This window comes from Nocardioides sp. Soil_C_8, assembly GCF_057656315.1.
In genome coordinates this window covers 386717-443220 of sequence record NZ_JBDGKQ010000001.1, presented here as the reverse complement: position 1 = coordinate 443220, position 56504 = coordinate 386717, and the positions used below count along the sequence as shown (strand labels likewise).

The following is a 56504-nucleotide window of genomic DNA, read 5'->3' as shown; positions in this document are numbered from 1 at the left end:
AGCTCGGCGTGCGCCGAGGCCGGCGCGGCCCCGAGCACCACGAGCGCGAGCGCGACCAGCGCGACGCCGACCCGGCCCCATCCGCGAAGGAGGGCCGGGCGACGCCGCGCCGGTCGCGACGCGGAGGTCACGACGACGAGCGCGTCCGGGCCAGGGCGAGCCCGCCTGCGGCCAGTCCGAGCAGGCCCGCCACCAGTCCCGCCCACCCGAGTGCCGAGGACGAGTCGTCCGCGTCGTCGGCCGCCTCAGCGGAGGTGTCGTCGTCGCCCGCCTGGTCCGCCTCGTCGGCGGCCGGCTCCGCGGCCGCCTCGTCACCGTGGCCGTCGGCCTCGGCTGCCACGATCTCGAACGCCGGCGCCGGGCTCTCGAGCTCCTCGGCGTCCTGGCCGTCGGCCGGGACCTCGGTCCAGCCGGTCTCGCCCTTCTGGCAGGTCTGGATCGTCGGGAAGCTCAGCGTCTCGCCCTCGGCGTCGGGGAGCTGGAAGGACAGCTCGAAGGCGTCGCGCTCGCCGTCGGGCAGGGGCGTGGTGGCGGTGTAGACGACGGACGCGGTGCGCTCGGTCACCTCGTTGCCGTGGGCGTCGGTCACCGGCTCGTCGAGCTGCTCGATCGTCTTCTCGACGTCGTAGAACGGGTTGCGGCTCGGGGTCACCGAGAGCACCGACTCCGGGACCTGGATCTCGATCTTGGTGGTGGGTGAGCCCTCGCAGCCGTGGCCGACGCTGAACGTGACGACGGTGTAGGCGCCCGCCGCCGCGGTCGACGGGGTGGCGGTGACGTGGGCGCTCGCCGGGGCGGCGAGCGAGAGGGCGACGGCGGCGGTGGCGGCCGGCAGCGCGCCGAGGCGCGCGAAGGTGCGGATGGACATGTCTCTCCTGGATGTGGGGCGGGTCTGCGGTCGCGTGACCACCTGAGCCCGGACCGGGATCAGGTGGACAGGACCGCCCGCGGCGGACCACGCCGGGGAGAGACGAGCAGGAGGACGAGCGAGGACCGCGGGGACGCGTCGGCGGGTCGGCGCGGCACGCGGGCGCGGACCGGCACGGGAGGGTGCGCGTGGACCGAGACGGCGTACGACGCCGCGAGCCGGCCCGCCCACCACAGCACGGCGGTCAGCAGGGTGACGAAGAGGTGCGCCCCGGCCATCTGCCACGTCCAGCCCGGGTCGGGCGCGGCCGCGGCCATGTGGTCGTGCGACGTCACCAGGCCGAACGACTCGTGCACCCCGAGCTGGGCCGCGGCCACCGCCGGCAGCAGTGCCCACCCGGGCACGTCGCGCCGGAAGACGAGCACGCTCGCGCCCAGGACCACGGCGGCGACCAGCGCGAGGCCGGGGCCGGTCGGCACGTCACCCCCGGCCCAGGTGTGGGCGGTGGTGGCGCCGGCGAGGGCGACGGTCGCCGCCGCGACGGCGCGGGCGAGGGCGTACGGCGCACGCGCGCGCACGACCCTCGCCTCCCACGTCACGGGCCCCATCGTCGCAGACGGGACCGTCGTGTGCGCGGCTGGTCTACCAGCCGTGCGGGCGCGAGTGGCGCCGGTAGTCGGCTCGTCCCGGCGGGGGCGGAGCCCACGGACCGCGACGCCGGTGCGCGAACCACAGCAGCGGGAAGATCAGCAGGAACAGCGGGGCGTCGGCGATCACGCTGAGCACGATGAGGACAGCCAGCACCGGCAGCAGCGGGAACTTCTTCCGCGATCCGGGTCGGCCGGGCGCGCGGGACGGCTGCGCGGCCTGCGGACGGGGCAGGTCGCTGAAGAGCACCGCCAGGTCGGCGCGCGTCCGCGCCGTCCAGATGGCGTCGAGCCGCTCGTCGTACTCCTCGTGGTCGAGGCGCCCGTCGGCGTAGTGCGAGGCGAGGTCGGCCATCGCGCGCTCGCGGTCGCTGTCGGCGATCCGCATGCGCGGATCGGGCGTGTTCATCGCTCGCCGTCCCGTCCGTCCGCGAGGATGCCGTAGAGCCGGCGGCGGGTGTCGACGAGCACGTCGAGGGCGGCCTTCTTCTGCTGCTCGGAGCCCTGGGTGGCCAGCTGCCAGACGGCGCTGACGACCTGCGCGATCTCGCTCTTGATGTCGGCGTGGCCGGACGGCTGCTCCTCTGAGGGGGCCTCATCGGTGCGGGCGAAGGGTGCCCACACAGCGGCGAGCTCGGTGCCGTTCTCCTCGGCCCACTCGGCGCCGGAGTCGGTGAGCCGGATGGTGCGTCGCCCGCGTGCGTCGTCGGACTCCACGAGGCCCTCGTCCTGCAGCTGCTGGATGGTCGGGTAGACCGAGCCGGGGGAGGGGCGCCACTCGCCGTTGCTGAGCTCCGCGATCTCCTGGATCACCTGGTAGCCGTTGATCGGCTCGTCGGCCTTCCGGGCGCGGTGCAGCACGTCGATGATCGCGGTGCGCACGTCGCCGCGGCGCACCCGCGGCCCCCGCTGCTGGGGGCGCTGGGGGGCGGTGGCGAAGCCGAAGATCTCGCCGAGCCACGGCGGGGGGCCGCCGGCCCGACGGCCGCGGCTGCCGCCGGAGAAGGCCTGGCCCCAGCTGGTCCAGTCGTTGCCGGGCGGGCGGCGGTAGTCACGGTGACCGCCGTGGCCGCCGGTGTTGGTCGTGTTGTCGTCGTTGCTCTCGGGCCAGTCGGCGCCGGGCCAGTGGTGTCCCATGGGGTGCTCCTCGGTCGGGGTGGTGAGGTCGAATGGAGCGGTACGTCGTGAACTATCGGTGACGTATCGCGATATATCGTGAGCGTACGCCTCGAGTCGGGGCCCTTCAAGGGCCTTCACCATCGAGGTGACCCGGCTCGGCAGCTGGTGCCGACCGGCCGCTACGGTCCTTGTTGCAAACAACTTGCAACAACGAACGGGGTGCGAGTGACGACCGAGATGGCGACCCGCGAGCGGGGCCCGGTCCGGCCGGGGGGCCGCGTGCCCGACGACCCCCTCGGGTTGGCGGCATCGCGGCGTCGTACGACGGCCTGGCTCATCGGGCTGGCGGTCGGGTTGCTCGCCTCGGTCGTGGCCGGCATCGCGGTCGGAGCCTTCTCCGTGCCGGGCGGCACCGTCGCGCGGGTGCTCACGCACCACCTCGCGGGGTGGCCCGGGGAGCGGACCTGGAGCGCCCCGGTCGACGCCATCGTCTGGCAGGTGCGCCTGCCCCGCGTGCTGCTGGGTGCGCTCGTCGGTGCCGGGCTGGCCGTCTGCGGGGTCGCGCTCCAGGCGATGGTCCGCAACGTCCTCGCCGATCCCTACCTCCTCGGCGTCAACTCCGGGGCCTCGAGCGGCGCCGCCGCCGCGATCCTGTTCGGCGTGGGTGCGGGCTTCGCCGAGCACGCGCTCCAGGTGACCGCCTTCCTCGGGGCGCTCGCCGCGTCCCTCCTGGTCCTCCTCGTCGCCCGCAGCGGCGGACGCGTGACCTCGGTGCGACTGCTGCTGGCGGGCGTCGCGGTGGGCTACGCGCTGTACGCCCTGACGAGCTTCCTGATCTTCGCCTCCGGTTCCGCGGAGGGTGCCCGCTCGGTCATGTTCTGGCTGCTCGGGTCGCTCGGCCTCGCGCGGTGGGGCCTTCCCCTCGCGGTCGTCGCCGCGGTGGTGCTCGGGGCCGCTGCGCTGCTGACGGTCTGGGGGCGACGCCTCGACGCACTGGCCGTCGGTGACGAGACCGCCCACACGCTCGGCGTACGCCCCGAACGCCTGCGGCTGCGGCTGCTGGTCGTGGTCGCCCTGTGTGTCGGGGTGGTGGTCTCGGCCGCCGGCAGCATCGGCTTCGTCGGACTGGTCGTGCCCCACCTCGCCCGCCGCGCCGTCGGCGGTGCGCACGTGCGTGTGGTGGCGGTGGCGGCGCTCATGGGCGCGGTCCTCCTGATCTGGGCCGACGTCCTGGCCCGCACGCTCTTCGCGCCGCAGGAGATCCCCATCGGCATCATCACCTCCCTCGTCGGCGCCCCGTTCCTGCTCGTGCTGATCCGTCGCCTGCACGCGACCAGCGCCTGACCGCCCGTCCCACACCCCTCGAGGAGACCCACCGTGCCCGTCCCCGTCCCGTTCCGTGTCGCCGCCGCGCTGGTGCTCGCAGGTGCCCTTGCCGGGTGCGGAGGTGCGGCGGAGGACACCACGCCGGCGTCGACCAGCACCGGGTCCTACCCGGTGACGATCCAGAACTGCGGCGCGGACGTGACGTTCGACCGGGCACCCGAGCGGCTGGTGCTGCTGAAGAGCTCGGCGGTGCCCTTCCTGCACGAGCTCGGCGTGATGGACCGCGTCACGGCGCGCGCGGGGCAGTACCCCGACGACTACTACGACGAGGAGACCCTGGCCGAGCTCGACGCGATCCCGCTGCTGACCGACGAGCTGGACAGCAGCGGCCACCTCCAGATCTCGAAGGAGGTCGTGATCAGCCAGGAGCCCGACCTCGTCCTCGGCCAGGTCGACAACCTGTCCCGCGACACCCTCGACGCCGTCGGCATCCCGCTGATCGAGGAGCCGGCGCTGTGCGAGACGGGCTCGGGTGAGCCCGGCTTCGACGACGTGTACGACCAGCTCGAGGTCTACGGCACGGTGTTCGGTCGCGAGAGCGAGGCCGACGAGGCGATCGCCGACCTGCAGGACGACCTGGCGGAGGTCGAGGCCGAGGTGGGCAGCGGGTCGGGGCGGACCGCCGCGGTGCTCTACCCGACGGTCGGCGGTGGCACCACCTACGCGTACGGGACGCGGAGCATGGCCCACCCACAGCTGGAGGCGGCCGGCTTCGAGAACGTCTTCGCCGACGTCGACGAACGGGTCTTCGAGGTCACGCTGGAGGAGCTGCTGGGCCGCGACCCCGACGTCCTGGTCCTGCTCCACAGCGAGGGCGAGCCGGGTCCGGTGGAGGACGCCGTCGCCGGCCTGCCCGGAGCCGACGAGCTCACGGCTGTGCGCAACAAGGACGTGATGACACAGCTGTTCAACTTCACGGAGCCGCCGAGCCCGCTGGCGTTCGAGGGCCTCGAGCGCATCGTCGAGAGGTTCGGTAGCGGCTCGTGATCGCCGCCCACGACCTCTCCTGGGCGTACGGCGCGACGCAGGTGCTGCGGGCCGTCGACCTCGCGGCGCCGCACGGCCGGGTGCTCGGCCTCATCGGCCCCAACGGCAGCGGCAAGACCACCCTGCTCAGGCTGCTGCACGGTGCCCTCGCCAGTCCCACGGGGTCGGTGACCGTCGACGGCGAACGGCTGGCCGCGCTGCCGCCTCGCGACGCAGCGCGGCGGGTGGCCGTCGTGGTCCAGGAGAGCGGCGCGGAGAGCACGCTCGACGTCGCCGAGATGGTGCTGCTCGGGCGCGGGCCCCACCTGTCCACCTTCCAGCGGGCCGGGGCCGCCGACCACGCCGTGGCGGCCGACGCCCTGGCCACGGTGGGCGCCACCCACCTCGCGCGCCGACCCTTCGCCGCGCTCTCGGGGGGCGAGCGGCAGCGGGTGCTCATCGCCCGCGCGCTGACGCAGCAGGCGACCCACCTCCTGCTCGACGAGCCCACCAACCACCTCGACATCCGCTACCAGCACGAGGTCCTCGGGCTCGTCGCCGACCTCGCCCACGACCTCGGTCGCACCGTGGTCGTCGTGCTGCACGACCTCAACCTCGCCGCGCGCTACTGCGACGACCTCGTCCTGCTCGGCGACGGTGGCGTCGCGGCGGCGGGGCCGGTCGAGGAGGTCCTCGTGCCCGAGCTGCTGGAGCCGGTCTACGGCATCGGTGTGGAGCCGGTGCGCGCAGGCGGTCAGCTCCACCTGCTCTTCACCCCGTTCCCCGCACCCCCGTCCACACCAGCGCAGGAGGACCTCACCGCATGAGCGACCAGCAGCTCCAGGGCTCGATCAACGACTACTGGACCGAGCGTGCCCCGTCGTACGACGCCTACCAGCAGCGTCCCGAGCGCCGTGACCTCGACGTCGAGGTGTGGGGCCGCGTGTGGTCCGCCGCGCTCCCACCGGCGCCAGCCGACGTGCTCGACGTCGGCACCGGGAGCGGCCACGTCGCACGACTGCTGGCCGGGCTCGGCCACCGGGTCACCGGGATCGACCTCTCGCCCGGCATGCTCCGGATCGCCGGCGAGCACGCGGCGCACGACCCGCTGCCGCCGCGCTTCCTGGCCGGCGACGCGGTCGACCCGGACTTCCCTCCGGGGTCCTTCAACGCGGTCGTCGGCCGTTACGTCATGTGGACGCTGCGCGACCCGGAGGCCGCAGTGGCCCGCTGGGTCCGCCTGCTCCGCCCCGGCGGGGTGGTGGCGATGGCCGACAGCCTGTGGTTCACCGACGGCCTCGGCGACCTCTACGGCGAGCGGCCCGAGGGGCACCTGCCCCTGGCGGACGCTCGCTCGATCGACGAGGTCGCGGACGTCCTGCGCCGCGGTGGGCTCACCGATGTCACCGTCACCCCGCTCGACGAGGTCCTCGAGCTCGACCGCGCGTACGGCGTCGCGCCCGGGCACGACGTCCAGCTGCAGTACCTGCTCGCCGGCCGCCGCGGTCAGGAGGCTCCGTAGGCAACTGGTGCGGTGAAGTAGAGCTCGACGCCGTCGTCGATGGCCTCGGCCATCGCCCTGCCCTGCTGCTCGGTCAGCCGGGTCGTGCCGGTGTGGTCGACGAGGAACGCGCGGCCGTGGCAGGTCATCCACAGGTGCCGGCCGGGGTCGACCACCCGTGCGACGAGCTCACCGTGGGTCTTGGTGCGGTGGTGGCTGCGGCGGAGGGGGCCGGAGTTGTGGGGGCCGGTCTGGCCGGGCGGCCCGGTGTCGTCGTAGGGGATGGCGTGGTCGTAGTCGACGCCGTCACGGGTGGCGGTGCGGGGGGAGTAGGGGAAGCAGTCCCCGCCGGTCTGGGCCCAGACGTGGTCCTTGACCACCTCGGGGTGCTCGTAGGCGTCGACGCGGCGGCGTTGCGCGAGGTCGAGGACGGGGGTGAGGGTGACGTCGCCGTGGCCGAGGACCTCGTGGAGCTGGCGTACGTCGATGGGGCCGACGCCTTCGATCCGGGCGACTCCCTGCCCGGTGCGGAGGGCGTCGTCGGTGAGGTGGACGAAGAGGCGTCCGCGGCCGCGGAGCATGGCCAGCTTGCGGGCGGGGAGGGAGCAGAGCCGGTCCACGGTGTGGGCCAGGTGGTCGGGTGCCCAGGCCGGCTGCTCGGGCGCACCGGTCGCCTCGCCGGACTCGGCCTCGGTGTCGGTGTCGACGCCAGCATGGGTGTGCTCGAGGAGGAGCTTGAGGAGGTCGACGGGTCGGGCGAGCCAGCCCATGGCGAGGGAGCGGAGCTCGTCGTGGTTGTGGTCGTGGCCCATCGTCTCGGCGAGGATCTCGGCCACGCGCTCGACCATGGCGTCGATCCAGGCGGCGTCGCCGGCGGTGACGCGGGCGATCACGTGGCGGTAGCCGAGCTCGTCGGCGCGGGAGAGGCGGACGTAGCGCTCGTGGCGGGACCGTTCGCGTTCGGCGCGGTGGGTCTCCGGGTCGGCCTCGATCACCTTGGCACGGGCGATCTCGAGGACCGTCGAGGGCGCATGACCTGAGATGGCCTTCGCGACCGCACGGTCGACGCGGCCGACGTGCTCGGAGAGCAGCGAACGGGAGAGCACGGCGACCTTGCGGGCGACCCACGGCTCGCATTGGCCCGCCTCGACGACGGCCCAGGTGAGCGGCAGCCGGTGGACGAGGTCGAGCCCGTCGGCGATCAATGCGCGCGTGGTGGCGGGGTGGGTTTCGCGGACCACCGCGAGCTCAGGCACCGCGTGCTCGCGCAGCGGGGGAGTCCCGTCACCTCCGGGGGTGACCATCGGGTCACGATCGTCGCGGGGATGACCGTTGACGATCGCCCACTGCATTGCCAGCTGGAGCTCGGCGACCTCCGCAAGGCGACGTGCCCTCAGGGCCCCGCCTGCCAGATCCAGCAGCTGCTCCGCGCTCGGCGCGCCAGCCGCGGAGGGCGGCTGGCTGACGACGGGGGCGGGCATGCTTCATTCTATCGAACATATGTTCGTACGACAATGGTCAGGAGGGAGTGGGGAACGGGCAATTGCGGCGCAAGGACGCAACCGCCGCGGCAGTGGATCCGGGCGTCAAGAACGCGGATGTCGGGGTCTCAGATCGCCCGCAGCCCGGCGGTCACCAGGACCGCCACGACGACGCACAGCACCAGTGAACAGCGTCGCCAGAGCATCACAGCGGCTACAGCAACACCCACGGTGTGGGCACCCACCGACCAGGAGCGTCCGGCGGCCAACACCGAGGTCACGACCAGCGCGCTGAGAAGCGCCGGCGCCATCAGCACGGTCACGCGGGAGAACCAGGGCGGCAGCTCCCGGCCGCCGAGGAGTACCGGCCCCAGCGCCTTGATCAGCACAGTCAGTGCAGCAAGGCCGAGGATCAACACCCAGACCTGTGTGTAGGTCAGCGCCACTTCGACCTCCGCACCAGACCGATGAGTGCCAATGAGCTCGCAGCCAGGATGGGGACGCCCGGAGGACTGATCGGCACCAGAGCGAGCGCAAGGAGGCCGCCGCCGACGGCCACCAGACGGGAGGTCGTGTCCCGCAGCTCCGCGATCAGGAGCGAAAGGAAGAACACGGGGTAGATCGCGTCCAGGCCGAGCCGGTGCGTGTCACCCAGAGCGTTGCCGAATACCGCGCCGACAACCGAGCCAAGCGTCCAGGCGAGGTACTGGGGGAGCGTCGTGCCGAACAGAAGCCACCGGTTGAAGGTGCCGTCGCCGCGATTGGCGAGCGCCCACGAGGCGTCGACAACGGCCTGCCCCTGCGCAGCGCGCTTCATCGGGCCCCCAGGCAGCGATGGAGCCAGCGCGATGCCCATCGCCAAGAAACGCGCATTCATCAAGCTGCCAGCGGTCAAGGCCGCGGGGATGCCGCCTCCGACGGTGATCACGGACAGCGCCGCGAATTGCGCCGAGCCGGCAAAGACGATCATCGCGGTGACGCTGGCCTGTACGACGCTGAATCCTGCCTGTCGGGCCAGCACACCGAAGGAGACGCTCAAGAAAAAGCCAGCCAGCGCGAATGGGACGCCCAGCTTCAGGCCCCGACGAAACGCCTCCCGCGCTCCCTCGTCCGTCGCCGCTGGCACCGATGCAGGTTAACAACGCGCGTAGAAGCCACCCAAAGGCGGACGCCCCCGGCCAGCCACCACCCGCTACTCGACAGATCCAGAGATTGAAGGGCCGTCTACAGCGGCGGTTTGCGCGGCTTCGTGAGTGACAGCCAGTTGCTCGAATCAATGGGGGCAGGCGTCCTTGCCCATCACCAACGGCACCGCCCGCGGTTCTTGTGTGCCCTCGTGGGGCGACAAGTCGTTGCCGACACCGGACTAGGCCAACGGCTGATCGATAGACGAGATTCAAGGGCTGCCTCATGCTTGAAAGTGACCTGAAGGAGCAGCCATGCGAGCATCGATCTGGCGCCGTCTCGTTCCTATCGTCGTCTGCTTGGTCGCTGTGGTTTCGAGCTCGCCGTCAACGGCTTCCGCAGCCTCCGCGAACCGCAGCCAGGCTGCGGAGTGTCTCGGTCGAGTGCCCACTCTGATCGGAACGGGCGGATCGTCGTTGGAAGGTACCGATGGCCCGGACGTCGTCGTGACGAATGGCGCAGGCACGGTTGAAACATATGGCGGGGACGACGTCGTGTGCATCACAGGCTCGTATGACGCCGAGGCGTTCGGCGACCACTGCCCCATGTTCCACACTGGGGCGGGGCGGGACCGCATCGACTCGTCGACTATGTCCGACGACCCGTACTTGCTGCTCTGCATCGATCCCGGTCGGGACGCCGACGAGGTCTCTGGTGGGCCGGTGAGCGAGGACGTGCGCGCGGCGGAGCCGACAGCAGGGTCCTCGCAACGAGATGTCGTGAACACAGCGGGAGGTCGAGACTTCGTCTCCACCCGCGGCGACGACGTAGTGACGCTGGGCGCCGATGTCGACGACTTGAGGTTGCTGGGAGACATGTCTGGCGGCTCGTACGACGCTGGCGGGACTCTCGGCGACACCTTGACCGCCGAGTTCACTCGCCTGGGCGACAACGCCTCGTGGCAGCTCGATAATCGCTCCGGCGAGATCATCGGCGAAGCCGGCGAGATCGGTATCAGCGGCTTCTCCACGTTCAGGGTGCGCGCGAGCGGCGACTTCACGTTCATCGGGTCGGACGAACGAGAGACCTTCCACTTCGCGAGCAACGGGTTCTGGATTCCTCGCGAAGGTTCCGTGAACCTGCGGATGCGCGGGGGCAACGACGAAGTCTGGTTCTACGGAGGCGCACCGGGCAGTCGATTCGGCGGCGGGAACGGAAATGACACCTTCCACTACTACCGCTCCTACGGCGAAGGCACGAACAGCCGGCTCCCGATCGTCTTCAACCTCGCCTCGGGCCGACTCGATGACGTGGGATCCGCCGGCTACATGAGGCGGGCCCTCGGCTTCGACAATGGCGACGTCTTCAGCGTCTACTGCGCCCCGAACGGGGGGCCATGCAGCATGGCTCCTTTGGCCCTGACAGGCACCCGCGGTCCCAACTACCTCCGGGTGTGGGGCGCTGAGGGTACGACGGAGCCCAACGCCGTGCGTGGCCGCGGCGGCGACGATGTCCTTGTTGGTAGCGGATCCAGCGACATCCTTGTCGGGGGCGGCGGCGATGACGTGGCTAAGGGAAGAATGGGCATCGACCGGTGCTCAGCCGAAACTCACATCGGCTGTGAGGGCTAAGCACAGGCCAACGAGTCGCGCTGGCAGACGCCGCCGACTTGGGCGGTGAGAGAAGTAAACGCGTGACGGTCGGCGGCCCCTGGCTGCCGCGTCGACGCCTATCTGAGCTACCGCGCCCGCCCCGTCGGCGTGCAGGCCTTCTTCGGCACCGTGGAGTCGTCGATGATCGCGTTGAACAGCGCGGGTGCCCGGTCCGGGTCGGCGACGATCCGGTTGGGGTCGCTGGGGGCCGGCAGGTTGGGCATCGTGCAGGTCTGGCTCTCGCCGGTCATGGCGAGCGCGAACCTGCCGAGGTCGAAGGGGTTCATCTCCTCGTCGATGCGGATGGCGCCGGTCGCGGCGTCGTTGATCTGCCAGTAGCGGATCGGGTTCACGAACGTCCACGGCGAGAGCGTCTCGTCGCCGATCGCGCTGATCACCTCGCGCTGGCGGGCCACGCGATCGAGGTCGCTGAGCGCCGTCACGTGGCGCGAGCGCGAGTACGCCAGCGCGGTCTGGCCGTCGACCTCCTGGCAGCCCTTCTTGACGTCGAGCCGCGCCATCGGGTCCTTCATGTCCTGCTTCGGGCAGATCTCCACCCCGCCGAAGGCGTCGACGGTGTTGATCACGCTGCCGAACCCGAGCTCGACGTAGTGGTCGATGTGGATACCGGTCAACGCCTCCACCCGCTGCACCAGCTGGGGCGCTCCGCCGCTGGCGAACGCGGCGTTGATCATCTGGGTGCCGCCTCCCGGGACGTCGACGAGGGTGTCGCGGGGGATCGACATCATCGTGCGGCCGCCGGAGCCGGTGTGGAGCACGATGATCGTGTCGGTGTTGGTGCCGCCGCGCTCGCCGGTCTGCAGCGCCTTGCGCTGCTCGTCGGTGAGGTCGTCGGCCTTGTCGGAGCCGACGATGAGGTAGTTGGTGCCGGGCTGGTCGCCGGGCCGTTCGCCGCTGGGGGCGGCGTCGACCTTGTCGATCTTCGTCCAGTGGTAGAGCGGGACGCCCAGCAGGTAGACGAGCAGCAGGATCAGCACGAGGGGGATGAGGCCGAGGCGCGGGCGCCACCGGCGCTTCTTCTTCGGCCGCGGTGGGGGAGCGGTCGTGGCCGCGCGTCCGGTGCCGGGAGGCGGCTGGCCGCCCGAGCCGCGTGCCTCGCGACGGGCGACCGGCATCACCCGGGTCTCGTCGGCGCGGGAGCCCTGCTGGGCCTCGACGCGCTGCGTGGCGTCGCTCGGCGGGGTCTTCGACTGGCTCCCGTAGAGCCAGTCGTACTCGGGTGTTCCCTTCTCGGGCACCCCGGAGCCCTGCGGACGATCAGCCATGGGCGATGACGCTACCGTGCCGTGCATGACGGACCGCATCGAGCGAGGGCGTCCCACGTCGTACAGCCGCGTCAGCCTGGGGATCATGGCCCACTCGAGCGAGGCCAACCTGCTGGGCAACGTGCACGGCGGGGAGATCATGAAGCTGGCCGACTCCACGGCCGGCGCCGTCGCGCACCGGCACAGCGGCGGGCCGGCGGTCACCGCGGCGATGGACGAGATGACCTTCCTCGCGCCGGTCCACGTCGGCGACATCATCAAGACCTACTCCCAGGTCAACTGGGCAGGGCGCTCGTCGATGGAGATCGGCGTGCGGGTGGAGGCGCAGCCGTGGGGCAACGCGAGCGACGAGCCGGTCCACGTCGCCAGCGCCTACTTCGTCTTCGTCGCCATCGACGAAGAGGGGCACCCGCGCCCCGTGCCGCCGCTGGAGACCGAGACCCCCGGTGACGTACGACGACAGCGCGAGGCCGAGATCCGCCGCGCGCACCGGCTGGCGCGCAAGACGGAGATCGACCAGGGCCGGGAAGCCTGAGCCCACCCACCTGACGGCCACGGCGCGTCGCGACCCGGTGGGACGGGTGTGACTGGTGATACTGGGCGGGCTGACTTCCCCCAGCAGAGAGAGGCCCCCGATGCCGTCCGTCCCGCCCTCCGGGTCGCACCAGCAGCGGTTCACCACCGTCGACCGCGCCCAGCGCGTCCGGTTCCGCCGCGCCGTGACCCTGATGCTGATGACGCTGTTCCTCCCGGGATCGGCCCAGCTGGTGTCCGGCAACCGCAGGGTCGGCCGCATCGCGCTGTGGACCTGGCTCACGCTGCTCGTCGTCGGCGTGCTCATGGTCGTGACGTCGTACTTCTGGCACGGTCTCGCCTTCTGGGCCGGCACCAGCACGGTGCTGCTGCAGGTCCTCCGCCTCGCGCTGATGGCGCTCGCCGTCGGCTGGGCCTACCTCTTCGTCGACGCCTGGCGCCTCGGCCAGCCGCTGACCCTCCAGCGCCAGCACCGGCTCGCGATCGTGGGCGTGAACGGCTTCCTGTGCTTCAGCGTCGCCGGCGCACTGCTCTTCGGCGCCCACGTCGTCAACGTGCAGCGCGACTTCATGATCTCGATGTTCGGCGACGGCGACGCGGTCGGCGCCCACCACGGTCGCTACAACGTGCTGCTCATGGGCGGCGACTCCGGTGCCGGCCGCTGGGGCCTGCGCCCGGACTCGATGACGGTGGCGAGCATCGACGCCGACACCGGCAAGACCGTCCTGATCTCGCTGCCCCGCAACATGCAGAACTTCCCGTTCCCGGAGGGTTCGGTGATGGCCGAGCAGTTCCCCGACGGCTTCGACGAGGAGGGGATGTACCTCAACGGGCTCGCGACGTGGGCGCTCGACCACGCCGAGCTGTTCAAGGGCTCGAAGAACCCCGGGGTCGACGCCACCATCGAGGGCGTCGAGGGCATCACCGGCCTGAAGATGAACTACTGGGCGATGGTCAACCTCCAGGGCTTCAAGGACCTCGTCGACGCGGTCGGCGGCGTCGAGCTCAACGTGCGGCAGAAGATCCCGGTGGGCCTGCCCAGCGACTCGTTCTTCCACTACATCGAGCCCGGCACCCGCACCCTCAACGGCATGGACACGCTGTGGTTCGCCCGGGCCCGCTTCGACTCCGACGACTACTCGCGCATGGCGCGGCAGAAGTGCGTGATGAGCGCGATGCTCCAGCAGGTGAGCCCGCAGACGGCCGTGACCAACTTCCAGAAGATCGCCAAGGCCAGCTCGGCCATGGTGTCCACCGACGTCCCGCGCGGCGAGGTCGACCGCTTCGTCGACCTCGCGCTCAAGGCCAAGAGCCAGAAGATCGCCACGCTGTCGCTCGTGCCGCCCATGATCAACACCGCGAACCCCGACATCGACCTGGTCCACGCCAAGGTGCAGGCCGCGATCGCCAAGGCCGAGGGACGCGCTCCGGAGAAGCCCGCCGAGACCGCCGAGGCCGCGCCGGCCGAGACGTCCGACACCCCTGCGACCGCCGACGAGGACGCCGCGACCACCGACGCCGGGGCCGACGCGGAGCCCGCCGACGGCGGCGCCACGCCGCCCGCCCCGACGCCCAGCGCGCCCCCGGCGATCACCGGCGGGTCGCTCGGCTCGCTGTCCACGGGCTACGCGGCGAACCAGTCGGAGGACCTCGGCGCCGTTTGCTGAGCGCGCCCGTGCCGCCCCTAGTGTGTACGCCGTGACCACCGGACCCCTGCCCCGCATCGTCGCGGTCGTGGTCACCTTCAACCGCCTGCCCCTGCTCCAGAAGCTCGTCGAGCGGCTCGGTCAGGTCGACGGCCTGGCCGAGGTGCTGGTGGTCGACAACGCGTCGTCCGACGGGACGGGGGAGTGGCTCACCGGCCGCCCGACCACCGGCGAGGTCCCGCTGAGCGGGCGCAGCCTCGCCACCAACCGCGGTGGTGCCGGCGGCTTCCACGACGGGCTGGGATGGGCGATCGACCGTGACGCCGACCTGGTGTGGCTGATGGACGACGACGGGCTGCCCGACGTCGACTGCCTCGACCAGCTGCTCCTCGAGACCGACAACCTCGACTTCTGGGGTCCCCTGGTGGTCGACGAGGCCGACCCGGACCGCCTCGTGTTCCCCATCCGCCTGCCCGGCAGCACTCGCGTCGTGCACGCGGTGGACGACGTACGCCGCGCCGCCAAGAAGGACCGGATCGACGGGATCGTGATCCCCTTCAACGGCGTCCTGGTCACCAAGGAGCTCGTCGACCGGATCGGGCTGCCCCGCGAGGAGTTCTTCATCTGGGGCGACGACCACGAGTACCGCCTGCGCGCGGAGGAGGCCGGAGCCCGCGTCGCCACGGTCGTGACCGCGACGGTGCGCCACCCGAGCGTCGGCAACCTCGGCACGCCCATGATGTTCGGCCGCACGACCTACAACGACTCGCCGAGCGACCTCAAGCACTACTGCATGGCCCGCAACAACCTGGTCAACCTCCGCGACTACCGCGGGCCGCTGCACGCGATCGCCTTCGTCGTGAAGACCGCCTGGTTCTACACCTTCACCCGCCCCAGCCTGTCGCGGCTGCGGCTGAGCCTGAGCGCGATGCGGGCCGGCATCGCCGGCGACTTCGACGGCCACCGGAGGTTCCTGTCGTGACGACCCCGGCCGCCCGGTCGACGGAGACGGTGGCGGTCGTCGTGGTCACCTACAACCGCGCCGACCTGCTCACCCGGCTCCTCGACGGCCTCGCCGCCCAGACGCGACGGCCCGACGCCGTGGTCGTCGTCGACAACGCGAGCACCGACCACACCCGCGCGGTGCTCGAGGCCCGCACCGACCTCCCGCTGCACGTCACGTGGAGCGAGGAGAACCTCGGCGGCGCCGGCGGCTTCCACCTCGGCGTGCGGGCGGCGTACGACGCCGGGTGGGACCGGGTCTGGCTCGTCGACGACGACGTGGTGCCCGCCCCCGGCTGCCTCGAGGCGCTGATGGCCGTCGACGAGGACTGCCTCATCGCGGTCCGCGAGGACCTGTCGGGCGAGCTCGTCGAGAAGGCCGCCGTCGAGTTCGACCTGCGCAACCCGCTCGCGATCAAGCCGAAGCGGTCCACCGTCGACAGCACCTACGCCGACCGCGCGGCCATGCCGGAGCTCGTCGAGGTGCACAACGTCGCCTTCGAGGGGTTCATGGCCCGCCGCGAGGTGGTCGAGGAGATCGGCTTCCCCGACCCCTCCTTCTTCATCTTCTACGACGACGCGGAGTACGCCGTCCGCGCCCGCCGCGCCGGCCGTCGGATCTGGGCGGTGCGCGACGCCGTCCTGGTCCGCCAGCTCGACTTCAACCAGCAGCACGACCTGTCGGGGTGGAAGGGCTTCTACATGTACCGCAACCTCTTCGTGGTGCACCTGCGCCACGGGGAGAACGTGCTGGTGCGCCTGAAGCCGTGGCTGATCACGCTCGTCGTGGTGCTGCTCAGCCCGGTGCGGGGCGGACGGGCCGAGGCGCGCAACGTGATCCGCGCCATGGCCTCGGCGCGGGGGATGCGCCGCCTGACGGCTTCCGCCCGCCCCCCTCGATAGACTCAACCCGCGTTTCTCAACCAAGGAGTTCATCCCTTGTCCCAGGGCCCCACGAACGACACAGATCAGCTTCCCGACCTCGTCATCGTCGGTGCCGGGCTGTTCGGTCTCACGATCGCCGAGCGCTGCGCCGAGGAGCTCGGCCTCCGCGTGCTCATCCTCGAGCGTCGCCACCACCTCGGCGGCAACGCGTACTCCGAGCGCGACCCCGAGACCAACGTCGAGGTGCACAAGTACGGCGCGCACCTCTTCCACACCTCCAACGAGCGGGTGTGGGAGTACGCCAACCGGTTCACGTCGTTCACCGACTACCGGCACAAGGTCTTCGGCAAGTACCAGGGGCAGGTCTACTCCCTGCCGATGAACCTGGCGCTGATCAACCAGTTCTTCGGCAAGTCCCACACGCCCGACGAGGCGCGAGCCCTCATCGCAGAGCAGTCCAGCGAGATCGCCACCGAGGACGCCTCCAACCTGGAGGAGAAGGCGATCAGCCTGATCGGCCGCCCCCTCTACGAGGCGTTCATCAAGGGCTACACCGCCAAGCAGTGGCAGACCGACCCCACCGAGCTGAGCGCCGACATCATCACCCGGCTCCCCGTCCGCTACACCTTCCAGAACGGCTGGTTCAGCGACACCTTCGAGGGCCTGCCGACCGAGGGCTACACCGCCTGGCTCACGAAGATGGCCGACCACCCCAACATCGAGGTCCGGCTCGAGACCGACTTCTTCGCCGTTGCCGACGACTACAAGGGCAAGGTGCCGATCGTCTACACCGGCCCCGTGGACGAGTACTTCGGCAACTCCGAGGGACGGCTGTCGTGGCGCACCGTCGACCTCGAGGAGAGCGTCGTCGACACCGACGACTTCCAGGGCACCGGCGTCGTCAACTACAACGACCAGGACGTGCCCTACACCCGCATCATCGAGTTCAAGCACTTCCACCCCGAGCGGGAGAAGACCCACCTGCCCGGCAAGAGCGTCATCGTCCACGAGTACAGCCGCTTCGCCGAGGAGGGCGACGAGCCCTACTACCCGGTGAACACCGCCGACGACCGCGCCAAGCTGCTGAAGTACCGCGAGCTGGCCAAGGCCGAGCCGATGGTCCTGTTCGGCGGCCGCCTGGGCACCTACAAGTACCTCGACATGCACATGGCCATCGGGTCCGCCCTGTCGATGTACGACAACAAGCTCAAGCCGCACTTCACCGAGGGCGCCGAGCTCACGAGCGGAGGCATCGACGCATGAGCAGCTCCACCGACCCGCAGGCCGGGACCGTCACCCGCCTGCTCCAGCGGCAGATCCTGCCGATCGACCGCGACACCGACGTCTTCCCCCTCTACGTCGACCTGGAGGAGGCCAAGCTCGACACCGACCGCCACGCGGTCGGCGGCGACAAGGCGGCCAAGGACCTCAACAACGCGGCGATCCGCCAGTCGACCTCGACCGGCAAGAAGCTGCACCCCGACCAGATCCGCTCGCGCACCGCGCTGCAGCTCCGGCCGTCGCAGCCCCTGTCCTTCGGCACCTACTTCAACGCCTTCCCGGCGTCGTACTGGCGCCGCCACACCGTCGTCACCGACGTCGACCTGGGCGTCGACGTCGTCGGCGCCGGCAGCGTCGTCACCGTCTACAAGTCGATGGCCCGCGGTCACGCCCAGCGGGTGGACTCCGCGGTCGTCGAGGGGGAGGGGCCCGACGCGCGCGGGTCGTTCTCCTTCTCGCTGCCGCTCAAGCCGTTCGTCGACGGCGGGTGGTACTGGTACGACGTCGTCGCCGGCGACCACGGCGCGACCGTCGAGGGAGCCGAGTGGACCGCGCAGGTCCCCGCGGACCGCGCCGAGCACGGCACGGTCGACGTCTGCATCACCACGATGCTGCCCGACATGAGCGCCCAGCTGCTCGGCCAGCTCGGCGCCGCCGAGGAGCTGCAGCCCTACCTCGACACCGTGATGGTGATGGACCAGGGCAAGGACAAGGTCACCGACAGCGAGTACTTCCCGGCGGCGCAGGCCGGCCTCGGCGAGAAGCTGCGGGTGATCGTGCAGGGCAACCTGGGCGGCTCCGGCGGCTACGCCCGCGGGCAGCTCGAGAGCGTCCGCAAGGGCACCGCGACCTACGCGATGATGATGGACGACGACGTCGTCTGCGAGCCCGAGGGCATCATCCGCGCGGTCACCTTCGGCGACCTGGCGAAGCGTCCGACGATCGTCGGCGGCCACATGTTCAACCTCTTCAGCCGCTCGGAGCTGCACTCCTTCGGCGAGATCGTCCAGCCGTGGCGCTTCTGGTGGCAGACCCGCCTCGACGGCTACAGCCAGTGGGACTTCGCCGCCCGCAACCTGCGCTCCTCGCGATGGCTGCACAAGCGCGCCGACGTCGACTTCAACGGCTGGTTCATGTGCCTGATCCCGCGCGTGGTGCTGGAGGAGGTCGGCCTGTCGCTGCCGGTCTTCATCAAGTGGGACGACTCCGAGTTCGGCCTGCGGGCCAAGCAGGCCGGCTACCCGACGGTGTCCTTCCCGGGCGCCGCGGTCTGGCACGTGCCGTGGACCGACAAGAACGACGGCGTGGACTGGCAGTCCTACTTCCACCACCGCAACCGCATCATCGCCGCCCTGCTGCACTCGCCCTACGAGCGCGGCGGCCGGATGGTGCGCGAGAGCCTCAACCACCAGATCAAGCACCTCGCGTCGCTGCAGTACTCCACCGCGGAGCTGCGCCACCTCGCGATGGAGGACGTGCTGCGGGGCCCGCACGCGCTGCACGGCGAGCTCGGCACGAAGCTGGCGGAGATCAACGCGTTCCGCAAGCAGTTCTCCGACGCCCAGCTGCACGCCGACCGTGACGAGCTGCCGCCGGTGCGCCGCAAGAAGCCGCCCAAGAAGGGCAAGTCCGACATCGAGATCCCGGGCCGCAAGGCCACGCTGATCGCCGCGGGCCTCGCCCCGCTGCGCCAGCTGCGTCCGGTCCGGGAGCTGGCCCAGGACTACCCGGAGACCGAGCTGACCGCGATGGACGCCGGCTGGTTCAACCTCGCGAAGTACGACTCCGCCGTGGTGTCGATGAACGACGGCTCGTCGGTCGCCCTCTACAAGCGCGACCCGGCCCACTACCGCGACCTGCTCAAGCGCACGATCGAGATCCACCGGCGCTTCCACCGCGAGTGGCCGGCCCTGGCCCAGCAGTACCGCGACGCCCTCGGCGAGATCACCTCGCCGGAGGCGTGGGAGAAGACCTTCGCCCCCTGGACCGACCCCGCGGACCGCGCTCCCGACACGAGCGAGGGTGCGTGAGCCAGTCCCGCACCACCACCTCGACCTCCGAGCCGGGCCCTGACCGGCGGCCGGTCGAGGTGCGCCACGACCTGGCGCACGTGCCGCTGACGGCGCCGTCGCGCACCTCGGGTGTGCTCGAGGTGTTCCGCCGTCGCTACCTGCTGCGGCTCATGGTGCGCCGGGAGATCAAGGCGCGCTACGCCGGCACGGCGTTCGGGCTGGCGTGGTCCTACATCAACCCCTTCACCCGGTTCCTGACGTTCTACTTCGTCTTCGGCCTGCTGCTCGGGCGCGGCCTGGGGATGCAGAACTTCGCCATCCACCTCTTCGCCGGCATGGTGCTGGTGAACTACTTCACCGAGTCGGTCACCTCCGGCACCCGCTCGCTGCTGTCCAACAAGGGCGTCATCGCCAAGATGGCCATGCCGCGGGAGATGTTCCCGGTCGCCTCGATGCTCGTCTCCCTGTGGCACGCGATCCCGCAGGTGATCATCCTGACCATCGCGTGCCTCGTCACCGGATGGGTCGGCGACGGGCCGCCCTGGGTGCCGGACGCGGTCGGGATGGCGGCCGCGCTGCTCGGCTTCGTCCTGATCATGGTCTACGGCACCGCATTCGGCCTGATGTTCGCCTGCGTCAACGTGATCTTCCGCGACTTCCAGCGGATCGTGCAGACCTTCATGAACATCGTGCCGTTCACCGTGCCGATGATGTACCCCTACTACCTCATCGCCGACGGCGAGCGGATCCCGGTCAGGTTCCACGACCTCTACGTGGCGAACCCCGTCGCCGAGGCGGTCATGCTCATCCAGCGCGGGTTCTGGTTGCCCACGTGTGACGGGCCCTGTGTCGTCAACCCGGCCACGGGCGAGACGATGCCGGACTTCGTCAGCGACCTCTACTCGCGCGGCTTCATCATGCTCGGCATCGGCCTGGTGCTGCTCGGAGTAGGGCAGTTCGTGTTCTCCCGCCTGGAGAAGTCCGTCCCGGAGCGCCTCTGATGAGCACCCCACGAAACCGCGGTCTTCCCCCGCTTCGCTCCTCCAGCCCACGCTTCCGCAGGGACCCCGCATGACCACATCCATCGTCGTGGACAACGTCTCCAAGACGTTCCGCTACCAGTCCCACCGCACCTTGAAGAAGGTGCTCCAGAGCCGCTTCCGCGGGGACCGCTCGGGCGAGACCTTCAAGGCCCTCGACGGCGTGTCCTTCGAGGTCGCCCAGGGTGAGTCCATCGGGCTGATGGGTCTCAACGGCTCGGGCAAGTCCACCCTGCTCAAGCTCGTCAGCGGGGTGATGGTGCCCGACGACGGGAAGGTGCTGACCCGGGGGCGGATCTCCGGACTGATCGCCACGGGTGCCGGCTTCCACAACGAGCTGAGCGGTCGCGAGAACATCTACATGAACGCGGCCATGCTCGGGATGTCGAAGGAGGAGACCGACGCCAAGTTCGACGACATCGCCGCCTTCGCCGATGTCGGTCGGTTCATGGACACGCCGGTCGGCAACTTCTCCTCGGGCATGTACGCCCGCCTGGGCTTCTCCGTCGCCGTGCACGTCGACTGCGACATCTTCATCGCCGACGAGGTGCTGGCCGTGGGGGACCGGCCCTTCAAGCGCAAGTGCCTCAAGCGGATGAACGAGATCCGCGACTCGGGCATCACGATGTTCTACGTCAGCCACTCCGCCGGCTCGGTCAAGAAGATGTGCGACCGCGCGATCGTGCTCGACAAGGGCAAGGTGGGCTTCGACGGCGACGTCGAGGCGGCGATCAAGTACCTCCACTACGACGGCGAGGACGAGGAACCCGACGGCGAGGAGGCCGCCGAGGACGAGCGCGACGACGCGCTCGCCAACGACATCTGACCCCTCGCGGGGCGAGTCCGGCCGAGCGCCCGCTCAAGGTGGCGGCGCGCGACATCGGAACGACCGTTCCTGGTGTCGTACGCCGCCAGGGTGCCGGCAGATCGCGTACCTGCCGCCCGAGAGCTGCGAAGTGCCGCGACCCCGGCGTACACGGCAGGGGAGCGGTGAGTGGGACACCTTCTGGCCGCCGAAAACCTGCTCCACTCACCGCCCGACGGCCCAGCTGTCCCTCCCGGCGGCGGCGCGCGGCATCGGAACGACCGTTCCTCGTGTCGTACGCCGCCACGTGGCGGCAGACCGCGTGCCTGCCGCCCGGTAGCCGCGAGGTGCCGCCACGCCGGCGCGCGCCGCGGGGGAGCGGTGAGTGGGACACCTTTTTGCGCCTGAAAACCTGCGTCACTCACCGCCCAGCGGCGTGTTGGGAGCCGCGAGAAGCCCGATACCCGCGAGAATTACACCGATGTAACGGCGTGTCGAGTGGAAATTACAACGTTGTAGTTACTCAGAAACCCTTCCGTGACTGATGTGACTGGTGTGAAACTCCTGCCTTGTGTGACCTTCCCCCACACAGCAGGAGTCTTGTCATGCGTCCTCTTCAGGCCCGCGTCGTCACCCTCTGCCAGCAGGTGCTGGCGCTGGGTGTCGTGCTCGTCGTGCTCACCCCCGCCTCCGGTGTCGTGTCCCTCGACATCGTCGGGGAGACGCCCGGCGCCCCCGCTGCCGACCCGGTCGGCCCCGCGGCCCTCATGTCCGCCACCGTCCCCACGAAGGCGGTGAAGCCGACCGTCACCGAGGTGCCGCTCACCGGCGCTGCTGGTGGCTTCGCCGGCCTGCGCGGGCGCACCGTCACGGGCGGTGCCACCGAGACACGGGTGGTCAGCACCCCGCAGCCGGTCGACGCCTTCGGCGCTGTCGGCGTGACGTGGCAGAGCGGCGAGGAGCTCGAGGAGGACCAGATCACCCTCCGCGTGCGCACCCGCTCCGGTGACGAGTGGAGCGCCTGGGAGGACCTGGAGTACCACGACGAGCACGGACCCGACCCGGGCAGCGCCGAGGCGGCCGACGCCCGCCCCGGCACCGAGCCCACCTTCGTCGGCGACGTCGACGACGTCCAGGTGGAGGCCCGCACCGACGGCGTCGCACTCCCCGACGACCTGTCCCTCGCGCTGGTCGACCCGGGGTCGACGAAGCGGACCGAGACCGAGGCCCCGGCCGACAGGGCCGACACGGACCCCAGCGCGTCGTACGACGACGACTACGCGCAGCAGGACGGCACGGACGCCGCGTCCGAGGGCATCACCCTGCAGGCCGCGCGCAAGAAGACCGTCGCGCAGCCCACGATCTACTCGCGCGCCCAGTGGGGTGCCGACGAGAGCATCCGCAACAAGAGCGCGCTGCGCTACGGCACGATCAGCGGCGGCTTCGTCCACCACACGGTCAACGCCAACAACTACACCGAGGCCCAGGTGCCCGCGATCCTGCGCAGCATCTACGCCTACCACGTGAAGTCCCGCGGCTGGAGCGACATCGGCTACAACTTCCTCGTCGACCGCTTCGGCCGGATCTGGGAGGGCCGCTACGGCGGCATCGACAAGCCCGTCGTCGGCGCCCACACGCTCAACTACAACGACTACTCGTTCGCGATGTCGGCCATCGGCAACTTCGACACCGTCCAGCCGCCCGACGTGATGCTGCGCGCCTACGGCCAGCTCTTCGCGTGGAAGCTGTCCCTGCACGGCGTCAACCCCGCGTCGACGTCGCAGAAGATCGGCCGCGGCACGTTCCAGGCCATCAACGGTCACCGCGACGCCGGGTCCACCGCCTGCCCGGGCAAGTACCTCTACGCCCAGCTGCCGCTGATCCGGACGTACGCCACCCAGGCCGGCCCCGTCACGCCGCCGCCCGCGCCGACCGAGGTGCCCATCTCGGAGCCCAACCCGCAGAACAACCTGGACGCCTCGGCCTACCCGGACCTCGTCGTGCGGCGTGCCGCCGACGGCCGCGGCCTGGTGCTGCCGACCGGTGGCCTGACGTCCTTCCAGAAGCGCACGGTCGTGGGCAAGAAGGGCTGGGACAAGCGCGCCGACGTCCTGGTCTCGCCCGACCTCACCGGCGACGGCCTGCCGGACCTCGTGACGGTCGACAAGTCCGGCGTCGTCCGGGTGCGGGCCGGCAAGGGTGACGGCAAGTTCGGGAAGACCACCCGCAAGCTCCGGCTGCGCGGCTACTCGCTCGTCACGGCCGTCGGCGACATCAACGGTGACGGCCGCAACGACCTGGTGGCCCGCTTCAAGGGCCGCCTGACCATCCTGCTGGGGACCGAGAAGGGTGGCTTCGCCCGCAAGGTCACCCGCAAGGGCTACAGCAGCTACAAGCAGCTCATCGGTGCCGGCGACGTCAACGGCGACGGTCGCGCTGACCTGCTGCTGCGCACCAAGAACCGGCTCTACCTGCAGACCGGCTACGGGACCGGGCGGTTCGCGTCGCCCAAGCGCGTCGCGGGGAAGTGGAGCGGCTACAACCGCGTCATCGCCGGCGACTTCAACGGCGACGGACGCTCCGACCTGGTCGCCCGCTCGTCCAGCGGCAAGATGATGCTCATGCCCGGCCGCGGCGACGGCACCTTCGGCGCGGCGCTCGGCCCCGCGACGAACCTCAAGACGATGCGCTGGATCACCGGCGCCAACATGGTCGGCGGTGCCGGAGCGGACCTGATCGGGGTCTCGGGCAAGCAGCTCGTCGTCGTCGCCAACCGCGACACGTTCGAGCTCGGCGCCCCGATCGACACGGGCGTGTCCTTCGCCGGGATGGACGCCATCTTCAACGCCGGCGACGTCAACCGCGACGGCTTCGGCGACGTGCTCACCCGCGACGGCTCCGGCCAGCTGTGGCTCTTCGCCGGCAACGGCACCGGCGCGCTGGCCGCCGGCACGGTGCTCGGCCAGGGCTGGTCCTCGATCCAGGGGATCAGGGCGGTCGGCGACGTGACCGGTGACGGCCTGCCCGACCTCATCGGCACCCCGGTCGGCGGCGCGCTGATGGTGTGGCCCGGCACCGGCTCGGGCTTCGGCGCGGCCGTCCGGGTCAAGGGCGGCAAGGTGCCAGGTCCGTCCGGGCTCCCCTCGGACCTGTCCGGCTTCGACTGGGTGCTGGGGGTCCAGGCCATGACGCTCAAGGGGTCTGCCGACTTCATCGTCCGTGACCGGTCCAGCGGGGTGGCGTACGTCTACCCCGGGCGCAAGTCCGGCGTCTCCCACCCGCGGGTGCTGGGCGAGGGACTGGGGGCGTTCGACCTGGCCGGGTGACCGGCTCCCGGAGAAGCGCGATCAGGCCCGGGCAGTCGCCCGTTCGGCGTCGTGGACGTCGTCGAGGCGAGCCGGGTCGGGATTGCGGACGAGGACCAGCGAGCCGCCTCTTCCGAGGGGCTCGGTGAAGGTGGCCATTCCTGGTGGGGAAGCCGGGTCGGCCACCGAGAGAAGACGGCCGCCGTCGGTGAGACCACTCCCGACGGCGGCCGTCCTGTCGTGCGTCCAGAGCCGGGCCTGGGTGAGCTCGTCGGTCGCGAGGTCGTCACCGGTCGGCGGGTCCCACGCGGTGAAGCCGTCGGGCTGCGACCAGATCTCCACACCCACGTCGAGCACGCCCGCCGGGAGCTCCTCGGCGAACCGCACGCCCAGCGGTCGCAGGCTGCACGCCAGCACCGGGACCGTGCCGGCACGGGGCGCCCAGGCATCGAGCCCGTCGGGCCCGCACACGACGGCGTCCGGGTCGTCGGAGGCGGTGACGCGCAGGCCGACCGTCCACGCCGCACCCAGGAACACCGTGGACAGCCAGTGCGGGGGGAGGTCGACGCGCAGCGACATGCCGCGCTCGAGGTCGGCGACCTCGGTCAGGAGGCCGGACGCCTTCGCCACCCAGTTGGCGTACGTCGTCACCGACAGCTCGACCCGCTCGTCGGTCGCGTGGTCGTAGAACGTCACCAGCGGGCGGCCGGGGTCGCGGCGCAGCTGGGCCGCGAGCACCTCCGTGAACGTGGTGGCGAAGGTGGTCATGCCTCAGACGGCGTTGGGCTCCGGGGAGTCCATGTAGGGGTAGTCCTCCATGAACGTCTCCAGGGCGGAGCCGCTGACCTCGGAGCAGTACTGCCAGACGCCGACCTGCTTGGACGGGTCGGTCTCGCCGGCGCCGCCCACCGACCAGTGGGTCAGCGCGACGTGCTGGCCCTTGGGGAAGGCCTTGCCGTCCTCGGAGGTCCACGGCACGGCCTTGAACTTGTCGCGGAGGTTCTCCGTGCCCTGAAGCTTGGAGGCGATGCCGCGCAGGACGTCCATCTGGTCGCCGTCGTCGGCGATGGTCTCGTCGTACCAGAGGATGGTGAAGCCGTGCTCGAGGTTGTGCACGAGCTCGCCGAGCTCGGGCCGGTCCGAGGCGGTGTAGAGCTTGCGCTCCATGCTGTCCCACATGTTCCAGTGCTGGCCGAAGGCCGGCGGGGCGTCGGGGTAGGTCATCGGGGTGCCGACGTCGACGTGGTCCTGGCTGCCCTCGGCCGTCTTGGTGGTGACGTCCTGGCACACCGAGGCCTTGGCGCCGATCTCGCCGAGCGAGTCCGAGGCGTAGGCCCGCAGGTCCCACCAGTCCTTGAGCGGCTTGAACGCCGCGGCGCCCACGATCAGCACGGCGACGAGGACGCACACGCCCACGATGGCCACACCGCGACGGTTCTCGCGCTTGGACTGCTGGGAGCGGATGGAGTCGATGACCGCCTGACGGTCGGTCTTTGCCTGCTTGGCCACGGTGCTCGGTGTCTCTCGGTCGACTGCTGGAGGGATGGTGCGCGGGGAGAGTCTACGTAGTGGCGGGTGATCGGACCCACACGACGCCTCATCTCGGCCGTCGCGCCCACTCCTCGACGCTCCAACCGTGGGCGAAGCAGACTGCTGCGAGGGCGGTCGGGTCGTCGGCGTCGGGCAACCTGTCGACGGCCGCAGCCAGCTCGTCGACGGTCGCGGGGGAGCCGAACGGGGCGCGGTCGGCCCCGTCGCCGGCCAGCGCGCGTACGACGGCCTCGCGGGCGCCCCAGCCGAAGAGGTCGCCGCCGTCGCGGCGCACGAGCGAGGCGGCACCCGGGCCGTGCTCACCGGGCGGCAGCACCAGGTCGGCCCGCCCGCGCACGACGGCGACCGGGCGGCCCGCCAGCTTGCCCTGGGCGAGCTCCGCCGCCCCCGCGATCTCGTCGGCCACGGCGGGCAGGGTGACGGCCAGGTGGTTGCCGTACGGGTCGGTGTGCCCCGCGAGGTCCTCGGCGACGAGCAACCCCGACGCCCCGATGGCGATGTCGGTCTGGCCCTCGCGCCAGGCGCGGCCCGAGGTGTCGGTCACCACTACCCCGACGTTCGTGCCGGTCCGGCGGTGCACCTCGTCGCGCAGCGCCCGCGCCGAGGCGTCCGGGTCGAGGGGGAGGAGCACGACCGACCCGGCGGCCACGTTGGAGGCGTCGACCCCCGCGGCGGCCATGGTGAGGCCGAGCCGGTTGCGCACGATGCGCACCGGTCCGCGGCGGGCGACCACGCGGACCGTCTCCGCCGCGACGGCCGCGTCGCGGTCGCCCACCCGTACCCGCCCCTCGGCCTTGCTCACGACCTTGCTGGTCACGCAGACCACGTCACCGGCGAGCAGGACGGCCCCGCCGCCGAGGGCGTCGAGCACCAGGCCGGCGAGGTCGTCGCCGGCCGCCACCTCGGGCATCCCGTCCGGTGCCCACACCTCCAGCCGGGGGCTCACGCGCGGCCGTCGGTGACGAGGGACACGGCCGCCGCGGCCATCGTCGCGGTGGCGTCGTGGCCGGTCATCATGAGCGGGACCGCGGCCGCGCGGAGACCGGCCTGCTCCAGACCAGTCAGCTGTCCGGCGTCGCGCTCGTCGACCAGCCAGCCGTCGATCACCCCACCCGCCGTGCGTGCGCCGTAGTGGGCGCCGACGGCGCCGGCGCTGACCTCGACCCCGATGCTGGTGAGCATCTGCGCCGCCATGCCGTGCACGTGGGAGGAGCCGACGATGGGGGACAGGCCCACGACGGGAGCGGGGGTCGCGCGGACGGCGTCGCGGATGCCGGGCACGCCCAGGATGGTGCCGACCGACACGACCGGGTTCGACGGCGGCAGCACCACGAGGTCCGCCTCGCCGATCGCCTCGAGCACGCCCGGGGCCGGGGCCGCGGCGTCCTGGCCGACGGCGAGCACCGCCCCGGCCGGCACCGCGGCACGCAGCCGTACCCAGTACTCCTGGAAGTGCACCACCCGGCGCCCGCTGGGGCTGTCGGGGTCGGCCACGGCGACGTGGGTCTCGACCCGGTCGTCCGTCATCGGCAGGAGCCGCACCGTCTCGCCGTGCACGGGCGTCAGCCAGCGGCGGCACAGCGCCTCGGTGACCTGCGACAGCGTGTAGCCGGCCTCGAGCATCTGCGTGCGGACCAGGTGGGTCGCGATGTCGCGGTCCCCGAGGCCGAACCACGTCGGCTCGACGCCGTACGCCTCGAGCTCCGTGCGCGCGCTCCACGTCTCGCCGCGGCGACCCCAGCCGCGCTCGACGTCGATGCCGTCTCCCAGCGTGTACATCACGGTGTCGAGGTCCGGGCAGACCTTCAGGCCGTGGATCCACCAGTCGTCCGCGGTGTTGGCGACGACGGTGACCTGGGTGTCGGCGGACCCTCCGGGGACGACGCCGGAGCGCAGGCCGTGGAGGAGTCCCTGGAGGAAGCGGGCCCCGCCGACGCCGCCCGAGAGGACGGTGATACGGCGGAGCGTGGACGCGGATGATGGCATAGGAACAGCCTGCCCGAAGCGGAATGGCCATATCAGATCCGGGCTTGACGTGGCGGGTACGACAGGCATGTAATTCCCACAGTGTCGTTATGTTGGATCCAGTGTCTCGTTCAGTTCTGAAAACAGGGTCGAAAGGGCGTCAGCCATGAGAGCAGAACTGTTTCTTCTCGAGCCCGAGGGCGAGGAGTTCGGTTGGCAGGACCGCGCGTTGTGCGCGCAGACGGACCCCGAGGCGTTCTTCCCCGAGAAGGGCGGCTCCACCAGGGAGGCCAAGAAGGTCTGCCTGACGTGCGAGGTCCGCGACGACTGCCTCGAGTACGCGTTGATGAACGACGAGCGCTTCGGCATCTGGGGCGGTCTCTCCGAGCGGGAGCGTCGCAAGCTGAAGAAGCGCGCCGTCTGAGGTCCAGCCAGCAGCACTCCGACGGTTTCATGGAGCGTGGAGCGCCTCGCTAGGGTGCTCCGGTGACCGTCACAGCGCTTCTCGTCAGTCATGACGGGGCGCGATGGCTCCCAGCAGTCCTGACCGGTCTGAGCGGGCAGACCCTCCCGGTGGACCGCGTCGTGGCCGTCGACACCACGAGCCGCGACGACAGCGTCACGCTCGTCCGCGACGCCCTCGGCGAGCAGGTCGTGCTCGACGTCGTGCCCGGCTCGACCAGCTACCCCGCCGCCGTGCGCCACGGCCTGGAGCTCGCGCCGGCCCTCGTGGACCAGGCCGCCGACGACGAGTGGATCTGGCTGCTCCACGACGACAGCAACCCCGCCCCGACGGCCCTCGCCGAGCTGCTCGACGCCGCCCGGGAGCACCCCTCGGTCGCGATCCTCGGCCCCAAGCTGCGCGAGTGGCCCTCGCTGCGCCGCCTCCTCGAGGTCGGCCTGACCATCACCGGCACCGGGCACCGCGAGACCGGTCTGGAGCGGGGGGAGTACGACCAGGGCCAGCACGACGCCGTGCGCGAGGTGCTCGCGGTCAACACCGCCGGGATGCTCGTGCGGCGCTCGGTGCTGGAGTCGCTGGGCGGGCTCGACGAGGACCTGCCGATCTTCGGCAACGACATCGACTTCGGCTGGCGCGCGGCGCTGGCCGGGCACCGGACGCTGGTGGTCCCACAGGCCGTGGTCTTCCATGCTGAGGCCGCGCACCGCGGGATCCGTCGTACGCCGCTCACCGGGCGGCACACCCACTACCAGGAGCGGCGCGCTGCCCTGCTCACGTCGCTGGCCAACGTCTCCTCGCGCGGCTTCGCCTGGCAGTACGTCCGGCTCTTCCTCGGGTCCATGCTGCGTGTCGTCGGCTTCCTCTGCGTGCGGTCGGTCGGGGAGGCGCTCGACGAGCTCGCTGCGGCGCTGTCCGTCCACGGCCGGCCCCGCCAGCTCCGGGCCGCGCGTCGTGAGCGGGCACAGCTGCGCCAGGGGGACCCTGCCGACGTACGCCGCCTGCTGGCCCCGGCGTGGCTGCCCTACCGCCACGGCCTCGACTTCGTCACCGACCTCGCCTCGGCCGCCACCAGCCAGGCCGCCGACGTCGCCGAGCGCCGCCGCCTGGCCAAGGCCGCCGACGCGCCCGGCACCGGGCCGGGCGTGCGTGAGGCGCGACGCGGGTCGGACGACGACGACGAGGACGCCTACCTGACCGACTCCGGCATCGTCGCGCGCTTCTTCACCAACCCGGTGGCCGTGGTGCTGGCGCTCTTCGGCGTCCTGGCGCTGCTGGCAGCCCGCGAGGCCTTCGGCTCGATCACGGGTGGCGCGCTGTCCCCGGTCCCGGACGCCGCGGCGGACTGGTGGAGCCTGCACGTCTCGAGCTGGCACCCGCTCGGCACCGGCACGGACGTGCCGGCGCCCGCCTACGTGCTGCCGTTCGCGCTGGCCGCATCGGTCCTGCTCGGCCACACCGGAGCCGTGGTGTCGGGCCTGATGCTGCTCGCCGTCCCGGTCGCGGCGTGGGGCGCGTGGCGGCTGCTCAAGGTCGTGGGACGCCTCGTCGACCCGCTGGGCCTGCCGCGCTGGCTCGTGGTGTGGGGAGCGCTGACCTATGCCCTCGTGCCGGTCACCTCGGGTGCCTGGGCCGAGGGACGCTTCGGCACCGTCGCCGTCGCCGCGCTGCTGCCGTGGACGGCCCACGCCGCCCTCGGCTTCGTCGACCCCGACCGCGACCGGCGCTGGCGCGCGGCGTGGCGCACCGCCCTGCTGCTCGCCCTCGGTGCGGCCTTCGTGCCCGGCTTCTGGCTCTTCGCCCTGCTGGCCACCGCGGTGGTGCTCGGGGCCGCGGCGGTGATCGCCCCGCGGCTGCTGCGCGAGCGCGACAGCTGGGGCCCGCCGGTGGTCGCCGTGGCGGCGACACCGGTCCTGCTCGCCCCCTGGCTGCTGCCGCTGCTCACCACCGGGTCCGCGTCCGGCCTGCTGCTCGAGGCCGGCCGCCTCACCGTCGACCAGGTGACGTTCGGAGGCCTGGTCAGCGGCCGGCTCAACGACCTCGGGGCGCCCACGTGGCTCGGCGTGGTGCTCGGCCTGCTGGCCTTCGCGGCCCTCATCCCGCGGCGTACCCGCGTGCCGGTGCTGGTCTGCTGGCTCGTCGCGCTGGCGGCGGCCGTCGTGGCCGGGGTGCTCTCGCACGTGACCCTCGACCTGCCGTCGGTGATCACCCGGCCGAGCCTGGGACTGTTCGTGGTCGTGCTCCAGGGCACCTGGGTGGTCGCGGTCGTGCTCGGCGCCGACGCCTACCTGCGGCGGCTCGCCGACCACCACCCGTGGTGGCAGCGCGGACTGGCGACGGCGCTGGCCGTGGTCGCCGCCGCCGTCCCCGTCGCGGGCCTCGGCTGGTGGCTGACCTCCGACGACGCCGGCGACGTGCTCGCGCGCGACGCCGAGCAGTCCGTCCCGGTCTACATGCAGCAGAGCTCGTTGACGGGTCAGGAGCACGGCGTGCTGGTGGTCAGCGGGTCGGTCGACGAGGGCGTCACCTACCGGATCCGGCGCGACGACGGCACGACCGTGGGGGAGGACGAGATCCTCACCCTGTCGGACGAGGACGCCGGGCTCACCAGCGACGTGCGCGACCTGGTCTCCGCCCCCACGCCCGCGGTGGTGGCCGACCTGGGTGCCCGGGGCATCGAGTACGTCGTCCTCAGCTCGCCGGCCGACGGCCGGATCTCGTCGTTGCTCGACGCGACCGCCGGGCTCGAGCAGGCCAGCGCCGAGGACCGCACGACCCGCGCGTGGCGCGTCGACCGGCCGCTCGACCCCGCGTCGCTCGACGGCCCCAGCCCGTGGTGGCGCACCGCGCTGCTCGTCGTGCAGGCGCTGGCGATCGTGCTCGCGCTGGTGCTGGCCGCGCCGACCGTCCGGCAGCGCCGGGAGGGGGACCGCCATGACTGAGCCCACCTCCACCCCCGGCTCCGCACCTGCGGGCGGGCGTCGTCGCGCTGCCGAGCCCACGCGCGGCCGTCCCTCGCCCGTGACGATCCTCGCCATCGTCATCCCGCTGCTGACCGTGGCCGCCCTCGCGCTGGTGCGACCGGCCGAGCAGGCGCCCACCTCCCACGCGCCCTCGGAGGCACCGCTCGACCGGGTCACCGTGGTCTGCCCCGCCCGCCTGCCGGGCGCCGACGAGGTCCGGATGGGCACCACCGGGCTGGGCTCGGGCGAGCTGACGCTGCGCGTCGGGCGCCGCGAGGAGACGCAGGAGCTGTCCGACGGCGTGGCCTCGCGCACCGAGCGGCAGTACGTCGTCGTCAACGGCACCGGCGAGCTCGCGCCCGGCCTCGTCGCGTCGCGCTCCGGCGGGGGATCGGCGACCGGGTGCGACCAGCCTGCGCCCGAGCGGTGGTTCACCGGCGTCGGCGCGTCCGCCGAGCACACCTCCACGCTCACCCTCATCAACCCCGACCGCGGACCCGCGGTCGCGGACGTCACGGTGTGGGACGGCAGCGGACTGGTCGACGTCCCCGCCCTCCGCGGCGTGCGCGTGCCCGGCGGCCGCTCGACGTCCTTCGACCTCTCGGAGGTCACCCCCAACCGTGACGCCCTCGCCCTGAGGGTCAGCGTCTCGCGCGGCCGGCTCGCCTCCAGCGTGGTCGACGTGGTCGACCCGGTCGGGCGGGACCGACCGGTCCGCGAGTGGCTCCCCGCGCAGGCCGCGCCCGCCTCGACGTCGTACGTCGCCGGCATCGGCACGGCGACCGCCGACCGGGTCCTCACCTTGGCGAACCCCGGTGACAGCGAGGTGCGGGTCGCCCTCGAGCTCGTCAGCGAGGAGAGCGAGTTCGCCCCGTCCGGCGTGGAGGAGGTGACCCTCGACCCGTCGTCTGTCAACGAGGTCGACCTGAGCGGCGTGCTGCGCGGCCGCAACCTCGCGGGCGTCCAGGCGCTCCGGCTCGAGGCGACCGGCCCCGTCACCGCCTCCCTCCGCACCCGGACCCCCAACGACCTCGCCCTCACCCCCGCGGGATCGACGATCGAGGGTGACGCGGCCGTCGCCCTCCCGGCCGGGGCCAAGCGCATCGTGGTCACGGGCGCGACCGCGCCGGGCCTGGTGACGCTGAAGGCGTGGGACGCGGACGGCGACGCGGTGGTCCGCGAGCGGCGGGTCGAGGTCGACCCGGCGACGGCGGCCCGGATCCGGGTCCCGGACGACGCGGTGCTGGCCCAGGTGCAGGTCGAGCGGACCGGGGCGGTCGTGTCGGTCGAGGTCAGCGACCGCGGGCTGTCGGTCCTGCCTCTGTCGCAGCTCGGCACGACCAGCGAGGTCGCGGACGTCCGACCCGCCCAGCGCTAGCCCGTCTCAGTCGGCGTACCTCTCGTCCACCTGGCCGGGCGTGAGGTTGAGCAGCTCGGCCAGCTGCTCCACGACGACCGTGTGGACCATCGCCTCGAGCTCGTCGCGCGTGGTCGAGCGGTGCTCGATGGGTCGACGGAAGATCACCAGCCGCGTGGGGGCCTGGCCCTTGCCGCGGACCAGCGAGGACAGCGGGACGGTCTCGTCGCCCCAGTCGTCGGGCAGCATCGGCGCGTCCTCGACGGCGTACTCCACCAGGCCGAGGTGGCGGTGCCACCGCTCGTCCAGCGGGGTCACCACGTCGAGCACCAGCTGGTCGAAGCGCTGCCGCGCGGTCCGCAGGGCCGGGGTGCCGGGCCGGGCCGGCACCACGCCCGGCCCGCGCATCCCGCGGCCCCTCCGGTCGCGGGTCCGGTGCCGCGCCGCCTCGGCGCGTCCGCTGCCTGTGTCGCCGCCCACCCCGATGTCCACGCCGCGAGCCTAAGCGCCGGGCGTGCGTGCGCCGGGTAGCGTCGGCGCCGTGAGCCTTGCCCGTCGTTGTTCGCGGACGGCGTGTGGCCGTCCCGCGGTCAACACGCTGACCTACGTCTACGCCGACCAGACCGCCGTCCTGGGTCCGTTGGCGACGTACGCCGAGCCGCACGCCTACGACCTCTGCGAGCTGCACAGCGAGCGGCTGTCGGCCCCGCGCGGCTGGGAGGTGCTCCGGCTGGCGGCCGATCCGGCGGCGCAGGGCCCGAGCAGCGACGACCTGCTCGCGCTCGCCGACGCCGTCCGCGAGGCGGCCCGCCCCGCCCCGGCCCCGGTGCCGCTGCACTCCACCGACGACCCGACCCGCGGCGCCAAGCGCGGCCACCTGCGGGTGCTCACGCCCACTGACTGACAGGTCCCGGCACCCCCTAGGATCATCGGCGTGAACATCGACCAGCAGCTGCTGAGCATCATCGTCTGCCCGGCGTGCCACGGCGAGCTGTCGCCCGCCCCGGACGGCGTCGACGAGCTCGTGTGCCAGGGGTGCGGCAACGCCTACCCGGTCCGTGACGACATCCCCGTGCTGCTGGTCGACGAGGCCCGCAAGCCCGCCTGAGCGCTGAGGAGCTGGCCGTGGCGACCTGGTTCGACGAGGCCCGGCTGGACGACGCCGGGGTGCTGGAGACGGTCGACCTGCGGCTGCGCACGCTCGCCGAGAGCGGCGCGCGCGTGCGCCGGGAGGCTCACGAGTCCGCGGCCGCGACCGCGGAGGCGATCGCCCGCGGTCGCGACGAGGCCCGACCTCGGGCGGTGATCGCCGCGGGCCCCGACTCGCGGCTGCTGCGCGCGGTGCTCGAGCCGTGGTGCCCGGTGCCCTTCGTGGCATGGCCCAACCCGGGACTGCCCGGCTGGGCGGGGTCGCTCGACCTCGTCGTCATGCTGGCGCCCGAGGGCAACGACCACGGGTCGGCGTCGGCCGTCGCCGAGGCCGTACGCCGTGGGTCGCAGGTCGTGGTCGCGTGCCCCGAGCGATCCCTCGTGGGCGAGCACGCCGCAGGCCGGCACGTGACGGTGCTGCCGACCGTGACGGGCGACCAGCTCGCGACCGCCGTGGTCGTGCTCGACTACCTCGCCCACGTCCACCTCGGTCCTCGTGCCGACGCCGAGTCGGTGGCCGCGTCGCTCGACCGGGTCGCCGAGGGCTGCTCGCCGCACCGCGACCTCGCGGTCAACCCCGCGAAGATGCTGGCGATCGCGATGGCCGACACCAACCCGCTCGTCTGGGGCGGCTCCGTGCTCGCGGCCCGGGCGGCCCGCCGGCTGGCCGAGTCGCTGCGTCGCACGAGCGGCCGGTCCGCGATCGCCGGCGATGCCGAGCACCTGCTCCCGGTGATCGAGGCGACCAGGCCGCACGACGTGTTCGCGGACCCGATCGCCGACGAGCCGGGCGAGCTGCGACCGCTGCTGCTCATCCTCGACGACCGGTCCGACGACCCGGTCGTGCGCGCCCAGACGGGAGAGCTGAGGGCCGCCGCGGCGCGTCACGGCGTACGGGTCGAGGTGCTCGAGACCGACGCCGACGCCGAGGTCGCCCGCTACGCGTCGTTGCTGCTCGCCGGCACCTACGCCGCGGAGTACCTCCGCGTCGGCCTCGTCGACGAGTAGGCGTTTGCGGGCGTCGTCCACGGGTAGGACAGCCGGGACATCGCCACTGCAACCACAGGAGCATCCATGCGTCGCACCTCCCTGTCCATCGCCGCCGGCCTCACCGCTGTCCTGCTCGTCTCGGGCACCCCGGCCCAGGCGGCCGTGTCCGCCAAGGACCTGCCGAAGAAGGGCGACATCGTCAAGGCGTTCCCGGAGCTGGTGGACGCGGAGTTCACCTCCTTCAGCACGAAGCAGAACTCGGCGCCGGGGGCCACCTGCGACTCGTCGAAGCTCGTGAAGGTCAAGCGTCTCACCAGCATCCGCGCCGTCTCGACCACCGGGGCGTCCTACGCGCAGTCCACGGTCGTCCAGCACTCGTCGGCGGCCAAGGTCAAGGCGCTCCTCAAGTCGTGGAGGCGCTACGCCAAGGACTGCGCCACGTTCACGCAGTCCGCCACGGGCGCCACGGTCACGACCACCCTGGGCAAGGCGCCCAAGCTGGGCCAGTCGACGGTGATGCTGCAGCAGGAGACCACCGTGGCGGGCGTCGTCTCCTACTCCAACGTCGTCTTCATCGGCGACGGCAAGCGGTCGGCGGCCGTCGTGGCCATCGACGACGCGGCCATCCCCGCGTCCGCCATCAAGCAGCTCGCGAAGGTGACGGCCAAGAAGATGAAGTGACGCCTCCACCGAGGTGACCTCACGGGGCCCCGGCGCCGACCGCACCACGCGGATCGGCCCGGGGTTCCGCTGTCGTGCTACGACCGCGTGCCTGCCGGTGGCTGCTGGTCGACGTCCGCCCAGACCTCGACGAGCTCGGCGAGCAGGCCTTCGCGCACCGTCGCGAAGCTCGCCACGGCGAACTCGAGGCGCTCGCCCGTTCCGCCCGTGCCGGTCACCCTCGCTCGTAGGACCCCGCGGTCGTCGTCCACCACCAGGTCCTCGACGTGCATGCGCTCGAAGCCGGGGTAGTCCGCGTTGAACCGCACCCACTGCTCCCGGTCGAAGACCTCGCCGGTGTGCACCAGCCAGCAGGTGAAGTCGGGGTGCAGCACCTCGGGCAGCGCCTCCCAGTCGTGGGCGTCGATGAGATCGGCCAGCCGGGTGATCAGCGCTCGCGTGTCCATGGGGTGAGTGTGCCCGTCCGTTCCGACACCGCTCAGGGGCGCAGCCGCGGACCCACCGTGCTCCTCCTCGACCCGGTGATGCACCGTGCAGGCAGTTCGAGCGGACGATCGGCGAGTCCACGCTCGACCTGGTCGCTGGAGCCGCGAACTGCCTGCATGGTGCTCCTCGGAGGTTGCTCAGACGGGACGCCTCCCTCAACCAGCAGCAGCGGCGATGAGGTCGAGCACCTCCTCGGTCGGGCGGACGTCGCCGTAGGAGCGGTGCACGACGTGGAGCGTGGCGTTGTGGTCCTGGTCGCGCGTCGCCGCGCACGCGTCGGCGACGAGGACGACGCGCAGGCCGGCGGCGCTCGCGTCGCGCACGGTGTGCTCGACGCAGACGTTGGTGACGGTGCCGGTCACGATCAGCGTGTCGACGTCGCGGGACGCGAGGAGGTCGGGGAGGTCGGAGGAACCGGGGGAGTACGCACTCCGCGCGGTCTTCTCCACGACCAGGTCGTCGGGAGCGACGTCGAGCGAGCCGTCCACGCGCGACCGCGGCGGGCCGTCACCGCCGGACCGGGCGTACCGCTCGGCCACCTCGTCGCCGAAGAACTCCCGGTCCTTGGCGCTCGGTGGCGCGTAGCCCGGCACGACCCACGCCACCACCCCGCCGGACGACCGGAGCGCCGCCGCCAGGCGGTTGACCCGCGGCACGATCCCACGGACGTACGCCGACTCGCGGACGAAGAACGGCACCACGTCGACGACCACCAGCGCGGTCCGCCGCGGGTCCAGGTGCTCGAAGGCGTGCCGGCGACCCCGGCGGGCCTCGTGCCGCGCGTACTCCCGCTCCTCGACGAGCCAGACGTGGTCCGCCATGTCGGACGGGGCGGAGGGCGGCGGTGTCGGCATCCGGCGAGGCTACTGTCCCGGCTGACCTACGCCTACGACCTCCGATCGTCCGGAACCGGCCCTACCGTGGCGCCATGACCGACGCGCCGTCGTACCTCACGAGGCTGCTCACGCCGGAGACCTGGTCCGACTTCGCGGCCCTCGTCGAGGCCAACAACGGCGTGTGGGGCGGGTGCTGGTGCATGGGCTTCCACCCGGAGGGCCTGGCCGGGACCGCTGAGGACCACCGGATCGCCAAGCGGGAGCACACCGAGAGGGGCACGGTGCGCCAGGTGCTGGTGTACGACGGTGGCGACGCGGTCGGGTGGTGCCAGTTCGGCACGCCCGACGAGCTCCCCCGGATCAAGAACCTCGCGGCCTACGAGAAGGACCTCGTGGCGCTGCCGCAGTGGCGGATCGGCTGCATCTTCACCGGCGGCAGGCACCGCGGCAAGGGCGTCGCGCGGGCTGCGGTGACGGCCGTGCTCGCGGAGATCGCAGCAGCCGGTGGCGGAGTCGTCGAGGCCTACCCGGAGCAGGTCGTCGACCGGAAGCCACAGCGCGGGGCCTACCTGCACACCGGCCCGGAGTCGCTCTACGAGGAGCTCGGCTTCGTGCGGGACCGGAAGATCGCCAAGTGGCGCTGGGTGATGCGCCGCACCGTGGAGGCGTGAGCCCGCCGATAGGCTGCTCCCTCCGACCCACTGACCCGAAGGATCACCCATGGCCGGCGGACTGTTCGCCCTCCTCGACGACGTCGCCGCGCTCGCGCGCATCGCAGCAGCCAGCGTGGACGACGTCGGCGCCGCCGCGGGCCGGGCCAGCGCCAAGGCCGCCGGAGTCGTGGTCGACGACACCGCCGTGACGCCGCAGTACCTCCACGGCTCGGCCGCGGAGCGCGAGCTGCCGATCATCAAGCAGATCGCGATCGGGTCGCTGCGCAACAAGCTGCTCTTCATCCTTCCGGCAGCGGTGCTGCTCGGGCAGTTCCTCCCGTGGCTGCTGCCGGTGATCCTGATCTTCGGTGGTGGCTTCCTCGCCTACGAGGGCGCCCACAAGGTGCACGAGCGCCTCACCGGGCACGCCACCGAGGCCGAGGAGGACGTGTCGGCGGCGGGGGAGTTCACCCCCGAGCACGAGAAGCGCACCATCGCCAACGCCGTGCGCACCGACTTCATCCTCAGCGCCGAGATCATGGTGATCGCGCTCAAGGAGGTCGTCAGCTCCGACCCCGACGCGAGCATCTGGATGCGTGCGATCGTGCTGGCGGTCGTGGCGGTGCTCATCACCGTGCTCGTCTACGGCGTCGTCGCGCTGATCGTGAAGATGGACGACGTCGGCCTCGCGATGTCGAAGCGCGACTCCCGCGCCTCCCAGCGGATCGGCCTCGGGATGGTCGGCTTCATGCCGAAGCTGCTCGCCGGCATCTCGCTCATCGGCACCCTGGCCATGCTCTGGGTCGGCGGCCACATCTTCCTGGTCAGCCTCTACGAGATCGGCGGGCACGACGGCCTGCTCGAGGGCACCGCCATCGGCGACGCGCTGCACGCGCCGTACGACCTCGTCCACCACTGGGAGGAGGAGGTGCACCACGCCATCGGCGGGCCGCTCGGGGCCCTCGTGGGGTGGCTGCTCAACACCCTCGTCTCGGCACTCGTCGGCCTCGTCGTCGGGTTCGTGGTCCTGTACGTCCTGCGCGCGTTCGGCGTCGGTGGGCACGGCGGGGAGCACGGCGGGGAGCACGGTGACGAGCACGGTGACGAGCACGGTGACGAGCACGGTTCGAGCCCCGTCGACCCGCCCGCCGAGGATTCTCCGAATCGCTGAGGGCGGTCCTACTCTCTTCTGGTCCGCGCGGGAGATCCCGAGGACGCACAGATGTGCGGCGCAGACGGCTCCACCACACCAGGAGACAACCGATGGACTTCAAGGTCGCCGACCTCAACCTCGCCGCCTACGGCCGCAAGGAGATCGAGCTCGCCGAGCACGAGATGCCGGGCCTGATGGCCATGCGCGAGCGCTACGGCAAGGAGCAGCCCCTCAAGGGCGCCCGCATCGCCGGCTCGCTGCACATGACGATCCAGACGGCCGTGCTCATCGAGACGCTCGCAGCGCTCGGCGCGGACATCCGCTGGGCCACCTGCAACATCTTCTCCACCCAGGACCACGCCGCCGCGGCGGTCGTCGTCGGTCCCCCGGCCAAGGGCGGCACGCCCGAGGACCCCCAGGGCGTCCCGGTCTTCGCCTGGAAGGGCGAGAGCCTCGCCGAGTACTGGGACGAGGCCGAGAAGGTCTTCGACTTCGCCGAGGGCGGCCCCAACATGCTGCTCGACGACGGCGGCGACATCACGATGCTGCTGCACCTCGGTGTCGAGTACGAGAAGGCGGGCGCCGTCCCGTCGCAGGACTCCACGGACAACGAGGAGTTCAAGGAGGTGCTGCGCGTCCTGGCCCGCTCGCTCGAGACCGACCCGCAGCGCTGGACCAACCGCGCCCCCATGGTCAAGGGCGTCTCCGAGGAGACCACGACCGGCGTGCTGCGGCTCTACGAGCGCTTCAAGGAGGGCACGCTGCTCTTCCCGGCGATCAACGTCAACGACTCGGTGACCAAGTCCAAGTTCGACAACAAGTACGGCTGCCGCCACTCGCTCGTCGACGGCATCAACCGCGCCACCGACGTGATGATCGGCGGCAAGGTCGCCGTCGTCTGCGGCTACGGCGACGTCGGCAAGGGTTCCGCGGAGTCGCTGCGGGGCCAGGGTGCGCGCGTCATCGTCACCGAGATCGACCCCATCTGCGCGCTGCAGGCCGCGATGGACGGCTACGAGGTCAAGCGCCTCGACTCGGTCGTCGAGACGGCCGACATCTTCATCACCACGACCGGGAACTTCGACATCATCACGGTCGAGCACTTCCACAAGATGAAGCACCAGGCGATCGTCGGCAACATCGGCCACTTCGACAACGAGATCAACATGGCGGGCCTCGCCAGGATCCCCGGCATCGTCAAGGACGAGATCAAGCCGCAGGTCCACCAGTGGATCTTCCCCGGCGAGGACGGCAAGCCCGGCAAGAAGATCATCGTGCTGTCGGAGGGCCGCCTGCTCAACCTGGGCAACGCCACCGGCCACCCGTCGTTCGTCATGTCGAACTCCTTCACCAACCAGGTGCTGGCCCAGATCGACCTGTTCACCAAGTCCGACTCCTACGAGCTGGGCGTGCACGTCCTGCCCAAGCACCTCGACGAGGAGGTCGCCCGGCTGCACCTCGACGCCCTCGGTGTCGAGCTGACCGAGCTGTCCAAGGAGCAGGCCGCCTACCTCGGCGTCCCGGTCGAGGGTCCGTACAAGCCCGACCACTACCGCTACTGAGCAGCGCACTCGTTCGGCTGAGGTCGGTCGTGGTGCCCCAATAGACTGGCACCATGACCGACTTCGCCGAACCAGCGCGCGGCAGCGTGCTCGTCGTCGACGACGACCCCTCACTGGCGGAGATGCTCTCCATCGTGCTGCGGCAGGAGGGGTTCGACAGCCGCATCGTGGGGCGCGGTGACGTGGCCCTCGACGCGTTCCGCGACTACCGTCCCGACCTGGTGCTGCTCGACCTGATGCTGCCCGGCAAGGACGGCATCGACGTGTGCAAGGAGATCCGCGCCGAGTCCGGTGTGCCGATCGTGATGCTGACCGCGAAGGGCGACACCGTCGACGTCGTCGTCGGCCTGGAGTCCGGCGCCGACGACTACATCGTCAAGCCGTTCAAGCCCAAGGAGCTCATAGCGCGCGTCCGGGCTCGTGTGCGTCGCAACGACGTGACCCCCGACGAGGGGTTGACCATCGGCGACGTGTCCATCGACGTCGCGGGTCACTCGGTGACCCGCGCGGGTGAGCCGATCAACCTCACTCCGCTCGAGTTCGACCTCTTGGTCTGCCTCGCCCGCAAGCCGTGGCAGGTCTTCACGCGCGAGGTGCTGCTGGAGCAGGTCTGGGGCTACCGCCACAGCGCCGACACCCGGCTGGTCAACGTGCACGTCCAGCGGCTGCGCTCCAAGGTCGAGCACGACCCGGAGAACCCGGAGGTCGTGGTGACCGTCCGCGGCGTGGGCTACAAGGCCGGCAAGTCCTAGGAGCACCGGGTGAGCATGCGTGACCGGCTCCCACCGGTGCTGCGGCACGGGCCCGCCTTCTGGCGGCGCTCGGTGCAGGCGCGCGTCGTGGTCAGCACGGTCCTGCTCTCCGCGGCAGTCGTGGGCATCGTCGGCTGGTTCCTCATCCAGCAGACCCGCGACGGCCTGCTCGACCACCGGGTCCAGGCCGTGGTGCAGGAGGCCGAGGGCGAGACGGCGGCGGCCCGCGCGGCGCTCGCCGCCACGCCGGGCATCGATGCCGACGAGTCGGCGCAGCAGCAGGCCCTCGTCGAGCCGATCCAGGCCCGCGGCACCACGCGCGGCTTCGCGGTGGTGCTCTCCCCGCCGATCAACGAGGGACTGCGATTGGCCGACGGCGGTGCGAAGTTCACCGAGGGCCTCGACCTGGCCAGCGTGCCGGAGACCCTCGAGGCGCGCTTCGACTCCCTCTCGCCGACGGCGTGGACCTTCACCGAGATCAGCACGAAGCGTCCGATCCAGGGCCTCCCGGAGGGGCCGGGCATCGTGGTCGGCAGCCAGATCCGGCTCCCCGCCGACGACAACACCTACACCCTCTACTACATCTACCCGCTGGCCGAGCAGCAGGAGACGCTCGCGCTGGTGTCGCGCGCGATGCTCATCGCCGGCGTGCCGCTGCTGCTGCTCGTCGCAGGGCTGACCTGGCTGGTGACCCGGCAGGTGGTGACGCCGATCCGGATGGCCCGCCGGGTCGCCGAGCGCCTGGCGGCCGGTCAGCTCCAGGAGCGGCTGCGCGTCACAGGCGAGGACGACCTCGCGCGACTCGCGACGTCGTTCAACCAGATGGCCTCCAACCTCCAGAAGCAGATCCGCCAGCTCGAGGAGCTGAGCCGGCTCCAGCGGCGCTTCGTCTCCGACGTCTCCCACGAGCTGCGCACCCCGATCACCACCGTGCGGATGGCGAGCGACGTCATCCACGACGCCAAGCCCTTCCTCGACCCGGTGACCGGCCGCGCGGCCGAGCTGCTTCAGAAGGAGCTCGACCGGTTCGAGACGCTGCTGGCCGACCTGCTCGAGATCAGCCGCTTCGACGCCGGCGCCGCGGTCCTCGAGACCGAGGACGTGGACCTCGTCGAGGTCGCCCGCCGGGTGATCGACATGACCTCGGTCCTCGCCGCCCAGCGCGACACCCGCGTGGTGCTGCACGACCCCGGCTCGCCGTGCGTCGCGGAGGCCGACGTACGCCGGGTGGAGCGGATCGTGCGCAACCTGGTCACCAACGCCATCGACCACGCCGAGTGCCGCGACGTCGAGATCTTCGTCGGCGCCGACCTCCAGTCGGCCGCGATCGCCGTCCGCGACCACGGTGTGGGCCTCGGGCCGGGGGAGTCCGCGATGGTCTTCAACCGGTTCTGGCGCGCCGACCCGGCTCGAGCCCGCACCAGCGGCGGCACGGGCCTCGGCCTCTCGATCTCGCTCGAGGACACCCACCTCCACGGAGGGTGGCTGCAGGCGTGGGGGCGCCCCGGGGAGGGCGCCCAGTTCCGCCTGACCCTGCCGCGGCGGCTCGGCACCCAGCTGCGCCACTCGCCGCTGCCGCTGGTGCCCGTCGACGCTCGGGAGACGGCGTGAAGCGGGTCGTGCGGGTCGCCGTCCTCGTGGCCGTGGCGACGCTGCTGGCGGGCTGCGTGTCGATGCCGACCTCCGGGCCGGTGGTCGAGTCGGAGGCGACCGGCGGGTCGCAGGACGCGCCGGGCATCTCCTTCGACCCCCGCCCGCCACAGGCCGGCCAGGCGACCGCCGACATCGTCGAGGGCTTCTTCGAGGCGATGAAGGCCACGCCGGTCAGCGTGAGCGTCGCGCGCCAGTTCCTCTCCACGGAGGCGGCGGAGGCGTGGGTGCCCGAGCAGCAGATCATCACCTACGCCGAGCTCGGCGACCCGCCGGCCGGCACCTCGCCCCGGATGTCGCTGACCGACGTCAACACCTACGACGCCCGCGGCGCCTGGCAGCGCACCAGGGCCGACGCCACGTTGTCCCTCGGCCTGGTCAAGGAGGACGGCGAGTGGCGCATCGACGAGGTGCCCGACGCGCTCATCGTGCCCGAGACGTGGTTCGACGACTGGTACGAACGAGCCTCGCTCTACTACTTCGACCCCACGACCGAGATCATGGTCCCCGAGCCGGTGTTCGTGCCCCGCGGCGACCAGTTCGCGTCGTCGCTGGTGCGCGGGCTGCTCACCAGGCCAGGGGCTGACCAGGAGGACGTCACCCGCAGCTACTTCCCCCCGGGCACCACGGCTGGCCTCTCGGTGCCGATCACGTCCGGGATCGCGCAGGTCTCCCTCTCCGGTGACCCGGACGCGGTCGACGAGCTGACCGCCCAGCGGATGCTGGCCCAGCTCGTCTGGACGCTGCGGCAGGAGCCGCGCATCGGTGCCGTCCAGCTCAGCATCGGTGGGCGGACGATCGTCGGGCCCAGCGGCTCGCCCCAGGTCAGCCTGCAGTTCGGCAGCGGCTACGACCCCAACGGCGTGCCTGCCACCACCGACCTGTTCGCGCTCGACGGCGGGCGCGTCGTCACCGGGCCGATGGGCGAGCTCGCCCCCACCCTCGGCCCCCTCGGGCAGGAGGACTCCCTCTACGACCTGCGCTCGATCGGCGCCAGCCTCTCCGGCGTCCGCGTGGCGGGCGTGACCGCCACCGGGTCGGACCTCGTGGTCGCGCCGGCCGAGTCGCCCACCGGCGAGGTCGCGATCGTCATCTCCGGGGCCGCCGACCTCGCCGCCCCGCACTGGGACTACCGCGACCGCATCTGGGTGCTCGACCGCAACAACGGTTCGGCGCGGGTGTTCCTGGTCGTGGACGGGACCGCCGCCGAGAAGGCGGTGCCGGGCATCACCGGGCGCCGCGCGACCGAGCTCATCGTCTCGCGCGACGGCACCCGTCTGGTGGGCGTGGTGCGCACCGGCAAGGCGGACCGCGTGGTCTCTGTCCGGGTCCGGCACGACTCGGGCGGGGCGGTGGTCGGGTTCACCGAGCCGCAGCTGCTGCCGGAGCCTGCCGAGGGCACGGCACGCATCCGTGACATCGCCTGGCGCTCGCCGACGACCGTGTCGGTCCTGCGGGACATCATCACCGAGGGCCTGTCGCAGGTGCGCACGGTCTCCGTCGACGGGGCTCCGGGCGAGATCTCGACCGGCGGCACGACGACCCTCCGTGGACGCATCCGCACGCTCGTCTCCTCCCCGGTCGAGCTGGTCGAGGCCTACGCGGTCGCCGGGCGCTCCGTCTTCGCCCTGACCCGGCCCGAGCGCTCGGTGCCCGACCTGCCGCCCGGCCTGACGTCGCTGACCTACGTCGGCTGAATCCACAGGCGGCGCACCCCCGGTTGCCGTCGTACGACGACTCCTGCTGGCATGGCCGGGTGCTCGACGAGGCCCTCGACCTGTTCCTCGGCAGCCGGTGCGTGGGGTGCGAGCTGCCGGGCCGGATGCTCTGCCGGGCCTGCCGCGACGACCTGTCGGGGCGGGCCCGGGTTGCGTGGCCGAGCCCGGTGCCCGACGGGCTGGTGACGCCGTGGGTCGCGGAGACGTACGACGGCGCCGTGCGAGCGCTCGTGGTGGGCCACAAGGACCGCGGCCAGTGGGGCCACCGCCGGGTCCTCGGCGACCTGCTGGCCCAGGCCGTCGGCGGCGCGGTCGCCCACCTCGACCCCACGGTGCCGGTGCTGCTGGTGCCGGTGCCCTCGAGGCCGGGCGCCGGTCGGCGGCGCGGCTACGAGGCCACCGAGGCGCTCGTGCGCAGGGCAGCGTCGCGCGTACGTCGTGAGCGCCCCTCGGCGGTCGCGCGCCTGCTGGTCTCGCGCGGTGCCGCCGACCAGGCCGGCCTCGGCGCGGGCGACCGCGCCGTCAACGTGGCCGGCTCGATGCACTGCCCCTCCACCGCGCTCGCGCGCGCCGGCCGCCGGTGGAGCCGGGCCCACGTCCTGGTCTGCGACGACGTGCTGACCACCGGGTCGACCGCCCGCGAGGCCCAGCGTGCCCTCGAGGCGGTGGGCCTGCCGCCGGTCGCGGTGGCGGCTGTCGCCGCCACCCAGCGGCGCGCCCGCCCTGCCGGTGGGAGCGTCCGGACCGACAGGTGACCCCCCGGTTGGTTCAGGGCGGCGGAGGGGCTAGCGTCTCTTCATGGAGTCCGCCCGGGTCCGTGGTTGCGTCACGGAGAGGGCTGTGCGCGTCACCGTCAGGTGCAGCGACAGGCCCGACCCGCGGCAAGCCGATGCCAGTCGCAGGCGAAACGGTCCACGTAAGTCCCCGGGCACCGCGCTGCTCAGCAGCCCGACGTCCGTCGGACGATCACGGTGCGGCTTAGAAGTAAGTCCTGCCTCGACTCCGGCGTCAGATGCGCCGGAAGCCGGGAGAAGGCCAGTAGTGACGGAGAAGTTGCGAACGCTTCAGCAGGCGGTTGTGGGGTCGAAGACCAGGTCGGCCGGGCGGGCTCCATCCCACCCTGCCCCGGCGGGTGCTCCGCCGCGGCGAAATGGAGGGGTGCGGACCGTTCGCTAGTTGAGGAGGTTCACATGGAGGTTGTGGTCACGGGACGGCACTGCGAGGTGTCCGACCGGTTCCGCGAGCACGTGTCCGAGAAGCTCAGCCGTCTGGAGAAGCACGATCACCGGATCATGCGCGTCCAGGTGGAGGTCGGGCTCGAGAAGAACCCCCGCCAGCACGACCGGTCGACGAAGGTCGAGCTCACCGCCTTCTCCAAGGGGCCGGTGATCCGCGCCGAGGCCGCCGCCGAGGACAAGATGGGAGCCCTCGACCTGGCCCTCGACAAGATGCAGGCCCAGATGCGTCGCGCCGCCGACCGCCGCCGCGTGCACAAGGGACGCAACGCCCACGTCGGCGTGGGCGAGGCCCTGGCCGGGCTGCCCGAGGTGGAGGACACGACCTCCGACGACGAGGCCGTCGTGGAGCGCAAGGTCGGCCCGATCACGGTGACCGGCGACGGCCCGCTCGTGGTGCGCGAGAAGTCCCACGCCGCGGTCCCCATGACCCTCGACCAGGCCCTCTACGAGATGGAGCTCGTCGGGCACGACTTCTACCTCTTCGTGGACAAGGAGAGCGAGCGGCCGTCCGTGGTCTACCGCCGTCGCGGCTACGACTACGGAGTCATCTCGCTCGAGGTGGACTGAACCGACCCCTGCCCCCGGTCGCGCGCGCATGACATGATGCGCGCGTGACCGAGGCGACATCAGCAGGGACCGAACCCGTCCGCGTCCTCGTCGTGGACGACCAGGAGCTCTTCCGCCGTGGCCTCATCATGCTGCTCGGTGGAGACGTCGACATCGAGGTGGTCGGCGAGGCCGCCGACGGGATCACCGCCACCGAGCTGGCGATCACCACCGCGCCCGACGTGATCCTGCTCGACGTCCGGATGCCGCGTCGCACCGGCGTCGAGGCGTGCCGTGCGATCAAGGAGGCCGTGCCGGCCACCAAGATCATCATGCTCACCGTCTCCGACGAGGAGGCCGACCTCTACGAGTCGGTCAAGAACGGCGCCGCCGGCTACCTGCTCAAGGACTCCTCGATCGAGGAGGTCGCCCAGGCGATCCGGGTGGTCAACGAGGGCCAGTCGCTCATCAGCCCCTCCATGGCCGTGAAGCTGATCGACGAGTTCAAGCAGATGTCCAAGCCCGAGCGCGAGCAGGGCCCGGCGCTGCGCCTCACCGAGCGCGAGCTCGAGGTCCTCCGGCTGGTGGCCAAGGGCCTCAACAACCGTGAGGTCGCCAAGGAGCTCTTCATCTCCGAGAACACGGTCAAGAACCACGTCCGCAACATCCTGGAGAAGCTGCAGCTCCACTCCCGCATGGAGGCCGTCATGTACGCCATGCGCGAGAAGTTGTTGGACCTCCCGTAGGACCGAGGAACGAGGTCCTGCGGGCGCGTCCGACAAGGTCGAGTAGCCGCGCGGGCGAGGGACGAGCCCGCGACCGGCGTATCGAGACCCGGGTCGGGGGACAGGCGACACCGCTCACGCTGTCGTACGTCTCTGGTTGAGTTCGCGGCGTGGACCAGCTCACGCAGCTCCAGGCCCGCCGCATCGCGCTGGCCGCCCAGGGCTTCACCGACCGGCCCCATGCCACGCCGACGATGGCGACGTTCGACCGCACGCTGGCGCGCACCGGCGTCCTCCAGGTCGACTCGGTCAACGTCCTCCAGCGGGCGCACTTCATGCCGCTCTACTCGCGGATGGGCCCCTACGACGTCGACCTGCTGCGTCGCGCCCAGCACGGCACCGCCCGCCGGCCGCGCCGGCTCGTCGAGTACTGGGCGCACGTCCAGGCGCTGATGCCGGTGGAGCTGTGGCCGCTGATGCGCCACCGGATGGAGAAGTACCGTGCCGAGCGCGGCAAGTGGGGCTTCACCGCCGACGCGGCGCTGGAGCCGCGGGTGCTCGACGCCGTGCGGGACCGGGGGCCGGTCACCGCACGCGACCTCGAGGACGAGTTCAGCACCGGCCCGCGCACCAAGGAGCACTGGGGCTGGAACTGGTCCGAGGCCCGCAAGGTCCTCGACTACCTCTTCCTGGTGGGCGACGTCGCGGTCGCGGGTCGCAACAGCCAGTTCGAGGTGGTCTACGACGTGCCCGAGCGGGTCCTGCCGGCGAGCGTGCTCGCCGCACCGACGCCGACGCCGCAGGAGGCGGTCACCGCCCTCGTCCGCCGTGCCGCGCGCTCGCACGGCGTGGCGAGCGGCCCGTGCCTGGCCGACTACTACCGGCTGCGGCTGCAGCCCGCTCCCGGGAAGGCGAGCGTCAAGGTGGCGATCGACGAGCTCGTCGAGTCCGGCGAGCTGGTCCCGGTGACCGTGCGAGGCTGGAAGCGCCAGGCCTACCTCCACCGTGAGGCGCGGCTCCCGCGCCGGGTGGGCGCCCGCACGCTGCTCAGCCCGTTCGACCCCCTCGTGTGGGAGCGGGCGCGGGTCGAGGCGCTCTTCGACTTCTTCTACCGGATCGAGATCTACGTCCCCGCCGACAAGCGCGTGCACGGCTACTACGTGCTGCCGTTCCTCCTCGGCGACCGACTGGTCGGGAGGGTCGACCTCAAGGCCGACCGGGCCTCCGGACGCCTCCTCGTCCCGGGGGCGTTCGCCGAGGCAGGCGCTCCTGCCGACACCGCGCACGAGCTGGCCGCCGAGCTGCGACGGATGGCCGACTGGCTCGGGCTGGACGACGTCGTCGTGGGGCATCGGGGTGACCTGGCGCACGCATTGGGTGACGCGTTGGCGAGGTAGGTACAGTTACCACTCGTGCCTGCCATCATCGACAAGCTCCTCCGCATCGGCGAGGGCAAGATCCTCCGTGAGCTCGAGTCCGTCTCCAAGGCCGTCAACGCCATCGAGGACGACTTCGTCAAGATGACCGACGACGAGCTCCGCGGGATGACCGACGAGTTCCGTGAGCGGCTCGCCAACGGGGAGACCCTCGACGACATCATGCCGGAGGCCTTCGCCACCGTCCGCGAGGCGAGCAAGCGCGTGCTCGGCATGCGCCCCTTCGACGTGCAGGTCATGGGCGCCGCGGCCCTCCACCTCGGCAACATCGCCGAGATGAAGACCGGTGAGGGCAAGACGCTCGTCGCCGTGCTGCCGTCCTACCTCAACGCCCTCGCGGGCAAGGGCGTCCACGTCGTCACCGTCAACGACTACCTCGCCAAGTTCCAGTCCGAGCAGATGGGCCGCGTCCACCACTTCCTCGGCCTCACCACCGGCGTGATCCTGCCGTCGATGCGACCGGCCGAGCGCCGCGAGGCCTACGCCTGCGACATCACCTACGGCACCAACAACGAGCTCGGCTTCGACTACCTCCGCGACAACATGGCGGACTCGGTCGCCGAGTGCGTCCAGCGCGGCCACAACTTCGCGATCGTGGACGAGGTCGACTCGATCCTCATCGACGAGGCGCGCACCCCGCTGATCATCAGCGGACCGACCCAGGACGAGGTCAAGTGGTACGCCGAGTTCTCCAAGCTCACGCGCACCCTCGTCAAGGACGTCGATTACGAGGTCGACGAGAAGAAGCGCACCATCTCGGTGCTGGAGCCGGGCATCACCAAGGTCGAGGACCACCTCGGCATCGACAACCTCTACGACTCGGTCAACACCCCGCTGATCTCGTTCCTCAACAACTCCATCAAGGCCAAGGAGCTGTTCCGTAACGACAAGGAGTACGTCGTCATGGACGGCGAGGTGCTCATCGTCGACGAGCACACCGGCCGCATCCTCTCCGGACGCCGCTACAACGACGGTCTCCACCAGGCCATCGAGGCCAAGGAGGGCGTGACCGTCCGCGAGGAGTACCAGACCCTCGCCACGATCACCCTCCAGAACTACTTCCGCCTCTACGACAAGCTCTCCGGCATGACCGGTACGGCGATGACCGAGGCCTCGGAGTTCGACAAGATCTACAAGCTCGGCGTGGTCCCGATCCCGACCAACCGCCCGATGCAGCGCGTCGACAACGTCGACCTGGTCTACCGCACCGAGGAGGCCAAGTACGAGGCCGTCGCCGACGACATCGCCGAGCGCCACGAGAAGGGCCAGCCGATCCTGATCGGCACCGTCTCGGTCGAGAAGTCCGAGTACCTCTCGAACCTGCTCAAGAAGCGCGGCATCCCGCACACCGTCCTCAACGCCAAGCAGCACGCCGACGAGGCCAAGGTCGTCGCGCTCGCCGGCCACAAGGGCTCGGTCACCGTCGCCACCAACATGGCCGGTCGAGGCACCGACATCATGCTCGGTGGCTCGGTCGACTTCCTCGCCGACCAGGAGCTGCGCAAGCAGGGCCTCGACCCGGTCGAGACGCAGGAGGAGTACGACGCGGCCTGGCCCGCCATGGTCGAGCGGATCAAGGCGCAGGTCGCCGCCGAGCACGACGAGGTCCGCGAGCTCGGCGGCCTCTACGTCGTCGGCACCGAGCGCCACGAGTCGCGCCGCATCGACAACCAGCTCCGCGGTCGTTCCGGTCGTCAGGGCGACCCGGGCGAGTCCCGGTTCTACCTGTCGCTGCAGGACGAGATGATGCGCCTGTTCAAGTCGGAGTGGGTCGACCGCATCCTCACCGTCCTCAAGGTGCCCGACGACGTGCCCATCGACGCCAAGCGCGTCAGCAACGCCATCGCGGGCGCCCAGGCCAACATCGAGTCCCAGAACTTCGAGTCGCGCAAGAACGTGCTCAAGTACGACGACGTGATGAGCCGCCAGCGCGAGGTCATCTACGCCGAGCGCCGCCGGGTGCTCGAGGGCGCCGACCTCGGCGAGCAGATCCGCGGGTTCCTCGACGACGTGATCGCGGGCTACGTCCGCGGTGCGACCGAGGGCTACGCCGAGGACTGGGACCTCGACGGCCTGTTCACCGCCCTCAACCAGCTCTACCCGGTCGGCCTGACCAAGGAGGGTGTGGTCAAGGAGGCGGGCGGTGTCGAGGGCCTCAACCGCGAGAAGCTCATCGAGGACCTGCAGAAGGACGTGCAGGAGGCCTACGACCGCCGCGAGGACCAGATGGGCGAGGAGGTGCAGCGTGAGCTCGAGCGCCGCGTCGTCCTGTCCGTGCTCGACCGCAAGTGGCGCGAGCACCTCTACGAGATGGACTACCTCCGCGAGGGCATCTACCTGCGGGCGTACTCGCAGCGCGACCCGCTCGTCGAGTACCAGCGCGAGGGCTTCGACATGTTCGCCGCCATGATGGACGGCATCAAGGAGGAGTCGGTCGGCTTCCTCTTCAACCTCCAGGTCGAGGTCGAGGACGACGAGGACGAGGACGAGCAGGCCCAGCCGGTCGCCCCCCAGGTCTCCGCTGCCACCCCGCAGATCGACTTCGCGCAGGCGGCCGCCCACGCGCCGGGCGCCCAGCCGGAGCAGCACCAGCACACGCCCACGATCCGGGCCAAGGGCCTCGACAAGCCCAACCGCCCGCAGAACCTGTCCTACAGCGCGCCGTCCGAGGACGGCGAGGCCGAGGTCCACGCGGCACCGGGTGCGGAGAACGACCCGTTCGCCGGCGTCGGCCGCAACTCGCTGTGCCCCTGTGGCTCCGGGCAGAAGTTCAAGCGCTGCCACGGTGCCCCCGGCGGCGCCACCGGTCGCGCGACCATGGGCGGATAGCACCCCACGCTGGGCACTCACCCCCAGGTGATGGCCACGCACTGCCACCGGTCCCGCACGACCTCGAAGCGAGCGGCGACCGCGCGGGAGCGTCGGCCGTAGCGCACGTGCGCGCTGGCCTCGACCGCGTCGCTGCGGATCAGGGCGGTGCGTACGCCGACCACGACCGGCCGCGCCGGGTTGGGTCCCCGGACCCGGCCCGGCGCGAGCCCGGCGGCGGCGGTGACCGCCCGGGCGCGACCCGACAACGCATCGAAGACCTCCGGGACCGTGTGGCGCAGGAGCTGGGCGACCGGCCGGTCACCGGCGGCGATCTCGACCGCGGCCTGCAGGTAGCGGCCGACGAAGGCGTCGACCTGCTCCCGTGACTTCCGCTCGAGGTCGGCCAGGTCGCTCGCACGGGTGCTGCGAAGCCGAGGGCGCGGGGGAGCGGTGCGCGGGGTCAGGTCGAGGGCCAGCGCGCCCTGGACGCTGGCCATGCCGGCGCTCGGCCGGAGGACGATGACCTCGGCCTCGGCGGTGTCGGGTGTGCTCATCGTCGTTCTCCGTCCTGTTCGGTGTGGGTGTGGATCGGCAGGCGGAGCGCCTGGCCGGGGTGGATCAGGTCGGGGTCCTCGCCGACGACGTCACGGTTGAGGCGGCAGATCTCCCGCCACAGCGACTCGACGTCGGCGCCCGGCGCCGCGTGCGCCCGCGCGATGGACCACAACGAGTCACCGGACCGGACCACGTAGGTGTCGGCGGGCGTCCTATGGGCGGCAGCGGCGGCCGGGGCCGCTGCGACGGCGCGCTCCGGCAGCTGGAGCCCGGCGAGCACCGCGGCTCCCTCCCCGCTCGCGGCGTGCGCGGGCGCCGTCGTACCGGCGAGGACGGCAACGCCGCATGCGAGGAGCACCAGGCGGTGGGCGGCTCCTCCGCTCCTCGGCACGGAGCCCGTCGCCACCCCGGCGACCGTCACCGACGTCACGAGCCAGAGCCAGAGCAATGACAGCGCGAGGCCGGTCGCGCACGCCGCCACCAGCGCGTGGTCGACCCCTTGGGAGCCACTGGCGTCGGCGGCCGCGCGCCAGGCGCCGGGCACCTCCGCCGCCGCGGCAGCGGTCGCGGCCGTGACGCCGACCCAGACGGCGTACGGCCGCACGCGTCGAACGTTGCCCCGAGACATCGCGCAATCCTTTCGTTTGCGTACGTTTGCCTCATTCAACGAGCGTTCATCAAGGGTGTCAACGGATCCTCCACAGGGGATGCGGTCGTCGACGCAACCGACGGGGGGCGCACGACGTCTCCCGGGATGAAGGGGGACGAATGGCGACGAGGACCATGACGGCGCGCGCCCTGGTCAGGACGGCCGCCCCGCCCGCGACCGGCGCCACCCCCGGCACCGACCTCCCGGTGGCGGTCGGGCTCGACCTCTACGTCGGCGGGCAGCAGGTGCCCGGCCGGTGGTACACCTCAGCAGGTCGCGGCACGCACTGGGTCGCGCTGCGCGACGACCGCACGTGGTGGTGGGGCTACGACGCCGAGCCGCAGAGGATCGACGGACAGATCGACCAGTCGGTGGTCATCTCGCCCAGCGGTGGCTACACGGCCCACGTGCTCACCCAGCCTGACGAGGGCTGGATGCTGGTCGGGGCGGACACCGTCACCGACGACGGCCTGGTCGTCGCGGGCGGGCCGCGCTTCCAGTGGCTCTGGCGGCCACTGGTCGACAACATGACGGTCGACCTCGCCGAGACCGCGCCGGGGCAGGTGGTCGTCGGCAGCACGGACGCCGGCCTGGTCGTCAACGAGGGCCGGTACGACCGGACCGACAGCCAGCAGGGCTCGCCCTACCTCGCCACGATCGACAGCGACGGCACCCTCACCCGGCTCGGCCTGCTCCCGGCGCACGACGTGCTGGAGGCCGACGAGGAATGGATCGCCTACGTCCCGCCCGGGACGGTGGGCGGCGAGACGACGGGCTCGGTCGAGCTGCAGGTGCAGCGCCGCGACGGCTCGGACGCGGGCGTGCTCGACGCGCCCGAGGGATGGCAGTTCCTCGCCCCGGGCTTCCGCTGGGAGTCCCCGGGACGGCTGCTGGCCCGGCTCGTCTCCCTGACGGGCGAGAACGAGGGCCTGGCCCGGTGCCGACCCGACACGCAGACCTGCGAGGTGATCGACCCGGCTGGCTAGGCTCGCGCCCATGTCCTGGGAGCACGAGCTGTTCGCGCTGTTCGACGACCTCGAGGGTCAGGCAGCAGCGGCCTGGGAGGCCGACCGCGAGGCCGAGCTGGCCGACCGGGCTCGCGCCGAGTACGGCGCCGTCACGCTCGCCAGCCGGCTGATGGCCTCACGGGGCCGCGACGTCTCCCTCGACCTCCCGCACGTCGGCCGGATCGAGGGGCGGCTTGCCCGGGTGGGGGAGGAGTGGTGCCTGCTGGGCGCGACCGGGCAGGACTGGGTCGTGCCGCTGCGCGCGGTGACCGGCGTACGAGGAGCGAGCGAGCGGTCGGTGCCCGAGGTGGCGTGGTCCCCGGTCGACCGGCTGGGTCTGCGGGCTGCCCTGCGGCGCCTCGCCGACGCCGGTGCCCGGTGCCTCGTCCACCTGGCCGACGGCACCCGCCACGAGGCGTACGTCGAGCGGGTCGGCGCCGACTTCCTCGAGTGCCGCGCCACCTCGGGCGAGGTCTTCCTCGCTCCCTACGCCGGGCTGGTCGCCGTGCAGAGCCGCGACGACTGACGCGGGCCTCAGGTGGCCTCGACGTCGTAGGGCGGGACCTGGCCGTCGGGCAGGGCGGACTGCTGGGCCGCCTGGGCCTGCTCGCGGTCGACCTCGGCCATCGCCTCGGTGATGTGCTTGCGCACGATCGTGCGGGGGTCGAGGTCGCGCAGCTCGAGGTCGGCGTAGTCCGGACCGAGCTCGTTGCGGAGCTCGTCGCGCGCGTTGTGGGCCAGCCCGCGGGCACGGTGGAGCAGCTGGGCGGCCTGGCGCGCGAGGTCGGGCAGCTTGTCCGGACCCAGCACGACGACCGCCACGAGGGCGATCACGGCCAGCTCGAGGAGCCCGACGTCGAACATGCCTCAGAACCTACTGCCTGGCCGGAACCGTGATCGGACGTGGTCAGAACTTGCTGGACGGGGTGAGCCCGAGCTGCATCCCGGCGAGCCCGCGGCCGCGACCCGACAGCGTCTGGGCCACCCGGGTCAGCTCGCGCGCGGCAGGGGCGGAGGGGTCGGCCTCCACGATGGGCTTGCCCACGTCGCCACCCTCGCGGAGCGAGATGTCGAGCGGGATCCGGGCGAGCACCGGCACGTCGTAGCCGAACCGCTCGGAGAGGGTCTGGGCGACCCGGGCGCCGCCACCGGTGCCGAACACCTCGAGGCGGTGGTCGTCCTCGGGCGGGCAGTGCGGGCAGGGGAGGTAGCTCATGTTCTCGACCACGCCCACGACCCGCTGGTGCATCATCGAGGCCATGGTGCCGGCGCGCTCGGCGACCTCGGCGGCCGCCTCCTGCGGGGTGGTGACGACCACGACCTCCGCGCTCGGCAGGTGCTGGCCGAGCGAGATGGCCACGTCGCCGGTGCCCGGGGGCAGGTCGAGCAGGAGGGCGTCGAGGTCGCCCCAGTAGACGTCGGCCAGCATCTGCACCAGGGCGCGGTCGAGCATCGGCCCGCGCCAGGCGACGACCTGGTCGCGACGGGGCTTGAGCATGCCGATCGAGATGACCGAGACGCCGCTGGGCGTGGGCACCGGCATGATCAGGTCGTCGACCTGGGTCGGCCGGGTGTCGGCCACGCCGAGCATCGCCGGCACCGAGTGGCCGTAGATGTCGGCGTCGACGATGCCGACCTTGAGGCCCTGCGCGGCGAGCGAGAGGGCGAGGTTGACCGTGACCGACGACTTGCCGACGCCGCCCTTGCCGCTGGCGATGGCGTAGACCTTGGTCAGCGAGCCCGGCTGGGCGAACGGGATCTCGCGCTGGGCGCGACCGTCGCTGAGGATCTCCTTGAGTCCGGCACGCTGCTCGGCGGTCATCACGCCGAGGGTGAGGTCGATCGACGCGACTCCCGGGACCTTCGTCACGGCCGCGGTGACGTCGCGGTTGATGGTGTCCTTCAGCGGGCACCCGGCGACCGTGAGGAGCACGTGGACGGCGACCGAGCCGTCGTCGGCCACCTCGACGGTGTCGACCATCCCCAGCTCGGTGATCGGCCGCTTGATCTCGGGATCGTTGACGGTCGCCAGGGCGTCCATCACCTGCTGCTGCGTGGGGGTGCTCATGATGGAGAAGTCTACGAGCCACCCCGTGGGATCACGGTCCCGGCTCGTCCTCGGGCTCGCGGCGCGAGAGGTCCTCGATGTCGCCCAGCAGGCCCCGCAGCTCCGAGCGGAGGAAGTCGCGGGTGGCCACCTCGCCGACCGCCATCCGCAGGGAGGCGACCTCGCGGGCCAGGAACTCCATGTCGGCGTGGGCCCGGGCGTTGGCCTGGCGGTCCTGCTCGGCGACGACCTTGTCGCGCTGCTCCTGGCGGTTCTGGGCGAGCAGGATCAGGGGAGCGGCGTAGGACGCCTGGAGGCTGAGCATCAGGGTGAGGAAGATGAAGGGGAACTCGTCGAAGCGCAGGTCCGCGGGCGCCAGGACGTTCCAGCAGATCCAGGCGGCGACGAACATCGTCATCCAGAGCAGGAACTTCGCGGTGCCCATGTAGCGGGCGAACGACTCGGCGAAGACGCCGAACGCGTCGGCGTCCACGCTCGGGCGGCGCACGATCTGGCGGCGCGCGTCGCGCGGGGTGTCGAGGCGCGTACGACGGTCGGCGCTCACCGGTCACCCCCGACGGCGCGGCCGGTGATCGGACCGGGACGCGGCGCCCGGTCGCGCCAGCCCTCGGGCAGCATGTGGTCGAGCAGGTCGTCGACCGTCACCGCGCCGAGCAGACGACCCTCGTCGTCGACGACCGGCGCCGCCACCAGGTTGTAGGTGGCCAGGTGCGCCGCCACCTGGTCCATCGACGCGTCGGGGCGCAGCGGGTCCATCGACTCATCGAGCGCCGCGGCCACGAGGGTCGAGGGGGGCTCGCGCAGGAGCCGCTGGATGTGGGCGGCGCCCAGGAGCCGCCCGGTCGGCGTCTCGAGCGGCTGGCGGCAGACGTAGACGAGCGCCGCGAGCGCGGGCGTGAGCTCGGGGTTGCGCACGTGGGCGAGGGCGTCGGCGATGGTCGCGTCGGGGGAGAGGATCACCGGCTCGGGCGTCATCATCGCGCCGGCCGTGTCGTCGTCGTA

The 56504-nt window shown here is 71.7% G+C and carries 56 protein-coding genes (2 of these 56 running past the window's edge); 34 read left to right on the top strand and 22 right to left on the bottom strand.

Translation table 11 applies throughout. The features are described from left to right. The 5 genes in view from AC3A3L_RS02260 to AC3A3L_RS02240 are tightly spaced (at most 59 nt apart) and all read right to left on the bottom strand, a layout consistent with a single transcriptional unit that may run on beyond the window. A protein-coding gene (locus tag AC3A3L_RS02260) for a copper resistance CopC/CopD family protein (RefSeq protein WP_487638410.1) crosses the window boundary here: on the bottom strand, positions 1 to 131 show its 5' portion. It extends 1561 nt beyond the left edge of the window; the window shows 131 of its 1692 coding nt (coding positions 1-131); its start codon is at positions 129 to 131; its stop codon lies off the left edge, out of view. Continuing rightward, the gene (locus AC3A3L_RS02255; RefSeq protein ID WP_487638409.1) at positions 128 to 868 is read right to left on the bottom strand and encodes a YcnI family copper-binding membrane protein; all 741 of its coding nucleotides are present in this window, start codon (positions 866 to 868) and stop codon (positions 128 to 130) included. The genes AC3A3L_RS02260 and AC3A3L_RS02255 overlap by 4 nt, the downstream gene beginning before the upstream one ends. A 59-nt stretch (positions 869 to 927) precedes the next feature. After that, the gene (locus AC3A3L_RS02250; protein ID WP_487638408.1) at positions 928 to 1467 is read right to left on the bottom strand and encodes a hypothetical protein; all 540 of its coding nucleotides are present in this window, start codon (positions 1465 to 1467) and stop codon (positions 928 to 930) included. Between the two features lie 43 nt (positions 1468 to 1510). After that, complete coding sequence (locus tag AC3A3L_RS02245; RefSeq protein ID WP_487638407.1) at positions 1511 to 1903, bottom strand: DUF1707 SHOCT-like domain-containing protein; 393 nt, start codon at positions 1901 to 1903, stop codon at positions 1511 to 1513. A gap of 17 nt (positions 1904 to 1920) precedes the next feature. Continuing rightward, positions 1921 to 2652 carry a PadR family transcriptional regulator gene (locus AC3A3L_RS02240; protein WP_487638406.1) on the bottom strand — a complete coding sequence of 244 codons (732 nt, stop codon included), beginning with the start codon at positions 2650 to 2652 and terminating at the stop codon, positions 1921 to 1923. A gap of 207 nt (positions 2653 to 2859) precedes the next feature. Between AC3A3L_RS02240 and AC3A3L_RS02235 the strand changes: the two genes are divergently transcribed. From AC3A3L_RS02235 to AC3A3L_RS02220, 4 genes are read left to right on the top strand one after another with little or no spacing between them, the layout of a single operon-like run. After that, entirely contained in the window at positions 2860 to 3978 is a 1119-nt protein-coding gene (locus AC3A3L_RS02235) for a FecCD family ABC transporter permease (RefSeq protein WP_487638405.1), read from the top strand. Between the two features lie 33 nt (positions 3979 to 4011). After that, positions 4012 to 5007 (top strand): ABC transporter substrate-binding protein, encoded by a 996-nt coding sequence (locus AC3A3L_RS02230; protein WP_487638404.1) that lies wholly within the window; start codon positions 4012 to 4014, stop codon positions 5005 to 5007. Next, positions 5004 to 5813 carry an ABC transporter ATP-binding protein gene (locus AC3A3L_RS02225; RefSeq protein ID WP_487638403.1) on the top strand — a complete coding sequence of 270 codons (810 nt, stop codon included), beginning with the start codon at positions 5004 to 5006 and terminating at the stop codon, positions 5811 to 5813. The genes AC3A3L_RS02230 and AC3A3L_RS02225 overlap by 4 nt, the downstream gene beginning before the upstream one ends. Continuing rightward, on the top strand, positions 5810 to 6508 hold the full coding sequence (locus tag AC3A3L_RS02220; RefSeq protein ID WP_487638402.1) for a class I SAM-dependent methyltransferase: 699 nt from the start codon (positions 5810 to 5812) through the stop codon (positions 6506 to 6508). The genes AC3A3L_RS02225 and AC3A3L_RS02220 overlap by 4 nt, the downstream gene beginning before the upstream one ends. On the opposite strand, the gene AC3A3L_RS02215 is transcribed toward AC3A3L_RS02220, so the two are convergent. The 3 genes from AC3A3L_RS02215 to AC3A3L_RS02205 form a co-directional block, all read right to left on the bottom strand. Beyond that, complete coding sequence (locus tag AC3A3L_RS02215; protein ID WP_487638401.1) at positions 6493 to 7968, bottom strand: hypothetical protein; 1476 nt, start codon at positions 7966 to 7968, stop codon at positions 6493 to 6495. The genes AC3A3L_RS02220 and AC3A3L_RS02215 overlap by 16 nt on opposite strands. A gap of 128 nt (positions 7969 to 8096) precedes the next feature. Continuing rightward, the gene (locus AC3A3L_RS02210) at positions 8097 to 8414 is read right to left on the bottom strand and encodes an AzlD domain-containing protein (RefSeq protein WP_487638400.1); all 318 of its coding nucleotides are present in this window, start codon (positions 8412 to 8414) and stop codon (positions 8097 to 8099) included. Beyond that, positions 8405 to 9094 carry an AzlC family ABC transporter permease gene (locus tag AC3A3L_RS02205; RefSeq protein WP_487638399.1) on the bottom strand — a complete coding sequence of 230 codons (690 nt, stop codon included), beginning with the start codon at positions 9092 to 9094 and terminating at the stop codon, positions 8405 to 8407. Before AC3A3L_RS02205 ends, AC3A3L_RS02210 begins: the two co-directional genes overlap by 10 nt. Before the next feature lie 442 nt (positions 9095 to 9536). Between AC3A3L_RS02205 and AC3A3L_RS02200 the strand changes: the two genes are divergently transcribed. Next, positions 9537 to 10724 (top strand): hypothetical protein, encoded by a 1188-nt coding sequence (locus AC3A3L_RS02200; RefSeq protein ID WP_487638398.1) that lies wholly within the window; start codon positions 9537 to 9539, stop codon positions 10722 to 10724. Positions 10725 to 10831: 107 nt separating this feature from the next. Here the strand turns inward: AC3A3L_RS02200 and AC3A3L_RS02195 are convergent, their stop codons facing one another. Next, positions 10832 to 12031, bottom strand: a complete 1200-nt coding sequence (locus AC3A3L_RS02195; protein ID WP_487638397.1) for an LCP family protein — start codon at positions 12029 to 12031, stop codon at positions 10832 to 10834. 25 nt (positions 12032 to 12056) lie between these two features. Here AC3A3L_RS02195 and AC3A3L_RS02190 point away from each other — a divergent pair, with 25 nt between their 5' ends. The 9 genes from AC3A3L_RS02190 (at position 12057) to AC3A3L_RS02150 (ending at position 24562) form a co-directional block, all read left to right on the top strand. After that, positions 12057 to 12566, top strand: a complete 510-nt coding sequence (locus tag AC3A3L_RS02190; RefSeq protein ID WP_487638396.1) for an acyl-CoA thioesterase — start codon at positions 12057 to 12059, stop codon at positions 12564 to 12566. A gap of 100 nt (positions 12567 to 12666) precedes the next feature. Then, complete coding sequence (locus AC3A3L_RS02185) at positions 12667 to 14232, top strand: LCP family protein (protein WP_487638395.1); 1566 nt, start codon at positions 12667 to 12669, stop codon at positions 14230 to 14232. A 31-nt stretch (positions 14233 to 14263) separates the two neighbouring features. After that, positions 14264 to 15193, top strand: a complete 930-nt coding sequence (locus AC3A3L_RS02180; RefSeq protein ID WP_487638394.1) for a glycosyltransferase family 2 protein — start codon at positions 14264 to 14266, stop codon at positions 15191 to 15193. Continuing rightward, on the top strand, positions 15190 to 16116 hold the full coding sequence (locus tag AC3A3L_RS02175; protein ID WP_487638393.1) for a glycosyltransferase family 2 protein: 927 nt from the start codon (positions 15190 to 15192) through the stop codon (positions 16114 to 16116). The genes AC3A3L_RS02180 and AC3A3L_RS02175 overlap by 4 nt, the downstream gene beginning before the upstream one ends. Positions 16117 to 16152: 36 nt before the next feature. Then, positions 16153 to 17361 (top strand): UDP-galactopyranose mutase, encoded by a 1209-nt coding sequence (gene glf / locus AC3A3L_RS02170; protein ID WP_487638392.1) that lies wholly within the window; start codon positions 16153 to 16155, stop codon positions 17359 to 17361. Then, positions 17358 to 19409, top strand: coding sequence for a glycosyltransferase (locus AC3A3L_RS02165; protein ID WP_487638391.1), 2052 nt, complete (start codon positions 17358 to 17360; stop codon positions 19407 to 19409). The genes glf and AC3A3L_RS02165 overlap by 4 nt, the downstream gene beginning before the upstream one ends. After that, positions 19406 to 20392 (top strand): ABC transporter permease, encoded by a 987-nt coding sequence (locus AC3A3L_RS02160; RefSeq protein WP_487638390.1) that lies wholly within the window; start codon positions 19406 to 19408, stop codon positions 20390 to 20392. The genes AC3A3L_RS02165 and AC3A3L_RS02160 overlap by 4 nt, the downstream gene beginning before the upstream one ends. Positions 20393 to 20462: 70 nt before the next feature. After that, positions 20463 to 21257 (top strand): ABC transporter ATP-binding protein, encoded by a 795-nt coding sequence (locus AC3A3L_RS02155; RefSeq protein WP_487638389.1) that lies wholly within the window; start codon positions 20463 to 20465, stop codon positions 21255 to 21257. Positions 21258 to 21841: 584 nt separating this feature from the next. Further along, on the top strand, positions 21842 to 24562 hold the full coding sequence (locus AC3A3L_RS02150) for an FG-GAP-like repeat-containing protein (RefSeq protein ID WP_487638388.1): 2721 nt from the start codon (positions 21842 to 21844) through the stop codon (positions 24560 to 24562). A gap of 21 nt (positions 24563 to 24583) precedes the next feature. On the opposite strand, the gene AC3A3L_RS02145 is transcribed toward AC3A3L_RS02150, so the two are convergent. From AC3A3L_RS02145 to cofD, 4 genes are all read right to left on the bottom strand, one after another. After that, entirely contained in the window at positions 24584 to 25309 is a 726-nt protein-coding gene (locus AC3A3L_RS02145; RefSeq protein WP_487638387.1) for a TIGR03089 family protein, read from the bottom strand. Between the two features lie 3 nt (positions 25310 to 25312). Continuing rightward, a complete protein-coding gene (locus tag AC3A3L_RS02140) occupies positions 25313 to 26050 on the bottom strand; it encodes a DUF3105 domain-containing protein (protein ID WP_487638386.1) in 738 nt (245 codons plus the stop codon). A gap of 88 nt (positions 26051 to 26138) precedes the next feature. Next, positions 26139 to 27038 (bottom strand): coenzyme F420-0:L-glutamate ligase, encoded by a 900-nt coding sequence (cofE, locus tag AC3A3L_RS02135; protein WP_487638385.1) that lies wholly within the window; start codon positions 27036 to 27038, stop codon positions 26139 to 26141. Beyond that, a complete protein-coding gene (gene cofD, locus AC3A3L_RS02130) occupies positions 27035 to 28078 on the bottom strand; it encodes a 2-phospho-L-lactate transferase (protein WP_487638384.1) in 1044 nt (347 codons plus the stop codon). Before cofD ends, cofE begins: the two co-directional genes overlap by 4 nt. Before the next feature lie 145 nt (positions 28079 to 28223). Here cofD and AC3A3L_RS02125 point away from each other — a divergent pair, with 145 nt between their 5' ends. The 3 genes from AC3A3L_RS02125 to AC3A3L_RS02115 all read left to right on the top strand — a co-directional run bounded on the left by AC3A3L_RS02125 (position 28224) and on the right by AC3A3L_RS02115 (position 32858). Then, positions 28224 to 28481, top strand: coding sequence for a WhiB family transcriptional regulator (locus AC3A3L_RS02125; protein ID WP_056605988.1), 258 nt, complete (start codon positions 28224 to 28226; stop codon positions 28479 to 28481). Between the two features lie 62 nt (positions 28482 to 28543). Then, positions 28544 to 31459 carry a glycosyltransferase family 2 protein gene (locus AC3A3L_RS02120; RefSeq protein ID WP_487638383.1) on the top strand — a complete coding sequence of 972 codons (2916 nt, stop codon included), beginning with the start codon at positions 28544 to 28546 and terminating at the stop codon, positions 31457 to 31459. Further along, entirely contained in the window at positions 31452 to 32858 is a 1407-nt protein-coding gene (locus tag AC3A3L_RS02115) for a DUF5719 family protein (protein WP_487638382.1), read from the top strand. The genes AC3A3L_RS02120 and AC3A3L_RS02115 overlap by 8 nt, the downstream gene beginning before the upstream one ends. Before the next feature lie 6 nt (positions 32859 to 32864). On the opposite strand, the gene AC3A3L_RS02110 is transcribed toward AC3A3L_RS02115, so the two are convergent. Then, the gene (locus AC3A3L_RS02110; RefSeq protein WP_487638381.1) at positions 32865 to 33329 is read right to left on the bottom strand and encodes a metallopeptidase family protein; all 465 of its coding nucleotides are present in this window, start codon (positions 33327 to 33329) and stop codon (positions 32865 to 32867) included. A 49-nt stretch (positions 33330 to 33378) separates the two neighbouring features. Here AC3A3L_RS02110 and AC3A3L_RS02105 point away from each other — a divergent pair, with 49 nt between their 5' ends. From AC3A3L_RS02105 to AC3A3L_RS02090, 4 genes are all read left to right on the top strand, one after another. Then, the gene (locus AC3A3L_RS02105; protein WP_487638380.1) at positions 33379 to 33741 is read left to right on the top strand and encodes a DUF3499 domain-containing protein; all 363 of its coding nucleotides are present in this window, start codon (positions 33379 to 33381) and stop codon (positions 33739 to 33741) included. A gap of 30 nt (positions 33742 to 33771) precedes the next feature. Continuing rightward, the gene (locus AC3A3L_RS02100; RefSeq protein WP_487638379.1) at positions 33772 to 33945 is read left to right on the top strand and encodes a Trm112 family protein; all 174 of its coding nucleotides are present in this window, start codon (positions 33772 to 33774) and stop codon (positions 33943 to 33945) included. A gap of 17 nt (positions 33946 to 33962) precedes the next feature. Beyond that, positions 33963 to 34994 carry an SIS domain-containing protein gene (locus tag AC3A3L_RS02095; protein WP_487638378.1) on the top strand — a complete coding sequence of 344 codons (1032 nt, stop codon included), beginning with the start codon at positions 33963 to 33965 and terminating at the stop codon, positions 34992 to 34994. A 66-nt stretch (positions 34995 to 35060) separates the two neighbouring features. Then, positions 35061 to 35657 (top strand): hypothetical protein, encoded by a 597-nt coding sequence (locus AC3A3L_RS02090; RefSeq protein ID WP_487638377.1) that lies wholly within the window; start codon positions 35061 to 35063, stop codon positions 35655 to 35657. A gap of 77 nt (positions 35658 to 35734) precedes the next feature. On the opposite strand, the gene AC3A3L_RS02085 is transcribed toward AC3A3L_RS02090, so the two are convergent. After that, entirely contained in the window at positions 35735 to 36103 is a 369-nt protein-coding gene (locus AC3A3L_RS02085) for a nuclear transport factor 2 family protein (RefSeq protein ID WP_487638376.1), read from the bottom strand. Positions 36104 to 36298: 195 nt separating this feature from the next. Next, positions 36299 to 36997 (bottom strand): cysteine hydrolase family protein, encoded by a 699-nt coding sequence (locus AC3A3L_RS02080; protein ID WP_487638375.1) that lies wholly within the window; start codon positions 36995 to 36997, stop codon positions 36299 to 36301. A gap of 74 nt (positions 36998 to 37071) precedes the next feature. Here AC3A3L_RS02080 and AC3A3L_RS02075 point away from each other — a divergent pair, with 74 nt between their 5' ends. From AC3A3L_RS02075 to secA, 11 genes are all read left to right on the top strand, one after another. Beyond that, positions 37072 to 37650, top strand: a complete 579-nt coding sequence (locus tag AC3A3L_RS02075; RefSeq protein ID WP_487638374.1) for a GNAT family N-acetyltransferase — start codon at positions 37072 to 37074, stop codon at positions 37648 to 37650. Positions 37651 to 37699: 49 nt separating this feature from the next. After that, positions 37700 to 38803: a DUF808 domain-containing protein gene (locus AC3A3L_RS02070; RefSeq protein WP_487638373.1), complete on the top strand. Its 1104-nt coding sequence runs from the start codon at positions 37700 to 37702 to the stop codon at positions 38801 to 38803. Positions 38804 to 38895: 92 nt separating this feature from the next. Continuing rightward, positions 38896 to 40347, top strand: coding sequence for an adenosylhomocysteinase (gene ahcY / locus AC3A3L_RS02065; RefSeq protein WP_487638372.1), 1452 nt, complete (start codon positions 38896 to 38898; stop codon positions 40345 to 40347). Between the two features lie 53 nt (positions 40348 to 40400). After that, entirely contained in the window at positions 40401 to 41099 is a 699-nt protein-coding gene (gene mtrA, locus AC3A3L_RS02060; protein ID WP_487638371.1) for an MtrAB system response regulator MtrA, read from the top strand. 15 nt (positions 41100 to 41114) lie between these two features. After that, positions 41115 to 42710, top strand: coding sequence for an MtrAB system histidine kinase MtrB (gene mtrB, locus AC3A3L_RS02055; RefSeq protein WP_487639816.1), 1596 nt, complete (start codon positions 41115 to 41117; stop codon positions 42708 to 42710). Next, positions 42707 to 44446, top strand: coding sequence for an LpqB family beta-propeller domain-containing protein (locus AC3A3L_RS02050; RefSeq protein WP_487638370.1), 1740 nt, complete (start codon positions 42707 to 42709; stop codon positions 44444 to 44446). The genes mtrB and AC3A3L_RS02050 overlap by 4 nt, the downstream gene beginning before the upstream one ends. 59 nt (positions 44447 to 44505) lie before the next feature. Beyond that, complete coding sequence (locus AC3A3L_RS02045) at positions 44506 to 45222, top strand: ComF family protein (RefSeq protein WP_487638369.1); 717 nt, start codon at positions 44506 to 44508, stop codon at positions 45220 to 45222. Between the two features lie 435 nt (positions 45223 to 45657). Continuing rightward, positions 45658 to 46272 (top strand): ribosome hibernation-promoting factor, HPF/YfiA family, encoded by a 615-nt coding sequence (gene hpf / locus AC3A3L_RS02040; RefSeq protein WP_487638368.1) that lies wholly within the window; start codon positions 45658 to 45660, stop codon positions 46270 to 46272. A gap of 44 nt (positions 46273 to 46316) precedes the next feature. Then, positions 46317 to 46997: a response regulator gene (locus AC3A3L_RS02035; RefSeq protein WP_487638367.1), complete on the top strand. Its 681-nt coding sequence runs from the start codon at positions 46317 to 46319 to the stop codon at positions 46995 to 46997. A 149-nt stretch (positions 46998 to 47146) separates the two neighbouring features. Further along, positions 47147 to 48373: a winged helix-turn-helix domain-containing protein gene (locus AC3A3L_RS02030; protein WP_487638366.1), complete on the top strand. Its 1227-nt coding sequence runs from the start codon at positions 47147 to 47149 to the stop codon at positions 48371 to 48373. Between the two features lie 15 nt (positions 48374 to 48388). After that, positions 48389 to 51241 (top strand): preprotein translocase subunit SecA, encoded by a 2853-nt coding sequence (gene secA / locus AC3A3L_RS02025; RefSeq protein ID WP_487638365.1) that lies wholly within the window; start codon positions 48389 to 48391, stop codon positions 51239 to 51241. A 17-nt stretch (positions 51242 to 51258) separates the two neighbouring features. Here the strand turns inward: secA and AC3A3L_RS02020 are convergent, their stop codons facing one another. Together AC3A3L_RS02020 and AC3A3L_RS02015 are read right to left on the bottom strand one after the other, a co-directional pair. Continuing rightward, positions 51259 to 51777, bottom strand: coding sequence for an Rv3235 family protein (locus tag AC3A3L_RS02020; protein ID WP_487638364.1), 519 nt, complete (start codon positions 51775 to 51777; stop codon positions 51259 to 51261). Then, positions 51774 to 52406, bottom strand: a complete 633-nt coding sequence (locus tag AC3A3L_RS02015; protein ID WP_487638363.1) for a LysM peptidoglycan-binding domain-containing protein — start codon at positions 52404 to 52406, stop codon at positions 51774 to 51776. Before AC3A3L_RS02015 ends, AC3A3L_RS02020 begins: the two co-directional genes overlap by 4 nt. A 140-nt stretch (positions 52407 to 52546) precedes the next feature. On the opposite strand from AC3A3L_RS02015, the gene AC3A3L_RS02010 reads away from it, so the two are divergent. Together AC3A3L_RS02010 and AC3A3L_RS02005 are read left to right on the top strand one after the other, a co-directional pair. After that, positions 52547 to 53413, top strand: coding sequence for a hypothetical protein (locus AC3A3L_RS02010; protein WP_487638362.1), 867 nt, complete (start codon positions 52547 to 52549; stop codon positions 53411 to 53413). 10 nt (positions 53414 to 53423) lie between these two features. Then, a complete protein-coding gene (locus AC3A3L_RS02005; RefSeq protein WP_487638361.1) occupies positions 53424 to 53960 on the top strand; it encodes a hypothetical protein in 537 nt (178 codons plus the stop codon). 8 nt (positions 53961 to 53968) lie between these two features. Here AC3A3L_RS02005 and AC3A3L_RS02000 read toward each other — a convergent pair whose 3' ends face one another. The 4 genes in view from AC3A3L_RS02000 to AC3A3L_RS01985 are tightly spaced (at most 43 nt apart) and all read right to left on the bottom strand, a layout consistent with a single transcriptional unit that may run on beyond the window. Further along, positions 53969 to 54298, bottom strand: a complete 330-nt coding sequence (locus AC3A3L_RS02000; protein ID WP_487638360.1) for a sec-independent translocase — start codon at positions 54296 to 54298, stop codon at positions 53969 to 53971. Positions 54299 to 54341: 43 nt separating this feature from the next. Beyond that, complete coding sequence (locus tag AC3A3L_RS01995; protein ID WP_487638359.1) at positions 54342 to 55502, bottom strand: Mrp/NBP35 family ATP-binding protein; 1161 nt, start codon at positions 55500 to 55502, stop codon at positions 54342 to 54344. A 31-nt stretch (positions 55503 to 55533) separates the two neighbouring features. After that, the gene (locus AC3A3L_RS01990) at positions 55534 to 56046 is read right to left on the bottom strand and encodes a DUF1003 domain-containing protein (protein WP_487638358.1); all 513 of its coding nucleotides are present in this window, start codon (positions 56044 to 56046) and stop codon (positions 55534 to 55536) included. Continuing rightward, positions 56043 to 56504, bottom strand: the end of a protein-coding gene (locus AC3A3L_RS01985; RefSeq protein WP_487638357.1) for a magnesium transporter MgtE N-terminal domain-containing protein. It continues 819 nt past the right edge of the window; only the last 462 of its 1281 coding nucleotides appear in the window; its start codon lies off the right edge, out of view; its stop codon occupies positions 56043 to 56045. Before AC3A3L_RS01985 ends, AC3A3L_RS01990 begins: the two co-directional genes overlap by 4 nt.

Coding starts and splice junctions, on each gene's coding strand:
- AC3A3L_RS02255 (WP_487638409.1), bottom strand. CDS start 868: ATGTCCATCCGCACCTTCGCGCGCCTCGGCGCGCTGCCGGCCGCCACC.
- AC3A3L_RS02245 (WP_487638407.1), bottom strand. CDS start 1,903: ATGCGGATCGCCGACAGCGACCGCGAGCGCGCGATGGCCGACCTCGCC.
- AC3A3L_RS02240 (WP_487638406.1), bottom strand. CDS start 2,652: ATGGGACACCACTGGCCCGGCGCCGACTGGCCCGAGAGCAACGACGAC.
- AC3A3L_RS02220 (WP_487638402.1), top strand. CDS start 5,810: ATGAGCGACCAGCAGCTCCAGGGCTCGATCAACGACTACTGGACCGAG.
- AC3A3L_RS02215 (WP_487638401.1), bottom strand. CDS start 7,968: ATGCCCGCCCCCGTCGTCAGCCAGCCGCCCTCCGCGGCTGGCGCGCCG.
- AC3A3L_RS02195 (WP_487638397.1), bottom strand. CDS start 12,031: ATGGCTGATCGTCCGCAGGGCTCCGGGGTGCCCGAGAAGGGAACACCC.
- AC3A3L_RS02190 (WP_487638396.1), top strand. CDS start 12,057: ATGACGGACCGCATCGAGCGAGGGCGTCCCACGTCGTACAGCCGCGTC.
- AC3A3L_RS02185 (WP_487638395.1), top strand. CDS start 12,667: ATGCCGTCCGTCCCGCCCTCCGGGTCGCACCAGCAGCGGTTCACCACC.
- AC3A3L_RS02165 (WP_487638391.1), top strand. CDS start 17,358: ATGAGCAGCTCCACCGACCCGCAGGCCGGGACCGTCACCCGCCTGCTC.
- AC3A3L_RS02155 (WP_487638389.1), top strand. CDS start 20,463: ATGACCACATCCATCGTCGTGGACAACGTCTCCAAGACGTTCCGCTAC.
- AC3A3L_RS02150 (WP_487638388.1), top strand. CDS start 21,842: ATGCGTCCTCTTCAGGCCCGCGTCGTCACCCTCTGCCAGCAGGTGCTG.
- AC3A3L_RS02145 (WP_487638387.1), bottom strand. CDS start 25,309: ATGACCACCTTCGCCACCACGTTCACGGAGGTGCTCGCGGCCCAGCTG.
- cofD (WP_487638384.1), bottom strand. CDS start 28,078: ATGCCATCATCCGCGTCCACGCTCCGCCGTATCACCGTCCTCTCGGGC.
- AC3A3L_RS02125 (WP_056605988.1), top strand. CDS start 28,224: ATGAGAGCAGAACTGTTTCTTCTCGAGCCCGAGGGCGAGGAGTTCGGT.
- AC3A3L_RS02115 (WP_487638382.1), top strand. CDS start 31,452: ATGACTGAGCCCACCTCCACCCCCGGCTCCGCACCTGCGGGCGGGCGT.
- AC3A3L_RS02090 (WP_487638377.1), top strand. CDS start 35,061: ATGCGTCGCACCTCCCTGTCCATCGCCGCCGGCCTCACCGCTGTCCTG.
- AC3A3L_RS02085 (WP_487638376.1), bottom strand. CDS start 36,103: ATGGACACGCGAGCGCTGATCACCCGGCTGGCCGATCTCATCGACGCC.
- AC3A3L_RS02080 (WP_487638375.1), bottom strand. CDS start 36,997: ATGCCGACACCGCCGCCCTCCGCCCCGTCCGACATGGCGGACCACGTC.
- AC3A3L_RS02075 (WP_487638374.1), top strand. CDS start 37,072: ATGACCGACGCGCCGTCGTACCTCACGAGGCTGCTCACGCCGGAGACC.
- AC3A3L_RS02070 (WP_487638373.1), top strand. CDS start 37,700: ATGGCCGGCGGACTGTTCGCCCTCCTCGACGACGTCGCCGCGCTCGCG.
- ahcY (WP_487638372.1), top strand. CDS start 38,896: ATGGACTTCAAGGTCGCCGACCTCAACCTCGCCGCCTACGGCCGCAAG.
- mtrA (WP_487638371.1), top strand. CDS start 40,401: ATGACCGACTTCGCCGAACCAGCGCGCGGCAGCGTGCTCGTCGTCGAC.
- mtrB (WP_487639816.1), top strand. CDS start 41,115: ATGCGTGACCGGCTCCCACCGGTGCTGCGGCACGGGCCCGCCTTCTGG.
- hpf (WP_487638368.1), top strand. CDS start 45,658: ATGGAGGTTGTGGTCACGGGACGGCACTGCGAGGTGTCCGACCGGTTC.
- AC3A3L_RS02020 (WP_487638364.1), bottom strand. CDS start 51,777: ATGAGCACACCCGACACCGCCGAGGCCGAGGTCATCGTCCTCCGGCCG.
- AC3A3L_RS02015 (WP_487638363.1), bottom strand. CDS start 52,406: ATGTCTCGGGGCAACGTTCGACGCGTGCGGCCGTACGCCGTCTGGGTC.
- AC3A3L_RS02010 (WP_487638362.1), top strand. CDS start 52,547: ATGGCGACGAGGACCATGACGGCGCGCGCCCTGGTCAGGACGGCCGCC.
- AC3A3L_RS02005 (WP_487638361.1), top strand. CDS start 53,424: ATGTCCTGGGAGCACGAGCTGTTCGCGCTGTTCGACGACCTCGAGGGT.
- AC3A3L_RS02000 (WP_487638360.1), bottom strand. CDS start 54,298: ATGTTCGACGTCGGGCTCCTCGAGCTGGCCGTGATCGCCCTCGTGGCG.
- AC3A3L_RS01995 (WP_487638359.1), bottom strand. CDS start 55,502: ATGAGCACCCCCACGCAGCAGCAGGTGATGGACGCCCTGGCGACCGTC.